The organism is Natrialba chahannaoensis JCM 10990, from assembly GCF_000337135.1.
GTDB classification, from domain to species: Archaea; Halobacteriota; Halobacteria; order Halobacteriales; family Natrialbaceae; genus Natrialba; species Natrialba chahannaoensis.
Genome location: NZ_AOIN01000056.1, coordinates 1 through 57,671 on the forward strand (window position 1 = coordinate 1; position 57,671 = coordinate 57,671).

A 57,671-nucleotide genomic window follows, 5' to 3' on the forward strand; every position below is an offset into this window, starting at 1 on the left:
AGATGTGTATAAGAGACAGGATCTAGCCCGTATATTCCGGGGATCGCCGCTGAGACGACCTCTGGGTCGAAAAGCCAGATGAGTGCACCGAAGGCGAGTGCCCCGACTGCACCACCGACTGCGCCACCGACCGGCCAGCCAATCGAGGTCTCGATACCGACTGTCGACTGTGTATCGGACTCTGCGCTCATAGTGAAGCCATTGTACCACAACAGGTGCTATAATGGTTTGTCCGGCACGTGTCACGTCCGCCGGCAAACGTGACATCCACGCTCTGGCGACCTGCACTCGAGTGCGATAACCGACCACTGACATCGACTGGACGACGGCTATTAGTTTCCCTCCGCCCAAGCGACTCCAACCCGTGTCTCCGGATCTGTCGTACGAACTGCTCGGGTGGCCACCCGACGGCCCGAAGCTGCCACTCGATCACAAACGGTTCAGCTACGCCGGCAAGTTCGTCATGACGAACACCGGCAAGGCAGTCGCCCGTGACGGCGAAACAATCGTCGCAGCCATCGCGTTCAACGAGGATCGCACCGACGAGCGAACGCTGTGGCTCCGATACGTTACTGTTGCCCACGACCGCCGCGGCGAGGGGATCGGCCCCGAACTCGTCTCGCTCGTCCGCGACCACGCCGCCGAACGCGGCTACGAACGCGTCCGAATCGCAGTCAACAACCCATTCGCCTACGAGGCACTCTACCGCGCTGGCTTCGCCTACACTGGCGAAACGACGGGAATCGCTGAACTGGTACTCGAGTACCAATCATCTACAGCTAGTGAGAACGACCCAACGGGAGCCAAGCGCGAACGAGACACGTACCAGGCGGGTCTCGACGAGTTTCGAGACCGAGACCTTTCCACGGAGGAGACAGACTTTCTCGAGTCGCGAGTCGGCAGCGAGCCGCCGGACCGGTAGCACGCAACAGCCGTCGACGACGAGAGCAAGAGGGGACAATTCAAATCCCGGACGTACCAATAGTGGCCCAATGGGAAACGCTGCTTTACGCGACATCGCCGTCATCAAGGAAACGCCGTTCTCTGAAATCGAGGGTGTCGTCGCCGTCGACGCGCACAACTGGCTCTACCGGTACCTGACGACGACCGTCAAGTGGACCAACAGCTCGAAGTACACAACCACGGACGGCACCGAGGTCGCCAACCTGATTGGCATCGTCCAGGGGCTCCCCAAGTTCTTCGAGAACGACGTGACGCCGGTCATGGTCTTCGACGGTGGCCCCTCTGAACTCAAAGAAGATGAGATCGAATCACGCCGTGAGCAGCGCCAGACGTACGAGGCGCAACTCGAGACCGCCCGCGAGGAAGGCGACGAGGTCGCCATCGCCCAACTCGAGTCGCGTACGCAGCGACTGACGCCGACGATTCAGGAGACCAGCCGCGAACTCCTCCGATTGCTCGACGTGCCGATCGTCGAAGCACCCGCTGAGGGCGAAGCGCAGGCCGCCCATATGGTCCGGCGTGGTGACGCAGACTACGTCGGCTCCGAGGACTACGACGCACTGCTGTTCGGGTCGCCCTACACCCTCCGACAACTCACGAGCAAGGGCGATCCCGAACTGATGGATCTCGAGGCCACACTGGACCACCACGATCTCACACTCGAGCAACTCATCGACGCGGCTATCCTCATCGGAACGGACTTCAACGAGGGCATCTCGGGAATCGGCCCGAAAACTGCGCTGTCGGCAATCTCTGAGCACGGCGACCTCTGGAGCGTGCTCGAAGCGCGCGGCGAGACACTCGAGTACGGCGACCGCGTGCGGGCGCTCTTCCGGGAGCCGAACGTGACGGACGAGTATGAGTTCGAGACGACGTTGGACCCGGACATGGAGGCGGCGCGGGAGTACGTGACCGACGAGTGGGGCGTAGATGCCGACGAGGTCGCACGCGGGTTCGAGCGGATCGAGGAGAGTGTGACACAGACTGGGCTGGACCGCTGGACCTGAGCATAGCGTTCGTGTTCGATCTGCTTCTGATTCGGTTCCAGTGCGGGGTCTGCTTCTGGTCCTTGTTCCGGTACTGATCCAGCAAATCGCGCTCGTCGCGATAGTGCGAATCTGAGTGCGCTGACGGACTGTTTCGTGAATCGAACGGTTTTCTCTTCGGGAGAATCGCAGCTGAAAGGTGGTGAGGGAATCGAAAACGCGGTTTGAGAGGTGGATCGAGAGACACCGCTTAGATGGTCTATAATAATCCGGCTATCGCTGGTTGTCGTGATTGGGGTGACGAAATATGACCCAACACGAACGCACCCGGTCCGCCCCGGCGGCAGACACGGTAGATCCCACACGGGAGCAACAGCCGTCGGGAGACGACGCTCGCGGTTCGACATCGGCGCATAGCTGCTGTCGATCGCGATACAGATGACCGTCTTGCGGTCGTGGTCTTGCGGTCTTGCAAAGTCGAATCAACCGTGCGGTGTCGGCGATGCAGCCACACCATCCACACCACCACGATCCACGCGACGGATCACACCGGACACAGCCGCCACAGCTGGCGTCCGGTAGGTTGTGCCTGACATCGGACACCTAGGCCTGATACCCGACGACCGACCCGCACGTGTTCGTCGACCCACTTCACCTACTGGGACCGACGGTCGAATCGACAGTGTATCACCCCGTTCAGTTTTATTCCGTTCCGTTTCGATCTGGACCCCCTCTTTCCCACCCCAGCGCTACGACTCGCGATCAAATTCGAACGGCAGTCGGTGATTGACCTCCTCGCGTGCAAGTACCGCTGCCCGATCAGTCGCGCCGATCGCGGCGAGATACCGAAGCCTGACACCGATCTTGAGCAGCCGCGCACCGCGGCCAGTAAGCACGCTCGATCCAACCTGCGCGACTGCGTCGTCACCCACGCTGACAACCCAGCCCGGTGAGTCGAACGCGAAGTTCACGGACGTCGAAGCCAACACGGGCTTCTCGCCACTGTTCCGGTTGCGTTCCTCGCTCGCATCACGATCCTCGCTCGCGAGATGCGCAATCGTCGGCGCGAGCGCCTGCGCTGCTTGAATCGCACTCTGGGCACTCGCCGGAACCGCCTCACCCTCCGCGTCAGCCATCCGCGCCGCGTCACCGAGTAGAAACGTCCGCTCGTCGAGTTCTAACGCCGGTCCGACCGTCGGCCGTTCCCGGCCGAGGGCGTCCGTCCCGCGGATTCCACCCGTCCAGACGACGCACTCCGCCGGGAGTTGCTCATCGGACTCGAGTCCCACCGCCGACGGCGTCACTCGAGTAACGGCTGTCCCAGTCCGGACTGTGACGCCGGCGGACTCGAGTGCGGCTGTCACCGCGCGCTGAAAGTGAGAGTCGAACTGTGGGGCGACGGTGTCGAGTTGTTCGAGAAGGGTGACAGATGGCACAGCGGTTGCGTTCGATCCGTGACGCTCGCGAACGAGTGCGGCGAGTTCGCCGGCGACCTGGATACCCGAGAGGCCGGCACCGCAGACGACAAACTGTGGTTCGTCGTGCTCGCGCAACGCCTCTCGCGCTCGTGTCCGGACGGCAAACGCATCGGTGAGTCGTTTGAACGGAATCGCGTGTTCGCGGACGCCCTCGAGTCCGTGGGTGGCAGTCTGTGCGCCGAGACAGACGGCCGCGATATCGTAGGAGAGCGTGCCATCGGAGAGTCTGATGGTCTGTCGCTCACGGTCGATAGCCTCGACACGCGCTACGCGGACGGTTGCCCGATCGAGGACGGACGGGAGCGAGACGGTGATCGCGTTCGCCAGTTCGGGCCGGCGGAGTACACGGTGGAGTTCGTGCTGGACGAGGTGGTCCGGCGAGTCGTTAACCAGGGTGAGTTCGAGATTCGCATCTGTGGGCACTCGCTTCTCGAGTTCGCGGGTTAGCGTCAGGCCCGCGTAGCCGCCACCGAGGACGACGACGTGCATACCCGATGTAGGTTCCCCGCGCCCAAATACTGGGGACCAAACGAACGCGTGGACCAAACGAACGCGTTCACGAACACAAACACAAACGCCAACACGAGCGCCGTGTGAATCGCTCAAATCATTCTTTCACCTTCAATTATCTCTTTACAAATCGACACTGTGACGTTCAGTATGCATCGCCGCCGCGTTCTCGCACACGTTGGCACTGGAACCGTCCTCGGTACTGTTGGCTGTCTCAGCGCCCCTCTCCCCACTGGCGATTCGGGACAACGTTCCGACTCACCAGAATCCGGAGACGGAACGGACCCTCAAATCCCCGATACCAGGACACAGCCGTGCCCACCGTATGAAACAGACCGTGAGAGTGTCGTCTGCTCTCACACTGTCGATCCGGATTCGGCCGCGGTGTCTCTCGAGTTACATCCAAAGCGCAGTACCGTGGCCGATGGGGTACCCGAGACGGAGATCTCTCTGACACTTCGTAATGACTCTGCTAGCGAACTAACGTTTAATCCGTACAGTTGGCATATTCGCACCAATACAGGAGCGGGTTGGCACGACATTCAGCAGGACCGAGCCGGGAATGGTACCATAACTGTCCCTGCTGGCGAGACGCAGACGTGGTCGCTCGTCGACGCAGTCACTGCCGTTCGAGACGATCCCGAACTTGAACCGGGACTGTACGCGGCAGAGCTGACCGTTCCTGCACCGACGCAGGAGGACGACAGCATCGCGTGCATCGCGCTCGTCCGACTCGATGCAGCGACGTGAGCCGCGTCTGGTGTGTGAACCAGCCGCTTCTTGCTTCTCCCGCTGATTCAGAACGGCACAGAGCCACTCAGAACACCCGTACGGGCCTCGAAAGAGCGAACCAACTGCTCTCAGAACAGGTGCTCGTCCTCGTCGAGCAGGCGAGCTGGGCCGCCGACGTCCCATATCGTCGTCGAGACACCGCAGTCAGCGATCTCCTCTTCGACGAACTCGGCGTGCTCTTCGGTCGTGTTGACGTAGACGCTCGCGCCCGTGTCCGTCGAGAAGTAGACCGGGATGTCCTCTTCCTCGCGGAGTTCGCGCACGCGGTTGAAGATCGCGAGCGTGGCCGGCTGCCAGTAGACCCAGCCCTCGGGGCCGGTCATCGTCGTCGCCGCGAGCGAGAGCGAGTCGTGCTCAGCGAGTTCGAACACGTCGTCGAACTCGTCGTTGCGAAGCGCGTCACGCATCTCGGCAATCTGGCCGTGGATGTGGGCGTTGCGGGCCTGGAACATGTGACTGTCGGCGGCCTCATCGTGCGCGTCTTCGGTCTCCTTGTGGTAGGGCACGAGTCCGACGATGATCTTCAGATCCTCGTGGAGGTTACTCGGCAGGCGCTCGGAGCGACAGTCTTCGTCGTTCAGCCCGGTGTGAAGCTGCGAGAACGCGCCGGTCACCGCACGGGCGGCTGAAGCCGAGCCGACGCGTGCGATCGTCGAGACGGTTGGTCGGTCGGCGTCGAGTTCGGCCGCCTCAGCCAGCGCCATCGCCGCCGCGGCGAAGCCCGAGGATGAGGAGCCAAGACCGACGTTCGTCGGGAAACTGTTCTCGCTCTCGAGTCGGACCGGGTAGACCGTGTGTGCCGCATCGGACATATCCCGTGCCTTCTCGACGACAGCGTCGACGCGCTCGGCCGCGCGGCCCTCGAGTTCCTCGCCGTCGACGACGTAGGTGTCTTCGTCGTAGTCCATCGAGAACTCGACGGTGGTTCGGGTGTGGCTCGGGGCCGTACAGACGCTGATACTGTCGTGATACGGGAGTCGCTCGATATCGTCGCGCATCCCGTGATATTTGACCAGCCCCTGGATGGGGTGGGCCATCGCGGTCGCCTTCATACCCGGATAGGCGGATGATGGCCGCTTAAAGTTCACGGCATCCGATTGGTGTGCCACTGGCGAGTATCAGTAGCCCCCCGGCGCGTCGTAGCGGCTGCTAGCAGGTGTTACCGATCGGGCTCAAGGGCAAGCGCGACGGTGCCCGCCAGCTACCGGATCGCATCCTGTAGTGACTCGCGCCATTCTTTTGCAGCCACACACTCTCCCTCGAGTTCACCCAGTCGCAACTCGACCGTTTCGAGGTCCTCGTCGATGCGGTCGATCTCTCCGGAGACCGTCGACCGGACCAGAAGGAGTTCGCGTTTGAGCCGCACCTCGGTTTCGTCGAGTCGCGTCGCCAGCGAATTTGTTTCGGACTCGAGTGCGGTTTCGATCGTGTCGAGTCGCGTCTCAAGATCAGTGAGCTGTTCGTCGTGCGCCTCGGCGGTGGATTCGAGGTTGTCGAGCCGTTCGTCGTGCACTTCGGTGCTGGATTCGAAGTCGTCGAGAGACTGTTCGAGGTCGTTACGAGTAGCCTCGAGTTCGGCCTGTTGCGTGGCCGTTTCGGCTCGATGGTGTTCCAGTTCTGTGTCGAGGGCTTCGAGCCGATCAGCGACCGAGTCGAGGTGTGGTTGGAGCGTCCCATTGATTCGTTGCCGGAGGACATCGTCGGCTGCGCTCAGATCTTCGATGTCGGATTGTAAGTGCTCAACGTCGGTTCGGATTGCTTCGAGATCGGTGTGCAGGCTGTCGAGTTCGAGCGGGGTGTCGGCGGAGTGCTGGTCAGCGCTGTCGGTGGTGGTAGAATCCGTGGCAGTTGTAGCGTCAGTAGCAGCTATCGCCGCAGTAGCTTCGCTATCGGATGTATTACCGTCGCTGTCGTCGTCGCCGCCGTCGCCGCCGTCGCCGTCGCTATCACCGACGTCCTCACTGGCCCCGTTATCGTCATCGTCACCGTCCTCACGAACGAGCGCACGTCGAAGCGCCGCTCGCTGGTCGTCGTGTTGGTCGTCGCGGAGTTCGGTCAGCAACGCCTCGAGAACGTCGGTATCGGACGGTGTCGACGGACCATCCGACGGGGGAGTCTCATTTTGTGATGCCATCGTTATCTCCGTCTGCGGGTGGGAATCGGACCGGCGGACAGCAGCCAGGGCCTCCACGCCAACTGCCCAACGAATCGTCACGTTGGCTACCGCGAGCGTGGCTGCGATCGGCGACTCTTCGTGGTCAGTGACCAACCCTCCTACGTGAGATATTAATACCCCATGTCAGTTGGACGCACGACAACGGTTCTATGGACTCGCTATCGGACTGGTAGCCGAACTGCTCTCCACGCGAGCGGGCGACAGTCTCGATGCGAACCGAACACCTCAAATGGTCGCTCTCGCAACGAACGCTGCATGGGAACCCCGCTCGAGAGCCGCACGGAACAGGCCGAAGAACTCGTCGACCGACTCGAGGAGGCTTACCCCGACTCGACGATCTCGCTTCGCTACGCGAATCGACTCGAGTTACTGATCGCCGTGATCCTCTCGGCGCAGTGTACCGACGAACGGGTGAACAAGGAAACGAAGCATCTCTTCGAGAAGTACGACGGGCCGGCGGACTACGCCAACGCACCGCAGGACGAGCTTGCCGAGGATCTGAGCTCGATCACCTACTACAACAGCAAGGCGGGGTACATCAAGGACTCCTGTGAGATGATCCTCGAGGAGCACGATGGCGAGGTGCCCGACACGATGGACGAACTCACCGAGCTGTCGGGCGTCGGCCGCAAGACGGCGAACGTGGTGCTCCAGCACGGTCACGACGTGGTCGAAGGTATCGTCGTGGACACGCACGTCCAGCGACTCTCGCGTCGGCTGGGACTCACGGAGGAAGAGTACCCCGAACCGATCGAACAGGAACTGATGGACCTCGTCCCAGAGGGGTACTGGCAGCAGTTCACTCACCTCTGTATCGACCACGGGCGGGCGACCTGTACGGCCCGCAATCCGGACTGCAGCGACTGCGTGCTCGCGGATATCTGCCCGTCGGAGAAAGGTGACAGCGAGATCGACCTGGCGTCGGGCGAACCTTGGTAACGCAATAGGTGGCCGTGTGGCCACAGTGCGGACGATTCGAGTGCCAGCATGACCCACGCAAGCCAAACGTCTTTTCAGCGGCCCGTGATAGCCATGGACGGGATCAGTATGGTTGACGACCCAGAGGAAACCGGCCAGACCGACAGGACCGGGAAGGACGAACATGGGCGAGATGTCGAACTGGCACACGAAGATACCGAGGATGAAGACGACGCGGAGGAAGAAGAGCTAACCGAGGAAGAAAAGGAGGCACGAAAGCGTCGTGACGAAGAGGAACGCCGCCAGGATATCGAGCACAAATCCGACGAGCGCGAGGCGGACGCGCTCGGAAACGCCAACCCGGACCACCACCGCGACGAAGAACCGTACAACAGCTAAGCAGCCACGTCACAGCCACTGACGGCCACAAACGGGACGCGATCAGGCTGATTTGGGCGAGTGCAGCGGGCGGGCGACCCCGCGTTCCGTGCTCCCGGGCCGGCCGATCGAGATCGGATCCGACTACTACAGCACTGGGCCAGCGCAATTCCCGGCGGTCGTACACGTTTCGAATCGTTTCGCGGTTTTTCGGTCTGTGCGACAGAGTCGAGTACCCGCCTGATCCCTCTATCAGCTCCCCACACTGACTCACGACATCGCTGTCTCGATCCCGTAACCCAGTTCACAGAGACGTCTCAGGCACGCACAAAACCGACACTGTCCCTGCTATCGACACTGTGATTGGTGTCTCAATCGAAACGCGACCCACCGACCGATCGTCGGCGATCAACGCGACGGGCTGCTCGTCCCGATCAACCGTCAGCACGACCTCATCGGGCGGGAGAACCCACTGCCGAGAACTCGTCGAAAACGGACTAATCGGAACTACGGCCACAGCATCGACCGCGGGCGAGAGCCGCGGGGACTCGAGTGCATCTGTATAGCCGTGCGTTCCAAGTGCTGTCGCGACAACGATGCCGTCCGCGCGGACGGAGCCGACCGACTCCCCCCGGCTTCGAACCGAAAATTCGGAGATTGCAGCGGGTTCGGCGGCAGTGAGTGTGAGGTCGAGCAGGGCCCGAACGGTCGTCTCAGACTCGTCGGCTAGAGTGGCAGTGCACTCGAGTACCGGTCGCTCACAGCGCGTGGTCTCGGACTCCCCCGCGAGGATAGCTGCGAGCGCGTCAGGGAGGCTTTCCTCGGTGACGGTGCTGAGGCCGGGAATCGGGCCGACCGACAGAATCGCCGGTTGCAGATCGGTCGTGACGCTCTCACGTGCGGTTTCCGAGAGGGCAGACTCACCGACTGCAACGACGACCACTGGATCGGCGTCCAGAACGGGGGCGGCCTCGGTGTCGACTGCTAGTGTGGCGTCGTGTGTAGAGAGGGTGGACTCGAGTGCACTGTCAACCGACTCGCGTTCGCCACCGTCCGCTGTTGGCCTCGAAACTGAGTTGGTAGGATTGACGACGCCGACGACTGGTTCGTCGTGGTCGGATTGTGTGCCGTCGTCCCCGTCGCTCATGCCATCTCGTTCGCGCGGCGGGTGCAAAAGCGTAGGGTCCGTCCGCACAACGGGACAGTTGTCTGGTTAGTCGTCGTACGGCCAGTCGCCGGTAATCTTGCTCCCCTCGGCGAGGTCCTGTGCCTCCAGATCGGCGGCGATTGCTTCTGGCTCACGGTGCTCGATCGTTTGGTCTGCGGCCGCGAGGTCGACAGTCAGATCCGTGAGGAGGATGGCCTGCTCGCGCAGCGTTCGCTTCTCGAGTTTCTCCAGCGTGTCGGCAAAGGTGTGGCCCCAGCCGCGGCCGACCTCGTTGGAGGTCGACATCACGTGGTAGCCGGGGACGCCCCACTGGACGAACGGCCAGTGGTCGCTGTGCGGGCCGAGCTGTGGCACCGTCTCGATCGGGTGGCCGTGGCGCTCTGCGATCTCCTCTGCGGCGGCCTCGAGTTCGGGGAAGCCGTGGGTCGTCAGCGAAAGCGTGCGACCGCGGACGACGCCGTCGTTGTTGACGATGGCCTTGATGGAGTCGTGGTCTGCCTGCTCGGCGTGGTAGCCAGAGCCGACAAGGCCGACCTCCTCCGCGCCGTAGGCGACGAACTCGACGCGCGTCTCGAGTTCGTCCTCACGTGCGGCGAGTGCGTTCGCGAGTTCGACGACCATCGCGGTGCCAGCGCCGTTGTCGAGGGCACCCTCTGCGATATCGTGTGCGTCGACGTGGCTCGTCACGAGCACGCGCTCGTCTGTTTCGGGGCCGAGTTCGGCGTGAATATTCTGACTCGTTGCGTCGTCAATGTCCGCCTCAACGGAGACAGCAATCTCCTCGCCGTCGTACCGCCGAGCCAGCCGCGCGCCGACCTCACTCGAGACGCCGACCGCTGGAATGTCGCCGATTGGGTCGTCCTTGGTGCCGACGCTACCCGTCGGTGGGAGACAGCCCTCGACGTGATTGCGGTAGACGAAGCCGACGGCACCCTGATCGACCGCGTGGTAGTACTTCTCCCGGCGGTGAATGTAGCGCTCGTAGTACTCTGGAATGTCGCTGCGGACCATCGCGATCTTGCCCTCGAGAGTTGCTTCCTCGAAGTCTTCCGGCAGCCCGTAGCCGAGGTCGACGAGTTCTGCCGTCGCCTCGTCGCTCGGGCTTCGCGGGAGCGCGATGCACTCGAGTTCCTCGGCGTCTCGGTCCGCCGTTTCGGGCGCGACGACGGCACTGTCGCCGCGGGCCCAGCCCTGAATGTCAAAGGGTTCGAGACGGGCGTTTCGTGCGCCGGCCTCGGCGAGGGCGTCGCGAGTCAGTTCGGCGGCCTCGCGTTCGCCGTCGCTGCCAGCCATTCGGTTGCTGATGTTGACTAAGTGTTCGAGGTGCGTCCAACCGACATCGCTGGTGAACACGTCACTGATCCAGGTAGTCATGGGTATGGGATAGGGGACTCACTGGGGGCGTGTAACTGTACCGTTCGGCGATGACTGTGCCGGAACGTGGTTCCCTACTGTCGGCTATCTAATCCGAAAACTGGACATTCAGTGCGAACTGAGAATCTTTTTTACCCCGCTCGCACTCGGGGTGTGTATGCGGGAGACGCTTGCCGAGTGGCGGCCGGCCGTAGACGAGGCGATTGCCGACCTCGTGCCGCGGGAGATCGACACCGACTACCTCGAGTCGTTCTTCGGCGAGCCAACGTACGAGTACGATCCAGACGGCATCCAGCGGGCGCTGTCGGACCCGCTCTGGGACTTGCTTGACCGAGGTGGGAAACGATGGCGTGCAGTGCTCTTTCTGGTCTTCATCGAGGGATTCGGTGAAGATCCGACCGAGTACATGCCCTACGCCTGTATTCCCGAAATTTTGCACAACGGGACCATCATCGTTGACGATGTCGAAGATCGGGCGGTAAAGCGCCGCGGCGAACCGGCTCTGCACCACATCTATGGGCGTGACGTCGCGCTGAACGCCGGCAATGCGCTCTACTTCCTGCCGCTGAAGATTCTGCGGGAGAACCCCGGCGACCTGCCGGCCGAGCAGCGACTGGCGGCCTACGAGATGCTGATGGACGAACTCAACCGGACCCACCTCGGCCAGGGGATGGACATCTGCTGGCACAACGAACGCGAGGTCCGCATCACGCTGGCGCAGTACCTCGAGATGTGTGCCTGCAAGACCGGCTGTCTCGGTCGCATTGTCGCCCGACTCGCGGCGATCATCACCGACCAGCCCGCCCACGTCGAGGAGGCCGTCGCAACCTACACCGAACTCACTGCGGTCGCCTTCCAGATCGGCGACGATATCTTAGATATCGAGAACTCCCTCGGCCGCGCCGGTGAGTTCGGCAAAGCGTTCGGCAACGACGTTCGCGAGGGGAAAAAGACTCTGCTCGTCATCCACGCAATAGAGGAGAGCGAACCCGCGAAGGCCACGCGACTCCAGGAGATTCTGGAAGCCGAGACCAACACCGACGCGGAGGTTCTCGAGGCGCTTTCGATTCTCGAGGATGCAGGGAGCATCGAGTACGCCCGCGAACAGGCCCTCGGCCTCGCCGCCGAAGCGCGCGCAGAAATTGCTGACCTCGAGTTGGACGCGGAGACGACCGAGCGGCTCAATACGTTCACGGAGTTCGTGGTCGACCGAGAGGAGTAGTCGGATCAGGTATCCCTAGCTCTCGGATTCGGTTTCGGAGTTGGATTCGGTTCCTGCTTCTGTTTCCGTTTCCGTTTCCGCATCCGCTTCTATTTCTGTCCCTAGTTCTGTCTCTGCCTCGACGTAGATTCGATCTGCAGTCGGCACGCGGTCCTGCACTCTGGCCTCGATTACGTCAACGGTCTGCTCGATCGTGGCCGTCTCCATATTGGGATCGAACCGAACATCGCAGGCGACGAGCACCGAGTCGGGGCCGAGATGCATCGTTCTAAGGTCGAGTAGTTCAGTGACGCCGTCGACAGATTCGATAGCGTCGATGATTGCCCTGTGTTCCATCCGGGTGACACCCTCGCCGACGATGAGGCTGCGATTTTCCCAGGCGAGTGCGAGTGCGAGCGCCATCAACAGCAGCCCGATGACGATACTCGCCGTGGCGTCGTAGACTGGATCGCCAGTCTGTGACGTGAGATAGACACCCAAAATCGCCACGACGACGCCAACGACGGCGACGACGTTCTCGGTGGCGGCGGTGAGCAACGGTGCATCTTTCGAGTGGCGAAAGGTTGCAGTCAGCGAGTCGAACCCCGCGGCCTTCCGCTCGGTTTGCAAGCCGTGATAGGAGGTGTAGAACGCGTACGATTCGAAGACCAGTGCAACACCGAGAACGACGTAGTTGATCGTCACGTTAGTTGTGGCAGCTGGTCCGTCGAGTGCAGCGTACCCTTCCCGAACCGAGGCGAAGCCGGCAATGCCGAACAACAACACGGTGACGACGAACGCGAAGAAGTACTGCTCCTTGCCACGCCCGAAGGGATGTTTCCGGCTCGCACCGGCCTCGCTGAGCCGAAAGCCGAGTAATAGCAACACCTGGTTCGCGGCATCGCTAATGGAGTAGTACGTCTGGCTCAGCATGCTGACGTTGCCAGTCGTCAGGTACGCGACGAACTTCGCGACCGCGATTGCCAGGCTCGCGCCGAAGGAGACAAGCACGACGACGCGAGTCGAAACCATCTACCCGAAACTCCCACATCGGATACCGTATAGATTTGGCACGTTTGCAGCCGGGCGTATTCCGACTCCGCTACTATAGTAACAACTGCAACTAGTTACACACTGATCGTACAGCTGTCGGTCGATCAGGTGTGCATTGACTTGCAGTAGCTACTATAGTCCCCAGACTACACTCCTTACTCCCCAGATTGCAACCGCTTTGTCGTCTGCACCAGCGGATGGCGCGCATAATCGACGACATCGATATCCTTGAGAGACTCGAGTCCCTCGTTCGCTGCGGTCTCTGCCATACCGAGGGCAATCTCGTGCTCGACGACGATCACGTAGGCGTCCATCGCGTCGATCCCCAGGCGATCAGCGGCGAGCACACGGTGGTGGCCATCCGCCAGCAACAGCGTGCCGTCGTTGTCGATGACGACCAGTGGCTCTGCCAGTCCGCGCTCGAGTTCGTACTTACGCCCCTCGAGTTCGTCCGCGTAGACACGCCCTTGCGTCGGTGTCAGTTGGTCGATCGCGACGGTGCGCCGTTCTTGTTCCAAACTCACGCTGTGGATCTGCTCGAGCGTGCGGACCAGTTTGCCGACCTTTTCGGGGGTTGCACGTTCGATTTGGCTGCGAATCACGTCCGCGTTCGAGATGATGCCGACGAGGTTGCCCGCGTCGTCGACGACGGGAAGTTTTTGAATCCCAGAGCGGAGGATGACTCGGGCGGCGTCGTTCACCTTCATTTCCGGGTGTGCAACCAGCAGATCAGTCGTCATCACTTTGAATATGGGGTCGTCGTCGCCGGCCAGCAACAGATCGCGAGCGCTGATGAACCCCTCGACTCGGCGGCGGTCACAGACCGGAAAGCCGCTGTGTTCGTCGCTTTCTGCGATCCGCTCGGCAACCGCGCCGACGGTCGAGTCCGGCGAGACGGTCACCACGTCGCGGGTCATGTACTCTTTGACCTGGGGTTTGGTCCGTTCCGACGCGAGCTCCATACACAGAGCGTAACGCGCCTGTCCGCAAAAGTACTGTTACTGGTGGTCGTCGGCTCTGTTCTTAGACTCCGTCGTGTATGCCTCTTGATCCGCGACGAGGGCGTCCCACTCGTCTTCCTCTGCAAACAACCACTGACTCGTTCGGCTATAGGTGCCGACCGGAACCCCCGGCCGCGTCCGGATCGCCTCGAAGAACCGGTCCCTGATCACGTCCTCGGCGACGCCGACAATCGATTCGACCTCGTCCTCGTCGTCGAGCCGGCCGAGGATCCCAACTTCGAGTTGCGCGCCCGCCATGTCGGCGTGGCCGCCCGCACTCCCGATCTGGTCGAATCCGTCCCGCAAGGTCTCGCCGAGATCCACGTCGTTCGACCGCGACCGCGCGGAGAGAAACGCCATCTCGTCTCTGAACCCGAAGACGAGTGTCGTGTCGATCCCCCCCATCGCGAGGAGTTGATCCGCCGCCTGTGGCAGCGCATCACGATTTCCGATCCGGCCAACGCTCGCGACCGCGACTGAATCGTGCTGGACGCGATTCTTGATCGCGCGAGCGATTGTCTCGAGTGTCTCGCCCTCGACAGTCGGCTGTTCGATCTGGCGCAGGACGGAGGTGTCGACGTGCGGGTACAGCGTTGAGGCCGCCTCGAAGTCCGCAGGGGAGACCTCACGCGTAAAGTCGTTCGTATCAATCCTGATCCCGTAGAGGAGTGCGGTTGCGGTCGACGAGTCGAACGACAGGTTGAACCGATCGATGTACTCTGTCAGTATCGTACTCGTCGCGCCGACGTGCTCGCGCAACTCGACGAAATCACTCGGGACCGGTCCTCGTGGCGGGTGGTGGTCGATAACGATATCCACGTGGCGATCCTCCGACAGCTGGTCGTTGACGCCCGGTCGTGAGTGATCGACCAGCGCAATCGAGCCGTAGGCATCGAGGCTTTCGCCGGGTGAGAGATTTCGCAATGAGAGATCGAGCAGATTGACCATTGCCCGATTCTCTTGATGAGAGATATCGCCAGAGTAGCAGGCGTCGGCCGCAACGCCGACCGATTCGGCGATATCTGTGAGCGCCACCGCACTCGCAATCGCGTCCGGGTCCGGATTGTCGTGCATTACGACCGCGAGCGGTTCCTCGATCGTCAACAACTGTTGATAGAGGCCAATCGCTCGCGACGCCGTCGTCGTCGCAGTCTCCTCGAGTACGTGTTCGGTAAACGCACTCGCCGCGTCGACGGTGTGGTCCGCGAGGTCGGCAAAGCGGTTCCGGTCTGCCATCGTCGGATTGCCGCCCATGTGGGCCGTGATCGATGCATCAGGGAACGCAGCAGCAGCTCCCTCGAGTGCCTGGCGGTTGACGTCAGTTCGGTCGCTGCCGATGAAGACGACATCGGGCGTGTCCACGGTATCGAGGGTACCTGAGTCGGTCGGATCGCCGCGACGGGCGGGAATACTTTCGTCGCGAAGGGTTTCGGCGACGCTCTCGTCGCCGGTGATGACGAGGAGTCGGCCGTCATCGTCGCGTTCCGTGAGTGCCTCGGCGACGGCGCGGCCGACGGTTCCGCACCCGAGGACGAGCCGGAAAACCATGTATCGCGGCTTGCAACCCAGAGGGGTAAAAACTACCGGGTCTCGCCGGCGGCATGAGTATGCTATCGCTGTCGAGTCGCTGCGGTTGCGACTCAATGTGGTGGTGAACGAAACCAAAACAGGTCAGACAGGTCAGAACAGAGAGAACAGATCGGAACAGAAGAAAACGAATACCGGTCGCGCCAGTCAGACGCGAACTCAGGCAAGCATCGCAGTCGCCGCGTCGACGGCCGTGTCAGCGACCGGCCCGAACAGCGGCAGCAGTGCGAGCGTCATGACGGCGGCGACGACGATTGCTGCGTAAAGGCCGACTGGCTGGGAGAGCGTCTCGCGTTCGACGGCTGGCTCTTCAATCCAGACAGCTTTGACCAGCCGCGAGTAGTAGTACAGCGAGAGTGCGCTGTTGATCACCAGTGCGGCGGCGACGACGAGCAGACCCGCTTCGAGCGCGCCGGTGAACAGGAAGTACTTGCTCCAGAAGCCGCCGAGCGGCGGAATGCCCGCGAGGCTGAACATGAATATCGCGAGCGCGAAACAGGCAACCGGAGCACGTCGGCCGAGGCCGTTGTAATCTTCGAAGGTGCGACCGACGCCCCAGTACTCCGCGAGGGCGACGAACAGGAACGCACCGGTGTTCATGAAGCCGTAGACGAACAGGTGCATCATCGCCGCACCCATGACGAGTTCGCCACCGCCAGCGGAGATGCCGGCGAGGCCGATCAGCGCGTAGCCTGCGTGGCCGATCGAGGAGTACGCCAGCATCCGCTTGACGTTGTTCTGCGTCGCGGCGGCGAAGTTCCCGAGCGTCATCGTGACGATTGCGAGGATGATGAACGCAAGCGCCCAGTCGACGCCGATTGCACTCGCGGTCTCAGCGACCGGGAACGCCTCCGTGAAGACACGGAACGCGATCACGAAGCCAGCGGCCTTCGAGGCCGAGGACAGGAACGCCGAGATCGGTGCTGGTGCGCCCTCGTAGGCTTCCGGTGCCCAGAAGTGGAACGGCACGCTCGCCGTCTTGAACGCGAAGCCACCGATGAGCATGAGGATGCCGAGGCCGAGCAGTCCACCGACATCAGCAATTTCGTGGCCCCCATCGGAAGCAACCTCGCCAGCCTCGATGACGGCGGCGATATTCTCAAGCTGCAAGTGACCCGTCGCACCGTACACCAGCGAGATCCCGTAGACGAAGATCGCCGACGACAGCGCGCCGATCAGGAAGTACTTCAGGCCGGCTTCGACGCTGCCGCGGTTATCCTTCAGAATCGAGACGAGCGCGTAGGACGGCAGGCTCGCCAACTCGAGTGCGATGAAGATCGTCACCAGGCTGTTAGCGGCGGCCATGAACGACATGCCGGTCGCCGCGAGTAGGACGAGCGAGTAGTACTCGGCCTGGTAGGTGTGGTCCTCCATGTAGTCGTAGCTCGCGACTGCCACGAGCGCCGTGACGACCGCGACGATGACCATGAAGAACAGCGCGAGCTGGTCGACGACGAACTGGTTGCCCAGCACGTCGATGACGCCGCGACCGCCGTCGACCGTCGGGGTGCCGACGCCGGCCAAGAGGTACCAGACGGCGACACCGAGCGAGACGATCGAACCGGCGGCTGTCGTCCCAGCGAGCAGCCCGCTGTTACGCGAGTCCGGCGCGATGCTGTCGATGATGAACAGCGCCATCGCCGTCAACGCGAGCAACAGTGCCGGCGCGAGTGCAGTCCAGGCGGGCAGTTCGAGCAGCGCCATTACAGTTCACCTCCAGTCTCCAGGATCGGATCGACTGCGTCCGTAATCATTTCGAAGATCAGCTCCGGTGCGACGCCGAGTAGGATGATCAGGCCAAGCAGCACGAACATCGGTGCGATGTCGTGCAGCGGGGCGCGGTCGACGTCGTAGTCCGTTTCCAGGTGGTATGGTCCGAAGACCGTCCGCTGGAGTGCAAAGAGCAGATAGCCCGCGACGATGACGATACCGAACATCGCGAGTGCGGTGAATACCTGCGAGTAGGCGAGCCCCTCGGCACCGAACGCGCCGAAGAAGATCGTGAACTCGCCGAAGAAGCCGCTCATCAGCGGCAGCCCCATGTAGCCAAAGGCACCGGCGACGAGGATGCCGACGGCGACCGGCATACGGTCTGCCATCCCGGACATGTCCGTGACCATCCGGGTGTGGGTGGCATTGTAGATGACGCCGACTGCCATGAACATCAGTCCGGAGATCAGGCCGTGGCTGACCATCTGGAAGGTCGCGCCACCGACACCGAACTGCGTGTAAGCGATCAAACCGAGGATCACGTATCCCATCGACGAGACGGAGGAGTACGCGACGATCCGCTTCAGGTCGGTCTGGGCCAGTGCGAGCATCGCACCGTAGATGACGCTGATCACGGCGATAGCCGCAATCGGGATCACGAACGGTTCGATGACCTCGGTTGGGAACATCGTGAAGTTGAATCGCAGCAGTGCGTAGGTCCCCATCTTCAGCAGGACACCAGCCAGCAGCACCGACGCTGGCGTCGGTGCCTCAACGTGGGCGTCCGGCAGCCACGTGTGGAACGGGACGATCGGGACCTTCACCGCGAACCCGAGGAACATCGCGACGAACACGAGCGAGGCGAGCGTCGTACCGCCGATGCCAAGGAAGCCGTCGGGGCCACCGTTGAGCATCGCGGTCGTCACGTCCGGCAGCGCGAACGTCGTCACGTCACCGAGCCCGAAGACGAGCGCGATGAACGCACCGAACATCACGAGCGAGGCGACGTTCGTGTAGATGAAGAACTTGATCGCCGCGTACTTCCGGCGCGGACCGCCCCAGATCCCGATCAGTAAGTACATCGGGATGAGGACAGCCTCCCAGAAGATGAACCAGACAAAGAAGTCAAGCGCGGCGAAGACGCCGATCAGGTTCGCTTCGATGAAGAGCACGAGTCCGTAGAACTGGGACTCACGCTCGTCGATCGGCGTCCACGAACTCACGATCGCAAGCGACGAGAGGATCGTCGTCAGGACGACAAGCGGCATGCTGATGCCGTCCAGGCCGACGAGCCACGAGATCGAGTACTCACCGAACTGGATCCACTCGAACTCCGACGCGAACGCGAGTTCGCCATCAAGCAACGCGTTACCGCTGCCGTCGAACGCCGCAAACATCCACAGCGAGAGTGTCGCGGGAATCAAGCTGATAGCGAACGCCAGCTTCCCGGCGATGCGATTCGGCGCGACGAACGTTACGAACGCGCCGACCAGTGCGACTGCGATCAGTGCTTCGATCATCATAGGAACCACCCTCCAACGTAGCCGAGAACCAACAGCAAGCCGATGAAGCCGGCCACCAGCAGTGCTGCGTAGTTCGTCACGAGTCCCGTCTGAATCCGTTTCAGCCGGCTACTGCTGAACAGGCTGGCGGTCGAGACGCTGTTGACAACGCCGTCGATCACCGTCTGGTCGAACCGATCCGCAGCACGCGCAAGCGGCTGGGTAACGCCTTCGGCGAGCCAGACCTGGTACTCGTCCTGATAGTAGTTCGACTCGAGTGTCTGGCGTGCGCCACCCAGGCGTTCCTTGTGTGCGACTGGCTCTGGAACGCTGTAGAGCTTCCAGGCCAGGCCGGCACCGGAGAACGCGAGCAGCAGTGAGACGCCGGCAGCGATCAAGACGGTGAGCTGCTCACCGCCGATGTAGGCGGTTTCGTAGGCGAGCAACTCGCCGTAGGCGCTGTAGGTCAGCCCTTCAACGGCACCGTACTCGCCGTCGAGCCAGTGTTCTAAGAACGTGATGTCGATCTGTGCGAGCTTCGCGACGGGTGCGAGGTTCGCAATCCCGGCAACGAGTGCGAGGACGCCGAGCACGACCAGCGGGGCCTTGATGGACCAGCCAATGTCGTGTGGGTCCTCTGCGGCCTCCGAGCGGGGTTCACCGTGGAAGGTCAGGAAGACCATCCGGAAGGTGTAGAAGCCGGTGAAGAAGACCGCGAGGAGCGCCATCGCGTAGGCTGCGAGGATGATCGGCTCTTCGAGGCCGATAATGAGCGCATCGTACAGAATCTCGTCCTTGGACCAGAAGCCCGAGAACGGGATGATGCCCGCGAGCGCGAGTGCGCCCGCGAGGAACGTGTAGTAGGTGATGGGTGCCTTGTCCTTGAGGCCGCCCATCTTCCACATGTCCTGTTCGTGGTGCATGAGGACGATGACGGCACCGGCACCGAGGAACAGCAGCGCCTTGAAGAAGGCGTGGTTCATCAGGTGGAAGACCCCGGCGACGTAGCCGCCGACACCGAGACCGAGCATCATGTATCCGTACTGGCTAATCGTCGAGTACGCCAGCACCTGCTTGATGTCGTCTTTGACGACGCCCATCGTCGCGGCAAAGAGCGCGGTGAAGCCACCAACGAACGCGATGATCGCGAGCGCAGTTGGCGAGAGCGCGTAGTAACCGAACATCCGGGCGACGAGATAGACACCCGCTGCGACCATCGTCGCCGCGTGAATCAGTGCGGAGACGGTGGTCGGGCCCTCCATCGCGTCGGGCAGCCAGGTGTGCAGTGGGAACTGTGCGGACTTACCGATAACACCGCCAAGCACCAGGAGTGCAGTAATTGTCACCCAGGTTTCGGCACCGAAGCCGAACAGGGTGTCACCGTTGTCGATCGCCGACTCCGCGGCCGCGATGAACGAGTTGTCGCCGGCGAAGGCGACCGTCCCGAACGTCGCGGCGATGGCGACGACCCCGAGCAGGAAGAAGTAGTCACCGAAGCGGGTGACGAGGAACGCCTTCTTCGCGGCCGAGGGTGCAGAGCGCGTGCGGAACCAGAACCCGATCAGCAGGTACGAACACAGGCCCACGAGCTCGAAGAACATGAACGCCATCAGCAGGTTGTCCGCGTAGACGAACGCGAGCATGCTGAACGTGAAGAGGCCGAGGCTGGCGTAGTACCGCGGCAGCCCAGTCTCACCCTCGGCGTTCATGTAGCCGAGGCTGAAGATGTGGACCAGGAACGCGATTAGCGAGACGATGACGAGCATCAGCGCGGCGAGCGGATCGATCAGGATACCGAAGGTGAACTCGATCCCGTCGGCACCGATCTCGCTCGCGGCGTCGCCGATCGCCCACTGATACAGCGTCTCGTGATACACTTCACCGCTCGCGACGGCCACGAGCATCAGCACGGAGAGCGCAAGCGAGCCCCCCGTCGCGATGATGCCCGCGAGCGCGCCCTTCTTCGGCATGTACTTGCCGAACGTCAGGGCGACGACGAACGCCACGAGTGGGAACAACGCGATCGCCGGCGCGTAGTTGAACACATCCTCCATCTTACCACCTCATCGTCGTTGGAACCGTGACGTCGACGTCACGGAAGTTACGGTACAGCAGCAGGATGATCCCGAGTCCGACGGCGACCTCGGCGGCCGCGAGGGCCATCGTGAACAGGGCAAAGACCTGTCCCGAGAGATTGCCGTGGTAGAACGCGAACGCGATCAGGTTGATGTTGGCCGCGTTCAGCATGAGCTCGACAGACATCAGGAACATCAGTGCGTTTCGACGCGTCAGGATACCGAACAGGCCAATGGCGAACAGCGCCATCGACAGGAGGACGTAGTGTTCGACGCCGACTGTCATCGGTCGTCACCTCCCGTTTCTGTCTGCGTTTCAGTCTCCGTCGCTGTCCCGGTCTCGGTCTCGGTGTCGTCGGCGCTGGCGGCTGCGGAGCCAGTCTCGGAGACACCGCCGTCAGTGGCGGCAGTCTGCTCGTCCTGTGCTGGGCCCGAAACCGGTCCGGGTCCGGCGTCCTGGGGCAGCGCCACGATCGGCTCGCCGTTCTCCTCACGCTTTGCGAGGACGACTGCACCGTCGAGTGCGGCGTCAAGCGCAAGCGCGATCAGCAAGAACGCAGCGAGGAACGCTTCCGTGTTCGGGATCGATCCGGCTTCGGACTGAAGCGGGTCGAGATCGAACATCGCATACCCCAGTTCGGACGTGATCGCAATCCCCTCCGGGAAGCCCTGTCCGTCACCGAAGCTCGTGTTGAGGGCGATCAACGCCATCAGCCCGAACAGGCCGATTGCGAGCACACCCGGGACCAGCGTGCGGCCGAGTCGAAGCCGCGGTCTGGTCGTCATGTCTGTACCACCTCATCCGTCTCCGAATCCGTCTCGTCTGCTGCGCTCTTGTGCTGGGTCAGCATCACGGCGAACGTGATGAGGATGAGGACCCCGCCGACGTAGACGAGAACCTGCATCATGGCGACGAACTCGGCCGCCTGCATCACGAAGTGTACCGCGATGCTCATCAGCGCGACGCCAAGCAGAAGCGCCGAGTGCCATGGGTCCTCGAGGAGGACCACACCCAGCCCGCTGGCGAGCGTGATGAACGCAAACAGCGTGAACGCGATCAGCTCGTATGTCATTGTTGTAATAGACTGCCCGTGCTCGGGGACGGGCGACCCAGACGGTTACTGGTAATCGACCTCCCCGTCTCCCTCGCCGATCCACGCGCCCCGATCCGGTTCGCGCGACTCGAGCGGGTCGATATCCTTGTACCACGGTACCGATTTCAGCTGCTCCTTGTTGTAGACCAGATCGTGTTTCGTATCGCCGGTGAACTCGAAGTTCTGGGTGAGCAGAATGGCGTCGACGGGACAGACTTCCTCACAGAGCCGACAGTAAATACACTGTCCGATGTGGAGGTTGTACTGCTCGCCGTTTCGCTTGTCGTCCATCACGATCTGAATCGTATCGTTCGGACAGACGTTCTCACACTGGCGACACCAGATACAGCGCTCCTGGCTGAACTTGTGGACGCCGCGGAACCGCGGCGAGACATCTGGTGCTGCCGTTGGATACTCGACCGTGAACGTCGAGCCGTCCAGTGCGTGTTTCATCGTCGTTGCCATCGATTTGAGTACGCCGATCATGCAATCACCCCTACAATTGCCGCAGTGAGTCCGAGATTCGCAAAGGAAAGGACGAGCAGTCCCTTCCAGCCAATCTCGATGAGCTGGTCGATCCGCACACGTGGCACCGCAGAGCGGAGCCACTGGGTCAGGAAGAACACACCCCAGATTTTGAGGATGAACCAGAAGATACCGAGTTCGTCCGGTCCTGGTCCGGCGGGTCCACCGAGGAAGATCGTCGCGATGATCGCACCACCGAGGAAGATGTGCAGGAACTCGCCCAGATAAACGAGGACGAAGTAGACCGAGGAGTACTCAGTCTGATACCCTGCAATGAGCTCTGCCGGCGCTTCGGGCATGTCGAACGGGTTGCGCCCGACTTCCGCGAAGTTCGCGATCAAGAACAGAACGAACGCGAACGGGTTCACCAGCGCGAACCACGCCGGCACCGCCCACTCGAGTCCGGGAATCGTGAACAGCGTTGTTTCGTTCTGGACGGCGACGATCTCGCTCATCTGTAGCGAGCCCGCAAACAGTACGACCGACATCCCGGTCACGACGAGCGGAATCTCGTATGCGACGTTCTGTGCGACTGCGCGCAGACCGCCGAGCAGTGAGTACTTGTTACCCGATGCGTAGCCGGCCATCACCAGGCCGATCGAGGCGATGCCAGCAACGGCGAAGACGAACGCCAGGCCGACCTCGGGGTCAGCAAGGTGGATCCCGCTGCCCATCGGGATGACGGCGAAGCCGAGCATGGCCGAGCCCGCGATCACGATCGGTGCGAGGTCGTAGGCCGGTCGGTCGACGTTCTCCGGAATGATGTTCTCCTTCGCGAGGAGACGAACCGAGTCGGCGATGATAATTCCGATCCCGCCGGGACCGAGGTGATTGACTGCAATTCGGTCCGTAAAGGAGGCGGTGATCTTTCGTTTCGCCCACGGTCCCGCGACGCCGGTCATCGCGAGAATTAAGTTCCCGACGATGAACGCGGCGACGAACGTCGCGAGCAACTCGCCGGCAAGCCCGAACTGACCCAGGCCGGTGAGTTCCGTGATGTGCTCCGGGAGCAACACTGGGTCACCGCCGTTTTGCAGCGGGAACGGACTAGCGGTCGCCCCGCTCATCGATCCACCTCCCCGAGAACGATGTCCAAGCTGCCCAGCGAGGCGATCAGGTCAGGAATATACTCCCCTTCAGACATCTCTTCTAAGGCCTGCAGGTTCGAGAAGCACGGACTCCGGATCTTGAATCGGCCGGGCTTGTCCGAGCCGTCCGAGCGGATGTAGATGCCGAGTTCGCCCTTCGCTCCCTCGACGGCGCGGTAGATCTCGGTGCCAGCATCCGGCTTCAACGTGCGCGGAACGTTCGCCTGTACGTCGCGCTCGTCTTCTGGCCAGTCCTCGAGCAGGTCGAGACACTGCTCGATGATCTTCGCGGATTCCTCGACCTCCTCCATCCGACAGAGGACGCGCGCGTAGTTGTCACAGCCGTCGCGCGTAATGACGTCCCAGTCGAGCTGCTCGTAGTAGCCGTAGGGATCGTCACGGCGCAGGTCGTAGTCGACGCCGGAGCCGCGTGCGACGGGGCCGGTACAGCCGTAGTCCTTGGCGACCTCGGTCTCCAGCACGCCGGTGTCGATACAGCGGGTCTGGAAGATTTCGTTCCCCGTGATGAGGTCGTTGTACTCGCCGACCTTCGTCGGGAGTTCGTTGAGGAACTCGCGGGTCTGCTCGAAGAACTCCTCGCGGGGTTCGGGCAGATCCCAGGCGACGCCGCCGACCCGGAAGTAGTTGAACATCATCCGCTGGCCCGTCAGGTCCTCCAGAATGTCCTGAATGACCTCGCGGTCGCGGAACGTGTACATGAACGTCGCGGTGAACTCGCCGTAGACGTCGAGTGCGAACGTCCCGAGCGCGAGCATGTGCGAGGCGATCCGGCACAGCTCCGACCCCATCGTCCGGATGATCTGTGCATACTCGGGAACCTCGATGTCCGCAAGGTCCTCGATCGCACGCGCGTACGCCCACTCGTTAAGCAGGCCCGCCGAGACGTAGTCCCAGCGGTCCGGGTAGGGCATGATCTGGTGACGGTAGGTGCCCTGCTCGCACATCTGCTCCTCACAGCGGTGGAGGTAGCCGATGTCCGGCTCGACGTCGGCGACCGTCTCCCCGTCTAACACCGTCTTGACGTGGAGCACGCCGTGAGTTGCCGGGTGGTGTGGCCCGATGTTCAAGAACATCGTATCCGACTCGGCGTCGCGGTGGTCCGGCTGAATCGGGTTCTGGTGCTCCGTCAGCGTGACGAGCTGGGGCTTTTCCTGATCGTAGTCCTTCGACAGGGGGTGGCCCTGCCACGTCTCCGGCAGGAGAATCCGTCGCAGATCAGGGTGATCCTCGTACTCGACGCCGACCAGATCGTACGCCTCCCGTTCGTGCCAGTCGGCCGTCCGGAACACCGGCTCGGCGCTCTGGCTCACCGGGTTGTCGACCGTCGTCGGGACGACAATGCTGACCTCGTCGGTCGGGTCAGCGAACTTCTTCATATGATAGATCGACTCGTATCGATCCTCGTACTGCTGAGCGGTAACACACGAGAGGTGGTCGTAGCCAGCCTCGTCGCGCAGATCCGAGAGCACGCTCTGTACGTCGTTCGGGTTGATGACGAAGCCCGGCGCGTTCAGGTGATCGTCGCGCGCGATGGCGCGCTCACCGAGCAGGGACTCGAGTGCAGCCTCATCAGTTTCGGACCCAGGTTCTGTGAGCTCTGCCTCGGGCTCTGTTTCGGGTTCGGTTCCCGTGCTCATGGTGAATCAGCCCAGTTGTAGCGCATGACGAGATCGTCATCGTCGATCTGGTCTGCGAGTTTCTGTACGAGTTCGTCCTTCGGGAGGTCGCCGAACTCCTCGAGTTCGTACGGTTTGACGACGACTGCCGAGGACTCGCCGTTCCTGATTCGCTCCTGGAGTTTGAGGACGCCATAGAGCAGTGCCTCCGGTCGCGGTGGGCAACCGGGGACGTGAATGTCGATGGGGATGATTTCCTCGGCACCCTTGACGACGTTGTAGCCTTCCTGGAACGGGCCGCCGGAGATCGTACAGGAGCCCATGCCGACAACGAACTTCGGTTCGGGCATCTGGTCGTAGACGCGCTTCATGCGCGGGCCGAACTTGGAGACGATCGTTCCGGGGACGATCATCACGTCGGCCTGTCGCGGCGAGGCACGGGGGACGCCGGCCCCGAATCGGTCCAGGTCGTGTTTGATCGCGTACGTGTGCATCATCTCGATGCTGCAGCAGGCGATCCCGAACTGGAGCATGAACATCGAGTTCCCGCGAACCCAGTTCATGAACTCGTCGAACTTCGTGAGGATGAACGGCGACGCGCCGAACGCCTCGCGAAGCTTGGAGTTGAAGCGGTCGTCGACACCCTCGCCGATTCGGGCGTCGCGGGTGTCCGTCGACGGCGCTGTGCTGTCGTAGATCGTTTGTCGTGGTTCGTCGCTACTCATGGTCGGTTATGCTCGGATTCTACCTGACGAGGTGTCTGTGCCCACTGGACCGCACCCTTTCGCCACGCCCACGCGAGTCCGACGAGGAGGATCGTGACGAAAAGCACCATTGGGCCGAGGATCTCGAGCAGCGAAACGGCGTCCGATTCGACGGCATCCAGGTACACGACCGCCCACGGAAACAGGAGGACGGTTTCAATATCGAAGATGAGGAACAGAAGCGCAACCATGTAGTACTGGATGTTGAACCGGACACGCGTGTCGCCGGTCGGGATCTCGCCACTCTCGTAGGTGGCACGTTTGCTCGTTTCGGGCACACTTGGGCGCAGAAGATACGATACCGCCATCATGCCGAGCGGTATCAGTACTCCCACGAGTGCAAGCGCCCCGATCGCTATCCAATCGTTCATCTCCGTAACGTTCGGGAGTTTAAACCGCATGCACATAAGGGTTGATTGTTCGTTTTCCGGCCCAACACGGGCCAAATAGAGAGATCAGGCAGAAACTTCCAGCCGAATAATTGCCGTAGACTTGCCGTACGCGTTCCCGGCGGAACATACCGCTACTCAGGAGTTCCATCGGCCGAGTAAGTGGTGAAAAATAGTGACGATCACGCCGTAGTACCGCCGGCGCACTGCGTGACGATGAGGAACCTATTCTGACTCCGACTCGTCGCGCTCGCGGAAGGCCGGCGTTCCGTTGTCGTGTAACTCGCGCGAAACGGCACCGACACCATCGCGCAGCTCTTCGTGATAGGCGACGAGTCGGTCGTGAACCTCGTCGTGCCGGCGTGCGAGAATCTGTGCCGCCGAGAGCGCGGCGTTGAAGGATTTGCCGGCATCTACGGCAACCAGCGGCGCACCCGCCGGCATCCCGATCACGCTGTCGACGGACTTCTCCTGAACTGGGACGCCGATCACGGGAAGCGGATACGCGATTGACGCCGTCATGTTCGGCAGATCCGCGGACTTCCCGCCCGCACCCGCGATGATGACCTCCAGCCCGCGCTCCTCCGCCGTCTCCGCGTAGGCCGTCATCAGATCAGGCGTGCGGTGGGCCGAGGTGACGTACGTCTCGAAGGTAAAGCGCTTGTCCGGTGGGTGCTCGTAGTCGGTCTGCTCTGCGAACTCGAGTTCGTCGACGAACGCGTCGTACGCGCCGGGGCGTTTCCCGCCGGTCATCATCGTCTCGAGGTCGGAATCGCTCCCCATCACGATTCCGACATCTGGTGTCTCGGCGTCGGGCCGGTCCTGGTCGGCCTCGGCGTACAGTCGATCGATCAGCTTGGAAACGGTCTCGCTCATACTCTCTCGTTTACTCACTCCGACGTGAACGTGACGGACTCCTCGAGTTCCCGAGCGGCCGTCAGCAACTCGGCGGTCGTCTCCTCGTCGCGACCCGACAGCGTGACGTGGCCCATCTTCCGCAGCGGACGGGCCTCGCGCTTGCCGTACCAGTGGAGGTTCGCACCCGGCGTCTCGAGAATCTGCTCGACGTTCTGGAGCGCTGCGGGCTGGGACTCCTCGACGTCGCCGAGCAGGTTCACCGACACCGTCGGCGACCGCAGCTCCGTGGCCGCGAGCGGCCAGCCGAGCACCGCACGAGCGTGCTGTTCGAACTGCGAACTCTGTGCGCCCTCGATCGTCCAGTGGCCGGAGTTGTGCGGACGTGGCGCGATTTCATTGAGCAGAATCTCACCATCCCTCTCTCGCGGATTCCTCTCGCTCGAATCTTCCGAGGCGCTACGCGCCTCGCTCGTCTCGAACAGTTCGATACCATAGACGCCGCGGCCCTCCATTACCTCGAGGACATCCGCAGCGACTTCGCGGGCGCGCTCCTCGACAGCGTCGGCCGAGCCCGCCGGCACGACCGTCTCTCGCAGAATCTCGTCCTCGTGAATGTTCTCCCCGATCGGGAACGTCGCGATTTCGTCGTCACCCTTGACGGCGATCACGGAAATCTCGCGCTCGAACTCGACGAACGCCTCGACCATCGCTGGCCCGGCGACGGACTCGAATGCATCCTCGGCTTCGTCGGCCGACTCGACGGGGACGTTACCACGGCCGTCGTAGCCGCCGGTACGCGCCTTGAGCATTACCGGCGCGCCGTAGTCGTCGATCGCTGCGCGGATATCGTCGGCGTCCTCGACCGCCCGGAACGGTGGGACCGGAACGCCGGCGGACTCGAGTTCCTGCTTCTGGACCAGTTTGTCGTGGATCGTCTCGAGTGTCTCTGGTTTCGGGTGAACCGGCGTACCGGAGTCCTCACTGACGCGTTCCAGGACGTCCTGATCCGCGAGTTCGATTTCGAACGTGAGCACGTCAGCGCGCGCGGCGAGTTCGCGGATACCTGCCTCGTCGGTGAAGCCGGCGACGATCTGATCGCGCGCTACGGGAGCCGCGGGGCAGTCCGCCGTGGGGTCGAGGACGATGACCTCGACGCCCAAGGGCGAGGCTGCCTCGGCGAGCATGCGCCCGAGCTGTCCACCACCGACGACGCCGATCGTTGGGCCTGGCGTCTGTAACGTCGTCATTGCGTGCTCGTTATCGGCGGTTCCGCTTAAGAATTTGCAAATTCGCGCACACAGTGCAGGTAGTTAGGCCTCTCGATACGCACCGATGTGAATACTTTCGAGGTTGCGCGGGACGTGTCGTCGATTCACAGCGCCGAGTTGCGGCGGGGCGACACGGTTTAGCTGCGCTCGTGTACCTCGAGTACCTTGCCCGCCGCAATCGTCTGGCCCATGTCCCGAATTGCGAAACTTCCCAGTTCGGGGATCTCGCTCGAGGGCTCGATACTGAGTGGCTTCTGCGGGCGAATCGTTACGACGGCAGCGTCACCCGACTGGATGTAGTCTGGGTCTTCGTCTGCGACCTCCCCACTCGAGGGATCCATCTTTCGGTCGATGGATTCGATCGTGCAGGCGACCTGTGCGGTGTGGGCGTGGAAGACCGGCGTGTACCCCGCAGTGATGACCGAGGGGTGTTGCATGACGACGATCTGGGCCTGGAACGTCTCGGCGACGCTCGGCGGGTCGTCTGCCGGACCGCAGACATCGCCCCGACGGATGTCGTCCTTGCCGATGCCGCGGACGTTGAAGCCGACGTTGTCGCCGGGTCTGGCCTCCGGGACTTCCTCGTGGTGCATCTCGATCGTCTTCACCTCGCCGCTGACATCGCTCGGCTGGAACGAGACGGAGTCACCGACGTTCATGATGCCGGTCTCGATTCGCCCGACAGGGACGGTTCCGATGCCTGAAATCGTGTAGACATCCTGAATTGGCAGCCGAAGCGGCGCGTCCGTCGGTGGCTCGGGCTCCGGAAGGGAGTTCAGCGCCTCGAGAATGATCTCGCCGTCGTACCAGTCCGTGTTCTCCGAGTGCTCGGCGACGTTGTCCCCCTCGAACGCCGAGACGGGGATGAACGAGGCATCTTCAGTGTTGAACTGGACCTGGTTGAGTAGCTGGGTGACTTCTTCGACGACTTCGTCGTACGTCGACTCCTTGTAGTCGACGATGTCCATCTTGTTGACGGCGACGATGAGCTCGTCGATACCGAGGGTCCGCGCCAGGAAGACGTGCTCTTGTGTCTGTGGTGCGACGCCGTCGTCCGCTGCGACAACGAGGACGGCGTGGTCCGCCTGACTCGCCCCAGTAATCATGTTCTTCACGAAGTCGCGGTGGCCCGGCGTGTCGACGATGGTGAAGTCGTACTCGTCGGTCGAGAACTCCTGATGGGCGATGTCAATTGTGACGCCGCGCTCGCGCTCCTCGGAAAGGTTGTCCATGACATAGGCGAACTCGAAGCCGCCTTTCCCCTTCTCCTCGGCTTCCTCGCGGTGCTGTTCGATGACGTGCTCGGGAATGCTCCCCGTCTCGTAGAGGAGTCGTCCAACGAGCGTGCTCTTGCCGTGGTCGACGTGGCCGATGATGGCCAGGTTTTGGTGTTGACTGTCTTCGCTCATAGTGATGTGTTCCCCTAGCAATGGTACTCGTGTTTATGCCTAAATCCTTGTTCTCCCTCGACTGAACCGTTCAGCATCCGAAATTGTCGGTTGCTGTGATGCGTTTGGGTGGAGCGTGCCGGTCGTCTCGGAACCACTTCCGTTGGTCCGGTGTATTCGCCAAGAACGGTACCTCTTTTAGGCGCGCTCACTTCGGCTCGCGTATGACCACGCTCGGACTGGTGGTCGCGGAGTTCAATCGACCGATCACCGAGCAGATGGAGCAAGAGGCCAAAGAAACAGCGCAAGCTGCGGGTGCGACGATCTACGACACCGTTAGCGTTCCTGGTGTCTACGACGCCCCACTCGCGGCGGACCGGCTCGCCCGACGCACGGACGTCGACGCCGTCGCTGTCATCGGCACCGTTATCACCGGCGATACCAACCACGACCAGGTTATCTCCGATGCGACCGCCCAGCAACTCGCAGACGTCAGTCTCGAGCGTGATACGCCGGTTACACTCGGCGTCACCGGCCCCGGCATGTCCGCGGCCGAAGCGCGCGAGCGCATCGAGAACGCGGGCAAGGCTGTCGACGGCGCGATCGACCTCGTCGACGAACTACCGGCTGCCGACCCGGATTCGACGACCGACTAGCGAGATTACCACTCACGACTCGCCACCAACCACCCACAATTACAACCAACCCAAATCCATGACCATGGAATTCACCGACCGCGTAACCCGAGTCGAACCGTCAGCAACCCTCGCCATCTCCGCGCTCGCAACTGAACTCGAGCAGGATGGTGCAGATGTCGTCGACCTCTCCGTCGGCGAACCCGACTTCCCGACGCCACAGAACATCGTCGACGCCGGCCAGGAGGCCATGGACGCCGGCCACACCGGCTACACCACCTCCGCTGGCATCCTTGAGCTCCGCAAGGCCATCTCCGAGAAGCTCGCAGCCGACGGCCTCGACCACGGCCCAGAAGAGATCATCGTCACACCCGGCGCGAAGCAGGCGCTCTACGAGATCATCCAGGCGCTCATCCAGGATGGCGACGAAGTCGCACTGCTTGATCCCGCATGGGTCTCCTACGAGGCGATGGTCAAGATGGCCGGCGGCGACCTCACCCGCGTCGACCTCTCCGAGACGGACTTCCAGCTTGAGCCCGCACTCGACGACCTCGAAGCCGCCGTCTCCGATGAGACCGAACTGCTGATCGTCAACTCGCCGTCGAACCCGACCGGTGCCGTCTACACTGACGCCGCACTCGAGGGCGTCCGTGATCTGGCCGTCGAACACGACATCACCGTCATCTCGGACGAGATCTACAAGGAAATCACCTACGGCGTCGAGCCGACGAGCCTGGGGACACTCGAGGGCATGGCCGAGCGCACGGTCACCGTCAACGGCTTCTCGAAGGCTTACTCGATGACCGGCTGGCGGCTCGGTTACTTCGCTGGCCCGGAAGAACTGATCGACCAGGCCGGCAAACTCCACAGCCACTCGGTCTCCTCGGCCGTCAACTTCGTCCAGCACGCCGGTGTGGAAGCGCTAGAGAACACCGACGACGCAGTCGCCGACATGGTCGAAGCCTTCGGCGAGCGCCGCGAACTCGTCATCGACCTGCTCGACGACCACGGCGTCGACGTCGCAGTTCCGGACGGCGCGTTCTACATGATGCTCCCCGTAGCAGACGACGATCAGGCCTGGTGTGAAGGTGCGATCGAGGACGCCCACGTCGCGACGGTCCCCGGCAGCGCCTTTGGAACCCCCGGCTACGCGCGAATCTCCTACGCCGCGAGCGAGGAGCGACTCGAGGAAGGTATCGAGCGGCTGGCTGAGGAAGGCTACCTGTAACGTACCGCTCACCGCTCGCGCCATTTGCTGCCGTTCGAACACTGCATAGTGGTGGTTCCTCGAGTTTATACGTGATAGCGCGGCCAAACGCGGCATGGACTGCCCAACCTGCGGGAACTCGCTCAGTACCGAACAGGGAATACGCCAGCACCATACAAAGGTACACAGCGAGCCACTCCCGAATCGAACCTGCACGGGGTGTGAGACGGAGTTTTACGATCCAAAGGCGCGCAGATCGTACTGCGACGACTGCAACCCGAACGCCGGCTCGAACAACGGCAACTGGCGCGACGCGAAAGAGACACGACGTGCACCAACTGTGACGCGGACTTTTCGTACTACTCCTCCTCGAAGAAGGGCGTGTTCTGCCCCGACTGCGTCGCGGACGCAGACGGATTGCTCCCGGAGAACTACGCCGAAACCGTCGACCGAGTGACGGTCGCGTGTCGCGCCTGTGATGCGCCCCTCTCCGTTCGACCCGCCGCACGCGAGTCGCAAGAACGTGGATTCTTCTGTACACTCGAGTGCTATGGTACGTGGCTCTCTGACAACGTCGTCGGACCGGCCCATCACCAGTGGGAGGGTGGACCGATCACGTATGGACAGGAGTGGTGGGCGGTTCGCCGGCGTGCACTCGAGCGAGACGACTACACGTGTCAACACTGTGGTGTCGACGCGGACGAACTCAGTCGGAATTCAGACGTGCATCATCTGGAGCCGGTTCGATCGTTTGACGAGCCTGCAGAGGCGCATCGGCTGAAGAACGTGGTGTCGCTCTGCCGACCGTGCCACAGACACGCAGAGGAGGGGACGATATCGGTCCGTCCTCGAGACAAAAAGTAACACTATTGTGTAACGGCGCGCTATCCAGCGAGTGACGTGCGGAGTCCCGTGGTGGTGAGCGGTTCCAACGGAACCGCGATCCGCATGGGGCTTCGAACGGAGTGAGAAGTCCCGTGGTGCTGAGCAGTTCCAACGGAACTGCGAAGTACACGGGGTGACGAGTGAACGATGGAGTCCCGTGGTGTAGTGGCCAATCATCTGAGCCTTTGGACGTGTCCGGTTACGGCCGTCACGGAAGTGAGCTCAGGACGGCGGTTCGAATCCGCCCGGGACTATTTCTGTCGCGAGCAAACCCGCGAGTGACGAATACGTCCAGCGGATTCGAGCCCAGCAGACGAGAGGATTCGAGTCTGCGCGGTTCGAATCCGCCCGGGGCCATGACAGACGGTCATACTATTATCACAACATAGTGTTACTTACCAACGATACGCCCGTTGACTCCCCTACTCTATTTCTGCCCCTATTCAAATGATGGAATAGATATAAATCAACGACGCTCTCGAGTGGCCACTCTCGACACCGATCGCTACACAACGAAACCTGCGATGAGACGGTCTGACAGTCAACTCTCTCGTGACGGACAGACGAACGACTCAAACGAGCGAACGGTGAGCAGCCGCCGAACTCGCGTCTCGAACACAGATGTTCCGGACTATGTTTCCGACTAACACGGTCCGATAATGGATTTATTCGGTTTCCCATCACGCATTTCCATACACTATTGATTATAATAGAGGGTGTATGCTTCCTGTAGGAGGAATGATAACATGAGGGTGATAGGCGGTCGAGGGGGCCTTTCGAACGTGACGATGGAACAGTGGTTCGGGGTGTTGATTCTCTCGGGACTGGGAGTACTGGTGCTTGACCTCGTACGTCGCGTCGTTTTCGGCGACCTCACGGTCGACACGCTCTCGGTTTTCGTGTGGCGTGGGTTCGTCGACGGCTTGATCATCGCGCTTGCCGCTGTCGGGTTGTCGATGACATACGCGATCCTCAAGTTCGCGAACTTTTCGCAGGGTGATCTCGTCACGACCGGCGCGTTCGCGGGCTGGACCGCCGCGTACGTCGTCGCGGGGATCGGCGTGGCCGACTTCGGATCGACGATTCTGCTGAACGCGGACCGCGGAACCTCTGCCCGTGAACTCGGCATGCACCTGTTCGGGGCACCGGTCGCGATCTTCGTCGGCCTGATCGTCGCAGCTCTCGCGACGATCCTCGTCGCCCTCGCGTTCGATCGACTCGTCTATAGGCGCATGCGAACCGCCGGCGGAATACCGCTGTTGATCGCGAGTATCGGCGTCGCGCTAGTGCTCCGATACCTCGTCGTGTTCTTCTACGGTGAACACACGCGCGGCGTGACCAGAAGTTCGCCGACGGTCGATCATGCGCTCGTTTTCTGGACCGACTCGCTGCACGTCCACCAGGCGACCCTCATCGTGGTGGGAATCGGGCTAATGGTCGCGCTCCACGTGCTGTTGCAGTACACCAAACTCGGGACATCTATGCGGGCGATGGCCGACAACCGGGACCTCGCGCTGATCACCGGTATTCCGACCGAGCGAGTGATCCTGCTGACCTGGATTCTCGGCGCGGGACTGACCGGTGTCGCTGGTTACCTGATCGTCCTCGAGCAGGAGACGCTCAGTTTCAATACCGGCTGGTTCTTGCTGCTGTTGATCTTCTCAGCAGTCATCCTCGGCGGTATTGGGTCTATCTACGGTGCGATCGCCGGCGGGCTGATCATCGGGTTGGCAACGAACGTATCGCTGGTCTGGATCCCGGGCGATCTGACCGAGGTCGCCGCGTTCACGCTCATGATCCTGATTCTCATCTTCAGACCGTCCGGCCTCTTCGGTGGGGTGGAGACAGCATGAGCCGCGACGTACCCGTTCGGTGCGACGGGGGTAATGACTCCGAGAGCCGCGATGAAGAGCGGGCGAACGGTCCCACCAATTTCCTCTTGAACGGCAACGCCCGTCCTCGCTGGCTGAACGATATCCTGATCATCGGCAAGGCCACAGTCGTGGTGTACGGCGTTTTCATCGGACTCGGCCTCGCGGCCGGCCTCGACATGAACGGGATCGTCAGTACCCTCCAGCAGGTGACGTTGCTGGCGGCGTCGTTCGCGCTGGTCGTCCTGGCGCTCAACCTGCACTGGGGGTACACCGGACTGTTCAATATCGGCGTCGCCGGGTTCATGGCCGTCGGTGCGTACACGATGGCGCTGGTGACCGCCGCACCCGACGCCACCTTCCCTGGTCTCGGGCTGCCGCTCTGGGTCGGCGTCCTCGCGGGACTCGTCGCGTCCGCACTCGTCGGATTCCTGGTTGCGCTGCCGGCATTGCGCCTCCGGGCGGACTACTTCGCGATCGTCACCCTGGCCGCTGCGGAGGTGATCCGACTGGTGTTTAACTCGAGTGCGCTCCACGAGTTCTCGGTGCTCGGCGTCGAACTCGGAACCGGCGGCGGGCAGGGAATGTCCTTTCCGAACCTACGAAATACGGTCTCGCGGGAGTTGCTGTACGTCGGTGGCGATCCGACTGCGGGCCCGACGCTGTTCGGCCGACCGTTCATGGCGGTCGGCGATCGTCTCGAGTTGAGCCCCTCGGTCGTCGAGGGGTGGGTGTACACCGTCGTTCTCGTGGCGTTGGTTGCGTTCGCGTTCGTCGTCATCACCCGGATCGGAAACTCCCCGTTCGGCAGGATGCTGAAAGCCATCAGAGAGGACGAACTCGTGGCGCGTTCGCTGGGAAAGAACACCGATCGAGTGAAGATCAAGGTGTTCATGCTCGGCTGCGTGTTCATGGGACTTGCGGGGATCGTCTGGCAGGGTCGTCGCGGATACATCGACCCGAATCTCTTCCTCCCAATCATCACGTTCTACATCTTCATCGCATTGATCATCGGCGGTTCGGGCTCGAACACTGGGAGCGTCGTCGGTGCGTTCCTGTTCGCCGGGCTCCTCTTCGAGGGCCCGCCGTTCGTCCAGCGCATCGTGGACGCCACCTTCGATCTGCCGCATCCGCCGACGGTGTACGATGGCGCAGTCGCGCTCGGCGACCTCGACCCGATGCCGCTGCTTGGGTACGCGGTGGGTGAACTCCCGAATCTCCGATTCGTCCTCTTCGGCGCGGTGCTGATCGCACTGATGATCTACCGTCCCGATGGCATCCTCGGTCACCGGAACGAGCCGGCGTCGCCGATCGATCTGACGAAAGAACGGGCACCACGGGAGCGCGAACACGCGGTCGCAGACGGAGGTGAGGAAGATGAGTGACGCCACGACCGAAGAGGAAGAACGAGAACGCGGACAGGAACGGGAACGGACGGAACAGGCGATGCTTCACGTCTCGAACCTCGAGAAGCGATTCGGTGGCATCGTCGCGGTCGACGGCGTCAGTTTCGAGGTCGAGCGCGAGACGATAACAGGACTTATCGGTCCGAACGGGGCCGGCAAGTCGACGGCGTTCAATCTGATCACCGGCGTGTACGCGCCGGATGCCGGCAGCGTCTACTTCCGGGGCGAAAACGTGACCGAGTTACGCCCCCACCAGCTGGTGGATCGCGGGCTGGTTCGGACCTTCCAGATCAGCCGGGAACTCGCGGGAATGACGGTACTCGAGAACGTGCTGCTGGCGTTCGACGAGCAGCGCGGTGAATCGCTCTGGCGGCCGGTCGTCCCCGGCGCTCGTCGAGCGGTCGTCCGCCAGGAGCGCGAACTGATCGATCGCGCGTGGGAGATCCTTGAACTGTTCGAACTCGACCACCTCGCCCACGAGGACGCGGCGAACCTTTCGGGCGGCCAGCGGAAGCTGCTCGAACTCTGCCGAGCACTCCTGACGGAGCCGACGTTGCTCTTGCTCGACGAGCCGATGGCGGGCGTCAACCCGACGCTCGAGAAGAAGCTCCTCGCTCGCCTTCACGAACTCCGAGAGCAGGGGTACACCTTCCTCATCGTCGAACACGACATGGACATCATCATGAACAACTGCGAGACGGTGATCGTCATGCATCAGGGACAGGTGCTCGCTCGCGGGCCACCCGAAGCGATACAGGAGGACGAACGTGTCATCGACGCCTACCTCGGAGGGGAGCTCTGATGCTCACCGCCGACGACTTAGACGCCGGTTACGGCGACCTACAGGTCCTTTCTGAGGTGGTGTTGACCGTCGAAGAGAAGGAGTACGTGGTGGGTCAGGGAGAGAATCGGTACGAGGGAAGCGGCGACGCGCTGCTCGCCAACGAACAGGTGCGACAGGACTTTATAGGTGGATGGGTGCGACGAGCTATCCGAAGCAAGTGAGGTTCCGAAAATCGGGTGATCGAAGCTGCCTGTCGAGCTCGAACGACTTACTCCTCGAAGTCGATCTGGTCGACCACCTCGAGTTCGAAGTCGCCGAACTCGAAGATGTCGTAGGTGACCGCCTGCATGTCGCCGTTGTCGTCGAACTCGACGGTACTCGAGGCACCCTGGTAGGTGATCTCCTCGCCGGCGGCGACGCGTTCGACGGCTTCGGGAAAGTTCGCCGGGCCGACGGTCTCGCCGTTCGGGTTCGCGACGGCCCGCATCTCGTCACGGACGGCGACGCCGTCGTTGGTACCGGCACGGACGTTCGCAAGAATCATAACGGCGCTGGCGTCGTACGCGTGGGCGTTGAAGACACCCGGACTTCGCCCGAACTCGGCGTCGTAGCTCTCGGTGAACGCGTCGACCTCCGGGCCGTCAGCTGCCGGAGCAGTCCCCAGCACGTTGTCCATCGGGTTGTCGACGCTTTCGGGGAGGTCGTCCTCGATCAACCCGTCGGTCACGATAACGGGCAGATCGGGATCGAAGCCCGCGTAGAAGTCACGGAAGATCTGAATGCCGCTGACGGGGAACGCGATCACCAGCAGGAAGTCAGGATCGTCGGCGAGCACGCTCTCGAGGATGGAGGTGTACGACGGCTGCTCCGGTTCGAACGCTTCCGTGCCCGTGATCTCCCCGCCGAGTTCTTCGAACCTGTTTTCGAAGACGGTCGAGAGTGCAACGCCGTAGGCATCGTTCAGGTGCAGCGACGCGCCCTGTCCCCAGTCCCGTTCCTCGAACGCGAGTTCCGCGATGACATCGCCCTGTAACGCGTCGCTCGGTGCCGTCCGGAAGACGAAGTCGTCGTCCGCGAGGTCCGTGATGTCCGGACTCGTGCTCGCAGGCGAACACATGACGACCTGGTTCGGAATCGCGACCTCCTGTGCGACCGGGATCGTCACGTCGGACGCCGCTGCGCCGGTAAACATCGGGTAGCCGGCGTCGACGAGCGACTGTGCGGCGCTGATCCCCGCTTCGGAGAGCGTCTGACTGTCTTCGCGCTGCACGTCGACCGTGAACTCGCTTCCGGCGTCCGCGAGTTCTCGACCCGGGAGTTCTGCCCCGTCTGCGATCGGGGTACCCAGCTCGCCGAGATCTCCTGATTCCGGCTGCAGGATCCCCAACATCACCTCGCGCTCTTGCATACCCCGATGTGCGCCAAGCTGCCCCGTAAGCGACAGCGCACCCACACCACCGATACCCGTTAGTACACCGCGTCGGTTGATTCGAGCCATGGAAGTCGTGACACGGCGAGTGTAAAAGCTATCACACTTCGTTCTAGAAGTGAGGCGGGGATTGTTGACGGCCCGACAAAAGTAAGTAATCATTGACAGGCTTACCGGCGTGACGCAACGTCCGAATCGGATGCCCATCGAGAAGAAGGCCGCGACGAACGGTGTAAGGCGAATACGATGGCTGACAGCCCGCGGTTAGCGAACGCTATCGGTGAAACCAATGACACGTTTCGTGGCGGAGAATCCAACCACCATTGCTTGCGAATCCCGATATTTCGTCCCTTGAGTGGATCAGAACGGGTTCGGTGGCACGACGGCGATAGAGCGGACGAGTTGAGAGCGAGCGCGCAGACGGTTGCAAGGTGCGCCACGTTTCGTGGCGGGTCCTCGGGTGATCATCGACTGCGCGCACGGGGACCGAAAGTCGAGAGTCTTATCCGACGGGAGCCCCGAATACGGAGGGGTTATGAAAGACTTACGTACGGGGTTGAGTTACGGGGACGTGCTCCTTGTCCCGAATCGCTCACCGGTCGACAGTCGCAGCGATGTCGATCTGTCGACGCAACTGACGCCATCGATCGAACTCGAGACGCCGCTGGTCTCCGCGGCGATGGACACTGTCACGGAGTCCGAGTTAGCGATCGAACTCTCAAGAGCCGGCAGCATCGGCGTGCTGCACCGCTTTCTCACGCCGGAACAGCAAGCCAGCCAGGTCGAAGACGTCGCCGCGGCCGGCGAGCAGGTCGCCGCAGCGGTGGGGATCAACGAGGACTACGTCGACCGCAGCGCGGAGCTGGTCGAGGCGGGCGTCGACGCGCTCGTCGTCGACGTCGCCCACGGGCACTTAGAGCGGACGATCGAGGCCGTCGAGACGCTGAGCGTGGAGTTTCCCGAGACCGATCTCGTCGCGGGCAACGTCGCGACACCCGAGGGGGTCACGGATCTCGCGGCGGCCGGCGCGGACTGTGTCAAGGTCGGGATCGGTCCCGGTTCACACTGCACGACGCGGAAGGTGGCCGGCGCGGGCGTGCCGCAGTTGACCGCCGTGGACGACTGTGCGGACGCTGCCGAGGATCTCGAGGTTACCATCTGTGCCGACGGCGGCATCCGCACGTCGGGTGACGCGGTGAAGGCGCTGATGGCGGGCGCGGACACCGTCATGTTGGGGAGCCTCTTCGCCGGTACCGAGGAAGCCCCCGGTGCAGTGGTCGAGGTCGAAGGAACCAAGTACAAGCGCTCGCGCGGGATGGCGACGACGACCGCTGCCGAGAAGCGCGACGACAAGGAGAAGAACGTCCGTGCCGACGAGGGTGTCGAGGCGCTGACGCCGTACAAGGGGCCGGTCGCCGACGTCGTCGAAGAGTTCTGTGCCGGCATCCAGTCGGGCCTTTCCTACTGTGGCGGGCACACGATCCCGGCCGCTCGAGGGAAGGCCGAGTTTATCCGCGTCGCGCCCAGCGCGAAGGAACGCGAGGGGTACCACGCGGATCAGGACTGGGAAGGTGTCAGCGTAGATAGCGAAGCGGTGTCGGCCGACGCGTCCGATGGTGCTGCCCTCGAGAGCGACGACTGACGTCGCACGGCGGCGAGAACTGTCCGCCAGCAGCACGGGACCGAACGAGTGTTCGGTGATCTCGATTCCCGACGAACTGGAGACGGCGGTAATTGCGGGGTGGTGATTGAGTTCCTCATGAATCTGTCGAAGGGCTTCGTGAGCCGATTGACGTGAATCGTGGCCGCCGTCGAAAGCGTACCTCTCCTAGCCGTGAACGCGGCGGTCTAGCTCGACGTACTCGCTGTACTTGTCAATCGTATCATCAATGACGGAGAAATAAGAGAGAGGTGATGGCCAGTACCAATCGCTGGCGTCCGTGATGAGTTACCTTTGTCACCTCCGATGTCTCAGTTTCCGACGGATTTGTTGGACGGTCCCTTTCGACACCCACTGATACGAACAGCCGTACAACGACTGCCAACACGTTCGACCAGATACTGAAGTTCGTCGAAAAAGTCCAAATATCCATCTAGTGCCGTTTGATGGTGAACACGGGCCTGATAGAATTATACCACTGTGTCAACTAGACATGGTATGGAACAGCCATACAAACGCTTCGTCGTGATGGCTGGCAGCGCCGCGGTCGCTGCTGCCGTATTGACCATCATCATCACCCCACCGTCTGCAGTCGCAGCGATGTTCTCGTTCGTGTCGATCATGCTGGCGGTGCTCGCGCTCTCGTACGTCGTCGGATCGTTCAGAGCTCCGAGTGGTGCGGTCGCAACGACTGGTGGGAGTAGAAGTGGCGGTCCTGGCTCCAGAACGACTGCTGGCACTGGCGGCGTAGATGGCGGTCCGGCGGATCAGGGGCTGAGCGAGCGCCAGCAAGCAGACACTGCTGCCGCACGCGTAGATGCCGACGAGTTCAGGTGGCTCGTCCGCGAGGGAATCGGCGTGGCGATCGCCTCGATGTTCGGGTTACTCCTGCTCGTTCTGTTCCTCCTCGAGGAGACGGCAGTCGTGCAGGGGTCCGAAACGGCCGTCGGCGAGTGGACAGCCTGGCTCGTGCTGGCGGTGCTCGCGCTCGTGTTGCTTCTGGTCGGGCTATGGAGCTGGCGCGGTCGCGAGCAATAGTTCACCACCCGTTTCCTCCTGTCACTGCCTCCGACCGTGTGGTTGGTCACAGGGGTAGCGATGCATAAACGAGCGTGAAATAGCGAAAGCGAATCAGTCGATCAGCAAACTGCTGCTCGGGACCATCGCGTTGCGTGGGCTCGTTGGGCTTGTCTCTGTACCTCCCGGCGTCGATCGGATGGCAGTCGGCACAGTTTTTCGGCGTCTGTGCGTGAGCGATCCGCTGACGGTTTAACAAACCGATAATGAAGAGTCTCGTCTGCTTTTCGCCGACCAAGACACGTGCACGGACAGCTCGGACAGCGACTGCAGTCGGCCAGCGCGGCCGGCTGCTGTCGTCGCCGAACCACCACCTCAGAAACCTACGAATAATACGATGAGTCGGACGTCCCGCAGCGACGAGACAGTATCGAACACAAACGAACCTCCCACGAGAGCCGATGGCGGGCCGGGTTCGAAGTCGGTATCGGCGAGTTCGCTCGACACCCTCGTCATTGGAATCGATGCGGGCTGTCTGCCGGTCTTCGAACGGCTCTTCGAGGAAGATCGCATCCCGACGATCGAACGTCTCTGTACCGACGGGCTCACCGCACCACTCGAGTCCCAGATTCCACCGTGGACGCCGAGCGCCTGGCCATCGGTCTACACTGGCCAGAACCCCGGCAAACACGGCGCGATCGGCTTCGTCGGCTACGACGGCTACGACTGGCACGTTACCAGCAACGACGACGTCGAAGCCCATCCGCTGTGGACCCTGCTCGACCAGCAGGGGCACTCGAGTATCGTGGTTAACGCGCCGGTCACGCACCCGCCGGACGAGTTCGACGGGGCGGTGATCCCTGGCTTCCTCGGGCCGGAGGATCCGCCGTGTCACCCTGTGGAACTGCTCGACGACGTGCGCGACGAAATCGGCGAGTACCGGGTGTACCCAAACTACACCCGTGATGACGACTCGGTGCCCGACTCTGAGAAGATCGCCGAGTACCAGCGGCTGGTTCGGATGCGCGGAGACGCGTTCCGCTATCTCGCGGAGAAGTACGACCCTGACTTTGGCTTTCTGCAGTTCCAGAAGACGGACACGGTATTCCACGAGTTTGCGGGCGCTGAGGACAAGGTCAACGCGGTCTACGAGGCGACCGACGAGACGATTGCGGAGGTACTCGACGAATGTGACCCAGACCGCGTGTTCCTCGTGAGCGACCACGGCATGGGACCCTACGAGGGCTACGAGTTCCGGCTCAACGAGTTCCTACGCGACGAGGGGTTCCTGGAAACGACTACGGGCGGGAAGGGGATGCCCTCCTGGACACCGATGCGGCGACGACTCCGCGAGGGCGAGGAGTACGACACCTGGGAGCCAGGCACAGTCGCCCGCGTGGCCTCTGTCGCCGCACAGTTCGGCATTACCGCCAGCCGGGTTCGGACGGTACTCGAGCGCGTCGGCCTCGCGGAACTGGCGATCAAGTACGCGCCGAGTGGCGTCTCCCGGACGGCCAACGAGCAGGTGGACTTCGGCGAGTCGAAGGCTTACGTTCGCGCCCGGACGGAACTCGGTGTCCGAATCAATCTCGAGGGTCGCGAGCCGATGGGTGTTGTTCCGCCCGATGAGTACGACGACCTCCGCGAGGAGCTCATGGAGACGCTGCGTGGCGTCGAGACGCCGGATGGCGAGCCGTTCTTCGAGACGGTCGTGCCCCGCGAGGAGTACTTCCACGGTGAGAACGTCGAGGAGACGGTCGACATCGTGACGATTCCGGCCGACTTCGAACACGCTCTCTCGGAGCAGTTCCGCGAGGATGCAGACGACTACTTTGGGCCGGTCGAGCCCTGGAACCACAAGCTCGACGGGATCTTCGTCGCCGCGGGAGAGGGGATCGACGAGACGGCTGCGGTCGATCGGGCGCACCTCTTCGACGTTGCGCCGACCGTGCTGGCTGCGATGGGGGTACCCTACAGCGAACGGATGGACGGCGAGGTTGTCCCTGTTGTCGAGCCGACCGAGGCGATCGAGTATCCTGCCTACGGTGGCGTCGGAACCATGGACCGAGAGCGAGACGGGTCGGATGAGGCAGGAGATCGGGGACGGGTTGACGAAGGAGAACACGAACGCGAACGCAAGCGGTCCGAAGCTGACGACGACGTCACGGAGCGACTCGCGGACCTGGGCTACATGAACTGACAACCCAGATCGACAGTCACAGCCGCTGAAACGGCTTACGTACACGATAAGTATGGGGTCGGGAAATCGAAATGAGGTCGAACTGAGAGCGCCATGGGGTTCATCGCAGAGATACACGTTGCCCACGACGAACTCGTGCTCGCGCCGACGATCGGTCATCATCCGGAGGTGACGATCAGGTACGAGTACGAGGTCGAAACTGCGGAGACGATGACGTACTTCGTCTCGGTCTTTACTGACGAGTACGAGCACCTCAAGGCGACGATGGAGGCGGACCCCACGATTTCGGATCCTGCCTGTATCGCGACGTTCGAGACCCGCGCGATCTACCGCGTTCGCGTCGAGACGGACCGCCACCTTGTCCCCGAGCGCTGTGCAGAACAAGGACTGTTCGTCTTTACAATTACGAGCGGCGACGGCGGCTGGGATGCCCGTGTTCACTTCCCGAATCGGGAGACGCTAGCCGCGTTCCGTGAGTACTGCCGCGAACGGGGGATGACGTTCCGAGTGAATCAGCTCTACGAATCCTCAGCATCAGACGACGGCACCTACTTTTTGACCGAACAACAACACGAAATCCTCTCGATGGCGTACTACGCGGGCTACTACGACATCCCGCGTGGTGTCACACAGGACGACCTCGCCGAACAGCTCGACATCACCGATTCGGCAGTCTCACAGCGCCTGCGCCGTGCAGTTGCCGAGCTAATCGGAGCGACACTCGATGACGAGCGAACGCCTGACGAGTATCGGTGATCGGTGATCGGTGGTCAGTGATCGGCAATTGGCAATCGGTAATTCGCTGGCATCTCGCGACTCCGTTCGAATCCGCTTCATCAGCGGTTGAGGCGAACACTCCGACCCTGAGGCCGACATTGTTGACTATCGGTCGGTATGGGTCTCGCTGCGGTCCTGTTGTAGTCGGCTTTGCCATCCGTCCTGGGTACACCAGTAGCGGCCAGTGTTTCCCACGCAGAACTGGGTTGGTGCCTCTTTTTTCTTCCTTCCGCAATCTGTTCTCGTTCGACCCGCGGTCAATACGAAATTACCGCCCTTACTAGACTTCTAAGCCGGATCGCCAGAACCCGGCTGCACTCGTCTTGTGTGGTCTTTTCATGCAGATTTCAATACGTGCAACCGTTGCAATTCGTACAGCAAGGGGAGATCGGTTCTCAGGAAGTTGTCGTATCGAACTTAAAGGCTTGCTATCCGAATCCATAGATACTGGACCCAGAGATCATTCAAAGAAAAGTGACTATCAATGTCGGAACGAAGTGGCATGCGGAACGCGGTACATGGGGACAGATGCGACGAAACGGGCACACCGAACGCTGACACGGATTCGACAACTGGCACGTCTGCTGGGGATGGGAACCTGAACGGGACTGAAGCCAGGAGTGAGAATCCATCAACGCGATCGCGACGAACCTTCCTCCAGGGCGCATCGATCGCTGGTATTGCAGCACTCGGCCTTGGGGCAGCCGCAACGAGTTCTGCAACTGCCGTCCACGAAAACGGCGAGGACTTCGACAACGTCGTCAACATGGTCGACGCCGGCGCGGACCCGACCGGACAGGAGTCGATCACACCCGTACTCGAGAGCGTCCGTGCTGACAACACCATGTTGCTCTTCCCGGAAGGAGAGTACTACATCGACGAACAGTTCCGGTTTACCGGGTTCGAGAAGTTTGGCATCGTTGGGGACGGTGCCACGCTCGTCCCGGCGAACTATCACGACTTCGATGGGCCGCAGTTCCGCCTGTTTCGGCTCGGCGTCTCGTACAACCCGGGCGGCCACCTTCTCTTCGAGGGCTTCGATGTCGACCAGACGGCACCCGACACGGGGATACGAGTCATCGAGGCGACGGCCGCGAATCACCTCGAAGTGCGTGACGTGACGATTCACGGCGAGCACGACAGCGGGACGTGGGGACCAGGGATGTTCGCCATGGCGGACCCGAACGGCGAGGGAATCGTCGAACGCTTCCGTGCACCTGACGGCGGCGTACACGCGGATCGGACGCCGAACGCGGGCAACATTTGGCGCGGCCCGATCGGCATCGAGGCCAACACCAACGTCGGCCACATCGAGTTCAAAGACTGCGAACTCGGCGGCTTCCCAGATAACGGCCTGTACGCAATCAACGAGGAGGGCTCCGTCTCCGTCAACGGCGGCGAGTTCCGCAACAGCAACGGCGCGAACGTCCGCCTCGGGGGACAGGGAAGCACCGTCCGCGACGCGACCATCGAGATCGACCGAACGCGCTCGTACGATAACAGCCAGCGCGCGGTTCGCCTCGAGAACGGCGACGAACTCCACGTCGATAACGTGGATATCTCGATCACGTCGACACAGCCAACCAGCCACGCCATTTCGGTGATGAACACCTGTCACTCCTCGCGCATCGAGAACACGTCGATCGAGATCAGTGGCGACCAGGTGAACCACGGCATCGTCGTCTCACCGGACGCCGGCTACACGCACGTCTACGGCGGCGACATCGTCCACGAAGCGGCCGGTGGCTACCCGTTCTGGATCCGCGACAGCGACAAGGACGACCGAGTGCTCGTCGAACTGCTCGACATCTCGGGTGAGGCCGGCGTCACCCGTTCGGGCTTCCGTGACGGTATCCGCTGTGGTCGAAACGGCTGTCGGTTCAGCAACGTCTCCGTCGACCAGCCCGGTCGCAACGGTGTCGACCGGAACGGGATCTACCTCGCCGGCGATGACACCACCCTCTATCGCTGTTCCTTCCAGGCCAGCCAGTACCCCTACATCGACAACGGGAACGGCAACCACCTCCGGAACTCGACGGCCGAATCACACAACCCGAATCTCGAAGGCGTTCGCCTCTACCCGGGCATCGACGGCCCCGAATTCAGAGTGAACGAGATTACAAACGGTATCGACGACCTCGGCGCGAGCAACGTGCTGACCTGGCGAAACACGATCGTCTGACGCCGAGAACCAGAATTTAGCTATCGGGTCGCTGCCGCTCGAATCAGCTCCCGGAACGTCACGACCTCAAGGTCACGCTCCTCTACCCACTCGAGTGTCTCCCGAATTCGATCTGCAGTTACCTCTTCTTTGAACGTGTGGGCACCGATGATGCCGAGGTCCTCGTTGGCGGCGAGCTGGTCGAGTTCCCGCTGGACCGCCTCGGGCGTCGTGAACTCGATGAAGTAGTCGCGGTTCGTGTCCAACGGGTCGAATGCGTCCGGATCGTTGTGCATCGAGCCCGGGTTGACGTTTGCGATGCCGTCGTAGTACTCGCGGGCGTGTTCGATCGCCCACTCGTCGACGATATCGTAGGGTGCGAGCAGCGTGTCGACCTCGAAGCCATGGTTCTTGAGTTCCTGTTTGGATCTGCCGAGGAAGTCGTCCATCACGTCTTCTGGATAGCGCTCGACAGCCTCGCCAGCGGCGAACGATTCGCCGAGCGGTTCGTCGAACTCGAGATAGCCGCCGATATCGTCGGTATTCGAGTCGACGACGGTGCGGCGGACGCTCGTCTCGCCGTCGGTGACCTCGACGTCGTGGCCGTGGTGGAAGCCGTGATTTCGCTGCTCGGGATAGACGCGAGTATCGTCCGGTCCAGCGTCTTCGACGAGGTCGAACGTGCCGAGTGCGGTGTGATCCGTCGTATGGGACATGATCTCCCAGCCGGCGTCCTCGAGCTCGGCGATCTGTTCAACGGTCATCCAGTCGGTTCCGTTGAAGTCCTCGCGGCCGATCCACTCGGTGACGATTCCGGCGCTCGCGGGGACATCGAACTCCTGATGGACGGGGAACGCCTGCTCGTAGTCTTCGATCGGGCCGTCGTCGTAGACGAAGGCGACGGCACCGCCGTCGATTTCGGGGACGTTGTCAGCAGTCTCCTCGTCTCCATTGCCGTCTCCATCGCCACCACCATTACCGGACGCATCGCCATCGCCGTTGTCAGCGCCATCCGTACTCGAGTTGTTTGACGCTGGCTCGTCGTCCGACGAGCGAAGATCGGTACAGCCGGCGGTCAGGCCGGCAAGACCGAGGCCAGTGGTGCCGATGAGCCGGCGACGACTCAGGCGGCGTTCTGTCGGTTCGGTACCCATTGGTGTTGTCGCTCGCTTACCGTCGCCCATTCATACTTATAATTCAGTTAACCGGCTGGTCGACGACGTACAACCGTCGGCTATCGTCGAACGATCGCACAGAATTCGGTCGCTATCGGTAGTCTCGCCGGCGGTCTGGCACTGGCTGGACGGAAACTGTGCGAGCGCCACACATAGTGTTGTGACCGGCTGTGTCCGCCAGCGGCCGCTCACACCGTTTAACCTGGGTATAATAAGGCCCCGTCGGCGTCACCGATCGATCACTGTGGCTACCGATCGTGCGCGATCGACGAACGGGATGGATGGACAGCGGGTCGGTCGGGGACGTGGGTCGGCGACGTCGGAGACAGATATATGAATAGAAGCCTTGCAAGCGGCATATTCTCGGTCGTCAGCACGAAGGTGATCGTGCTCATCGTCACCGCGCTCTCGACGCCGCTGTTGTACCGGTTCCTCGGTGCGTCGGGGTTCGGTGACTACTCCTTCCTGATGTCGGTGTTCGCCATCTACATGATCTTCGTGAGCTCCGGTATCACGGACGGCGTCCGAAAGTTCCTCGCAGAGGATCGAAGTGCGCCCAACTGGAGCGAGCACGTCGTCGGCTACTACTTCCGGCTCGCGGTGGTGCTTGCTATCGCGGGCGCGGCGCTGTTGTTCGCAAGCGCCCAGTTCGGACTTGTCAGCCTCGCGTTCGGTGACGAGTTGGCGATCTATTTCTATGCGCTCGCGTTGCTCGTCATCACCGCACAGTTTCGCGACTACGCACGCAAGACACTCATGGGGTTCGGGCTTGAACGCTACTCCGAGCCGCTGAAGGTCCTCGACAAGGTCGGCTTCGTCGTCGTCGCGATTCCGCTCGTCTACGCCGGCGCTGGCGTCCTCGGCGCGCTCGCGGGCCACCTCTTTGCGAGCCTGCTGGTTGCGACGGTCGGGCTACTCATCGTCAACCGTCGGATCTCGCTCTCCTGCGTGTTCAGCACGCCCAGTTCCGACTTCCCGCGAAAGAAGATGCTCACGTTCAACTCGATGAGCATTGCCCTGGTCTTCCTGTTGATGTCGCTCTATCACATCGATATCGTGATGCTCCAGCAGTTCCGCGAAAGCGCTGACGTCGGAAACTACCGGGCTGCACTCACGCTCGCGGAGTTCCTCTGGTTCGTCCCCCTCGCCCTCCAGACGGTGTACGTCCACTCGACGTCCGAACTCTGGTCGCAGAACCGCCACCGAAAGATCACCGAACTCGCCTCGCGGACGACACGCTACACGCTGCTGTTGACGGTGATCATGGCGGTCGGCCTCGCCGCACTCGCGGACGTCGCCGTCCCGATCTACTTCGGTGAGGAAGCAGTGCCCGCGATCGAGCCACTCTTGCTCTTGCTCCCCGGTGCGCTCGGCTTCGCGCTCGCGCGGCCAGTGCTCGCCATCTCGCAGGGTAACGGCACGCTCAGGTACCCCGTCGCCGCAACCGGTGTCGCGGCGCTTATCAACGTAATTCTCAACGGACTGTTGATCCCGCGCTACGGAATGCACGGCGCGGCGGTCGCCACAAGCGTCGGTTACGGCTCGATGTTCGTCTTCCACTGCGTGAGCGCGCGCCAGATCGGCTTCGACCCGCTCGCAGACGCCCGGCTCGGACGTGGACTTCTCGCCGCGGTGCTCTCCGGTGGACCAATCTTCGCGCTCTCGGCGGCGATCACGCACCCGGTTCTCGCGCTCGTAATCGTCCCGCCGGTCGGTTTCCTCCTGTTCGTCGGCTTCGCGATCCTCGTGGATGCACTCGATCCCACGGAGCCGTTCGAAATCCTCGGCCTCTTCCCCGATCCGATCGGCTCGAAAGCGACCGTGATTCACGACCGACTCGAGCGCTCGACCGCCGGTAACGACGCGACCTCACGAGGGTGGCTCCAGCGCCTGTTGTTCGTCGTTGGCCTCTCGCTGCTCGCCTCAGGACTCGCGCTTAGCTTCCTCGGTCCAGCAGTCGACGCGCTGCTCTGAGTGTTTCTTCGGTTCTGGCGGCACTCGAGTAGCAACCGTTCGATCCCGTTCCCCTCCAGTTCGAAAACGGGGTTGCTCGTCCGATCAGGTGGGCTCAAGTACCGTGCTGCCCTTGTTTCCTTCCTTCCAGCACTGTCAGAGCTAGCGTTGCCGCTGTGTCGCAGTGCACTCTTGCCCGTCGCTTGTCAGAAACGTTAACAATCAGTGTGTGGTTCGTTTCGGGTGGTTCGATATGCTGCCCGGATGCGACCATCATCGCGGAAGAGACAGTCCACTACTCGACAGACGCGGCTACCGATGAGACGGAGAATACGACGAGGAAAATACGGTGGAAAGAAAATAGAGGAGAACCAGAATTCGAGCGGCTAGCTCAGTATACCTGCGCCTCGAGCTGTTCGCTCTGAGCCATATCGAACACCATCGCGAACAGCAGGAGCGACACGCCGAGTGCGAAGACCAGCACGCTTGCAACACCCTCCAGGAACGGCACTGACAGCTGCGAGAGCGCAATGAATAGCGTCCAGAGTCCAGCGAAGACACCGACGCCAGCGGTCGCCGCTCCAAAGAGGTAGAAGAACGCGAGCGGGTGGAAGTCGAGCGCGAGGTACTTCGTCTTGAGCCGCCAGAAGAAGTTTCGCAGGAGCATCGTCGACACCTTCGGGATGTACTCCGAGTAGGTGATGCTCGACTCCTCGTCACCGTACACTGCCGGCATCGCCACGTCCGCGACGGCCATGTCTGCGACGTTTAGCTTCACCAGCAGGTCGTTACAGTAGCCGTAGTACTCGTAGAGCTCCTCGAGTGCAACCGACTCGAGTGCCTCCTGCGAGATTGCGGTGTACCCGTTCTGCGGGTCCATCGTCTTCCAGTAGCCCGAGGAGACCTTGGTCAGGAACGTTAGGATGGTGTTGCCGACAAACCGAAAGCGCGGCATTGCCTCGCGGTACTCCGCCGAGAGGAGGCGGTTCCCCTTCGTGTAGTCGGCCTGACCCTCGACGATGGGATCGAGGAGACGTGGCATCTGCGAAAGGTCCATCTGACCGTCCGCGTCGACGGTGACGGTTGCGTCGACGCCGTCGTTGCGGGCAGCGAGGTAGCCGGTTTTGATCGCGCCGCCGGCACCCAGGTTCTCGCGGTGCTGAATCGGCACGACGCGGCCAATTGGGTCGTGGACCTGTGCACGACTCGCCAGCGCCGAGGTGCCGCCGTCGGTGGCGACATCGGCGTAACCCTCCCCGCTGGCGTAGCGCTGACCGGAGGCTCGTTCGTTCCCAGTTGGGTTCGTTCGTGCGTCACGGTCCCTCGCTGCGGCCTCGCAAATTTCGTCCCAGGTGTCGTCTGTCGACTGATCATCGATGACGTACAGCCGGTCGACGTACGCCGGCATCTCGGTGATGACGTCGCCGACGAACCCTTCCTCGTTGTACGCCGGGATCACAACGCCGACACTACAATCTCGGTACATAATGTGGTCTGTGTTGTCGTCAGCTCGTGGCAGTGTGGTCGTTCATCGTGTGCCTGTGCGCAGCCAACTGAGGTCCAGGCGATCCAGCATCACGACTCGTACTCGTCAAGATCTGCCGTCGTCACGACATCAACAGCCGCGTCGTCGATGTACGACAGCAGGTTCCTGAACGCGAGTTCGCTCATGCTGTTTGGACCAATTTCCTCGAAGTGAAGCACAGCGAGTTCGCCGTGGGCCGCGGCGTGATCGACGTAGGTTCTGGTGTCCCCGCCGGCGTTCCCGGAGAAAAAGCCGAGATTGTACGAATCGGAGATCGGGAGCCCGTTCGTCCCGCCGCCGTAGCGGAACGCGCGGTCGTGATACTCCTCGACGAGGTCTCGGGTCGTCGGCCCCATGACGTTTCGCGGGGTGAGGAACGTCGCCGTCCCATCCTCGAAGCCGCGGTTCTCGAGCCAGGCGTTGGTCTGTCGAATCAGGCCTTCCTGCTCAGTGTCGGAGTAGTCAGTGATGTTCTGCGCACCCGTTCGCGGACGGGCTGCTACGTCCCAGCCAGCCTCAACCAGGTCGTCAAGCTGGGTCAGCGAAAGTCGACCATCGTTGCCGACCGTCTCGGGGATCACTGCCTCGACGCCCGCGAAGTCGTACTCGGAGAGTGCTTCGAGTGCAATCTCGTGGTGGCTCTCGAGTGTCCCGTCGAACAGCAGCATGACCTTCCCCCTGTCTGGCCGGGATGCGACACGGAGGTCGTCAATCGTGCAGTCGATCGGACCGTCAGTCGTGCCGCGCCGGCGTGCCGTGAGTCGGATCTCCCGGACGTTCGAGAGATCCGGCTCGCCGTCGACAGCCGCGGTTCCGAAGTCGACGCGGGTCCAGCGATCCGTCGGCCCGATCAGGGTTCGGCGCAGCGTGACCGCACGACTCGAGTTCGGGGCGAACAGCTCGAGGGTGAGCACGAGCTGTTCCTGGTCGGCAAAGCGAACTGCCAGCGAGAGCGTGGAATCGGTCAGATCCTCGCCGCCGGAGCGTGTCGTGTAGATGCCTGCGTACTCGGTTCCCTCCGCTGCCGTGAGGGACGCGGACTGTGGCCCGCTGTAGGGGTCGCCCTCGTCGGCGTCGAGGTCGCCGGCATCGAGCATCGTGACCCAGCCGTCGAGGTCGTCGAAGGAAACGAGTGTCTCGCCGGGTAGGTCGTCGGCGCTGTGGTAGTGGAACTCGCGTGTGTCGTCGGCATCACTCTCGGAGTCGTTGTCGTCGTGGTCGCCAGTACCCTCACCGTCACCGCCGTCGCCCCAGCCGTCGATGGTGGAGAGACAGCCAGCGACGCCGAGCGTGCCGACGGCTGCAGTCGCCGCCACGAACGATCGTCGGTTGCTGTCCGTCATTGGCTCGAAACAGAGCCGTTCGGGTCTTTCTTATACACCTCTTAGTGACCCCAGCGCCGACGCCAGTTCGACTCGGGCCAACAGCCACACTGCCGCGAATCGGGGCGAATACGACCGTTAGTAGCTCGATAATAATGGCCTGTGGCCCCAGATAGAGTGGCAATGTCACAGCCGCGCGTCACCGTCATTATTCCGACGTACAATAGAGCCGAGAGCCTGCCGCGAGCCATCGACAGCGCCCTCGAACAGAGCCTTCTAGCGTCAGATATCGAAGTCGTCGTCGTCGACGACGGCTCCACCGACGACACCGCCTCGGTGCTCGCAGGCTACGACGACCCCCGCGTTCGCCCCGTCGTCCACGCGACCAACCAGGGCGCGAACGTCGCCCGCAACACCGGCATCGACCACGCCCGCGGCGAGTACGTCGCCTTCCTCGACTCCGACGACGAGTGGCACCCCGACAAGCTCGCGCGCCAACTCGAGACACTCGCCGAGCGCGGCGACGATTGGATCGGCGTCTACTGTGACACCGCACTCGAGTTACCCGAGACGAGCGACCGGGCGCGCGGGTTCGTAGCGTCGTTGCTCGCGCGCTCGGATTCGGAGCCGGTGCGCGAGGGCAACGAGGAGCTGATCGGTGAGATTCTCGCGGATAACGTCCAGCCTGGCGCGGGCTCGACGCTGGTTGTCGAGACCGAGGTTGCACGGGCGGTCGACGGCTTCGACGAGGAGCTAGACCGGTTTCAGGATCCGGAGTTCTGCCTGCGCATGCTCAGCGAGGGCAAACTGGCGTACGTCGACGAGGAACTCGTCGTCCGCGAGGAAACAGGTCACCCGCCGGCTGACGTGATCCGCGAGGCGGACGAGCAGTACCTCTCGCGCTACGAGGACGAGGTCGAGCGCTTCGAGGCGGCAGGGTACGACATCCGCGCGAGTCACGAGCTCGTGCTCGCAAAACGCTACCTCGCAGAGGGGCGCTTCCTGCGAGGTGCGTGGCACCTCCGCGGCGCGGCAACGTCGCCGCGGCGCTGTCCCGGCCTCTGCTGGGCTGCTGGAACGGGTGTGCGACGCCGCCCGAAGACTGTCCTCGCGGGCACCGCCGTTGTCGTGCTGGTTGCAATCACGATGATTGCGGCGCTCGCGCGCATCTCGGTGACGGACCAGATCGGCCCCGATATCGACGACCTCTCGGCGGCGGACACGCCGGTCACGATTGACCCCGAGGACGAGCCGGAAGAGTCGCCGGCGGAGTGAGTTACCGGTCGGTACGACGGAGTTCCACTCTGTGCAACTGAATGTCGGTCGATGAAACGGTCTTTCCGATTCGGTAACTAATACGGTCGGCCTGACAGCGCTGGACATGAACGTCCGCAGGCTGTACCACACGGCCAGAGGAATACAGGGACTTGCCGGAACTGAGTACGACAGCGACGTCAGTCCGTCGCTCCGTCGACGCCTGTGGCTCTGGCGACGCGGATTCCTGAGTCGATCGGATGCAATCTACGACATCGACGACCATCGCGTCCAGGACTACGTCAGCGACTATCAGCGCTACGTGCGGACGAAGCGGATCAACGGCACCTGGTCCGTCGCGCTGTCGAACAAACTCCTCTTTCACCGCGTGATGCAGCCGTTCGACGCTGAGCGCATGACCGTGTACGGGATGGTAAACGACGGCTCGTTCCACACCGCCGACACTGACAGCGCTCGGTTCAGTACCGACGGTGGTGTTCAGTCACCCAGTTCGGTAGACTCCCCGCACACGAACAACGCGCAGACGAATAACGCGCAGACGGACACACCGCACACGGACAACGCACACACCAACAACGCCGCCCAGCGCGTCGTCGAGCAACTCGAGTGCGACGACGACGGGAAACTGGTCCTCAAGTGGGTTCGCGGGGGCGGCGGGAACAACGTCTACCTCTGTTCGCGGACCGAGGACGGCTATCGGGTCAATGGCGAGCACTACGCGGACGCCGAGTTCCGCTCGCTAGTCTCGAACCTGTCAGAATACCTCGTCTGTGAACACGTCGAACAGGGCTCGTTCCCCGCCGATCTGTATCCGAAAACGCCGAACACACTTCGGCTCATCACGATGTACGACGAGGAGACCCACGAGCCGTTCATCGCCGCGGGAATCCACCGGATCGGAACGACTGATTCAGAACCGCTCGACAACTTCACACAGGGTGGGCTCTCCGCCGAAATTGACCTCGAAACCGGAACACTGGGTCCTGGTGCACGCCCGCCGAATGCCGAATCCAGTCGAAATAGCGTCTCTTGGAACACGACACACCCCGACACCGGCACACAGATCGAGGGCGAACGCATTCCCAACTGGGAAGCGATTCGCTCGCGGGTACTCGAGATGGCCTCAACCGCGTCGTTCCTGCCGTACATCGGCTGGGACGTGATCGTCACCGACGACGACGGCTCGTTCTCGGTGATTGAGGCGAACAGCTATCCAGGGCTGAAATCGATTCAGGTGCACGGGCCGCTGTTGACGGACGACAGGGTGCGACAGTTCTACGAGCGTCACGACGTTTGCTAGGAAGGCCAGTTCCCGGTATCAGTCGAGTCAGCCGTTTACAAAGGAGACCGTCATGCCATCAAGAGCGGGTGGAACGGTTAGGTCCACGACCATTGCCGTCTTGCAACGGGACGGGCCGCTTCCGGCAGGCGATTTCACCGAACCGTTCTCGAGTACAAAATCGCCGTTGTAACGGTCTTACGAGCGCTATAGTAAACAAATCCGGGTAGAGAATAGAAACTGGAATGCAGCGGGATTCACTCTCACGACGATCAGTACTGTCTCTCGCCGGGCTCTCACTGGCGAGTGCAGGTGTCGCAACTGGCACACAGACGACACAAAACACCCAACCCGAGCCAGGGTTAGCGGACGACGAGAACGTGACACGCGAGTCGTTCCAGATTATGGACGGGACGGAGAAGGAAACGACAGTCTACGTAACAGACGCTGAAACCGACGGGCCGACGGTATTCGTCATCGGCGGCGTTCACGGGAACGAGACGGCCGGCTACATCGCCGCCGAGGAGATCGCCAAGTGGACGATCGACGCCGGGACGCTCGTCACGCTGCCACGAGCGGATGTCGTTGCCATCGACCGCGGGACACGTGTCGACGACAACGGTGTCGACCTCAACCGGCAGTTCCCGGAGGGAAGCGAGCCCCAGACCGAACTCGCTCAGGCGATCTGGGACCTCGTCGTCGACCTCGATCCGGCCGTCGTCGTCGACCTCCACGAGTCGCGCGGGATCTACGCCGGTGACCCCGTTGACGGCGTCGGACAGGCGATCTTCCACGCCGCTCGTGAGCCGGAGCGAACGACCGCGGACAGCGCAGTCGAGTACGTCAACGACAACTACATCGATATCTCCGAACGCGCCTTCCAGACGGGCTACTTCTCCGGTCCGAGCTCTGAGCCAACTGGCCTGCTCGTTCACAAAGCCGCACGGGAACTCGAGTCCGAGGCCTACCTCGTCGAGACGCTCTCGACCGAGAACGAACTCGAGAAGCGGGTCACCTGGCACTCGGCGGTCGTCGAGCGACTGGTCGAGGACGAACTGTTCCCCGACGAGGAGCCAAACAACGGTCACGAGCCGAAAGAGCCGATCGAGGACGAACCGGACGAGCCGGCGGAGCCGCCCGTAGACGAAGACGAGGGCGAGAGCGATGGCGATGGCGATGGCGATGATAGCGACGGTGAGGATGGCGAGACGGACGACGAAATCCCGGCCGATCACACCGAACCGGTCGCCGAGATTCGCTCCGACCCAAGCAGCGCGATCGAGACGACACTCGAGCCGGAGCAGACGATCACTCTCGATGCGACCTGTTCGGAGGCACCGGACGGCGAACTCGTCAGTTACGAGTGGAGCATCAAGAACGACGGAACGTTCAACGAGTCCGGGAGGATGGTCGACGTGACCGTCAGCGCGAGCGGCGACCATCGCGTCTTGCTGCGGGTGACTGATGATAGCGGTGCGAGCGATACAGCGGAAGTGACGCTGACAGCGACCTAACGGACGGACCGTCAGATCAGCTGGTCAGTTCGACACCATTCTGGCGTGTCCCCCACTTTTCTCAGGAGAGCACTCGAGAACGCAGTTGCGATCACACAACTACGGTACTATCGGATGAATTCAGAGACCAGAGACGCTACACAATAGACGAGCCACACGCTGCAAAACGAGACCGAAATCAGTACGTTAGAACGGATCCGTTCGAAGCTCCCACAGGTCGTCGAAGTCGATAACCTCGACATCGGCCTGGTCGATGTGCTCGAGTAGCTCCTCGTAGTCGTCTTCGTCCATCGTGTTGTCCTGATCGAAGGCGTGGAAGTTCAGGATAGTACACTGGTTGTGTGCCTCGGCGCGGTCGACACAGCGCTTCGAGATGTCGAGGTCGTGCCCAATGGTGCGGGGCAGCGCCAGCGGGTCGAAGCCGTAGACGGTGGTCAGGTTGACGTTCCCGGACTGGTTGAAGCCGCCGCAGTAGTGGTAGTCCGTGAAGTACTCGAGACTCGTCTTGTCGTAGCTGTTGTGCGGGTAGACGATGTAGTTCGCGCCCTCGAAGCCGTTCTGGATGAACCAGTGTTTGTCGCCGCGGACGCGCGTCTCGATCTCGTCTTCGTCGTCGTACTCGTGAATCGGGTTGTGTGTTCCGTGGACGACGATCTGGTCGCCTTCCTCTTGACGCTCCTGGAGTTCGGAGACAGTCATGATCCCGTCGCGGGCTTCCTCGGTCCACTGTGGGACGGGAGCCTGAATCGTCGTGAAGTCGAACTCGTCGTGCATCGGCGAGGCCGTCTCGTAGTAGTCGCGGAAGCCGTCGTCCCAGACCAGCATGACGTATCCCTGCTCGGGCCGGTCGTGAGTGCGGATGTCGTCGATCCAGACCTCCGCTTCGTCCATCGAATGCAACACCTGAAACTCGAGTCGGTCGATCTCGTCCATCGCTGGCTCGATTTCACTCTCCTCGAAGACGCCCGGACTCGAGCGGAACCAGCCAACGTCGGGTGCACGATAGGTGATTTCACGCAGTGAATAGTATCGGTCGCTGCCGAAATTATCGACCACGCGCAGGTTGACTGTGATGTTCTGTGGCGTCGTCGTCCGAATCGCGAACGAGAAGTCCTTGTCGGTGAGGTCCTCGTCCGGAACGTCGATCTCCGCGACGATCGTTTCGTCCTCCTCACCGGTCAAGCGCAGACTCTGTGAGCCGTCGAAGACGACATCCTCGTCGACCTCGCCCTCGCCCTGCGTGACCTCCCAGGCGTCGCTGTCTTCGAAGTCGTACAGCGACTCTCCCGGCTGACCGTACTCCTCACGGCTGTTGTACGCGGTTTCGAGTTCCGGGACGCCGTCCGCCAGCGCGGACACGGTCGTCTCGTCAGCACCGGTCGACTCGTTCCCCGGCGTTTCACCGTTACCGTCGTCGCCGCGCAGGTCGTCCAGGCGGTCGGTACAGCCCGCGAGGCCAGCGGCCGCAGCCACGCTCGACCCCGCGAGTAGCCGTCGTCGTGTCATTCGGTTGTCTGCCATGGTACCTCGACCGTACCGCCAGTGAGCCCATTATTATGGATCCGATAGCCGCTCACGAGTGGATCTCGCCGACTCCCAGAATCCGTCGAATACCGCCGTCTCGAGACTTAACAACGGCATAGTTAATGGCAACTCGGCCGCAGACGTGAGACAACACCTGCGCGGATGGCACCTCGAGTAGCCAAGAGGCGA

At 62.1% G+C, this 57,671-nt stretch carries 48 protein-coding genes, 1 tRNA gene and 2 pseudogenes; 23 read left to right on the plus strand and 28 right to left on the minus strand.

Translation table 11 applies throughout. The features are described from left to right. Positions 1 to 191: pseudogene (locus C482_RS09025) on the minus strand (hypothetical protein); the annotation flags it as partial. A gap of 185 nt (positions 192 to 376) precedes the next feature. Between C482_RS09025 and C482_RS09030 the strand changes: the two are divergent. Then, the gene (locus tag C482_RS09030) at positions 377 to 922 is read left to right on the plus strand and encodes a GNAT family N-acetyltransferase (protein WP_049896613.1); all 546 of its coding nucleotides are present in this window, start codon (positions 377 to 379) and stop codon (positions 920 to 922) included. A gap of 70 nt (positions 923 to 992) precedes the next feature. Beyond that, the gene (fen, locus tag C482_RS09035; RefSeq protein WP_006167256.1) at positions 993 to 1,970 is read left to right on the plus strand and encodes a flap endonuclease-1; all 978 of its coding nucleotides are present in this window, start codon (positions 993 to 995) and stop codon (positions 1,968 to 1,970) included. Positions 1,971 to 2,698: 728 nt separating this feature from the next. Here fen and C482_RS09040 read toward each other — a convergent pair. Further along, positions 2,699 to 3,916, minus strand: coding sequence for an NAD(P)/FAD-dependent oxidoreductase (locus C482_RS09040; RefSeq protein WP_006167257.1), 1,218 nt, complete (start codon positions 3,914 to 3,916; stop codon positions 2,699 to 2,701). A 171-nt stretch (positions 3,917 to 4,087) separates the two neighbouring features. Between C482_RS09040 and C482_RS09045 the strand changes: the two genes are divergently transcribed. Next, positions 4,088 to 4,687 carry a hypothetical protein gene (locus C482_RS09045; protein ID WP_049896597.1) on the plus strand — a complete coding sequence of 200 codons (600 nt, stop codon included), beginning with the start codon at positions 4,088 to 4,090 and terminating at the stop codon, positions 4,685 to 4,687. Between the two features lie 110 nt (positions 4,688 to 4,797). Here the strand turns inward: C482_RS09045 and mvaD are convergent, their stop codons facing one another. Further along, the gene (gene mvaD, locus C482_RS09050) at positions 4,798 to 5,781 is read right to left on the minus strand and encodes a phosphomevalonate decarboxylase MvaD (RefSeq protein WP_006167261.1); all 984 of its coding nucleotides are present in this window, start codon (positions 5,779 to 5,781) and stop codon (positions 4,798 to 4,800) included. Between the two features lie 149 nt (positions 5,782 to 5,930). After that, positions 5,931 to 6,863 (minus strand): hypothetical protein, encoded by a 933-nt coding sequence (locus C482_RS09055; RefSeq protein WP_152421991.1) that lies wholly within the window; start codon positions 6,861 to 6,863, stop codon positions 5,931 to 5,933. Between the two features lie 297 nt (positions 6,864 to 7,160). Here C482_RS09055 and nth point away from each other — a divergent pair, with 297 nt between their 5' ends. After that, positions 7,161 to 7,844: an endonuclease III gene (nth, locus tag C482_RS09060; protein WP_006167264.1), complete on the plus strand. Its 684-nt coding sequence runs from the start codon at positions 7,161 to 7,163 to the stop codon at positions 7,842 to 7,844. Positions 7,845 to 7,952: 108 nt separating this feature from the next. Continuing rightward, positions 7,953 to 8,222, plus strand: coding sequence for a hypothetical protein (locus C482_RS09065; protein WP_049896615.1), 270 nt, complete (start codon positions 7,953 to 7,955; stop codon positions 8,220 to 8,222). A 283-nt stretch (positions 8,223 to 8,505) separates the two neighbouring features. On the opposite strand, the gene C482_RS09070 is transcribed toward C482_RS09065, so the two are convergent. Next, the gene (locus tag C482_RS09070; protein WP_006167268.1) at positions 8,506 to 9,348 is read right to left on the minus strand and encodes an NAD(+)/NADH kinase; all 843 of its coding nucleotides are present in this window, start codon (positions 9,346 to 9,348) and stop codon (positions 8,506 to 8,508) included. A 66-nt stretch (positions 9,349 to 9,414) separates the two neighbouring features. After that, positions 9,415 to 10,743, minus strand: a complete 1,329-nt coding sequence (locus C482_RS09075) for a M28 family peptidase (protein ID WP_006167269.1) — start codon at positions 10,741 to 10,743, stop codon at positions 9,415 to 9,417. Between the two features lie 157 nt (positions 10,744 to 10,900). Here C482_RS09075 and C482_RS09080 point away from each other — a divergent pair, with 157 nt between their 5' ends. After that, positions 10,901 to 11,965 carry a polyprenyl synthetase family protein gene (locus C482_RS09080; protein ID WP_006167270.1) on the plus strand — a complete coding sequence of 355 codons (1,065 nt, stop codon included), beginning with the start codon at positions 10,901 to 10,903 and terminating at the stop codon, positions 11,963 to 11,965. A 15-nt stretch (positions 11,966 to 11,980) separates the two neighbouring features. Here C482_RS09080 and C482_RS09085 read toward each other — a convergent pair whose 3' ends face one another. From C482_RS09085 to tuf, 17 genes are all read right to left on the minus strand, one after another. Then, positions 11,981 to 12,976 (minus strand): cation diffusion facilitator family transporter, encoded by a 996-nt coding sequence (locus tag C482_RS09085; protein WP_006167271.1) that lies wholly within the window; start codon positions 12,974 to 12,976, stop codon positions 11,981 to 11,983. A 176-nt stretch (positions 12,977 to 13,152) separates the two neighbouring features. Next, on the minus strand, positions 13,153 to 13,959 hold the full coding sequence (locus tag C482_RS09090) for a CBS domain-containing protein (RefSeq protein ID WP_006167272.1): 807 nt from the start codon (positions 13,957 to 13,959) through the stop codon (positions 13,153 to 13,155). A gap of 36 nt (positions 13,960 to 13,995) precedes the next feature. After that, positions 13,996 to 15,546 (minus strand): DHH family phosphoesterase, encoded by a 1,551-nt coding sequence (locus C482_RS09095; RefSeq protein ID WP_006167273.1) that lies wholly within the window; start codon positions 15,544 to 15,546, stop codon positions 13,996 to 13,998. A gap of 198 nt (positions 15,547 to 15,744) precedes the next feature. Next, positions 15,745 to 17,289, minus strand: a complete 1,545-nt coding sequence (locus C482_RS09100) for an NADH-quinone oxidoreductase subunit N (RefSeq protein ID WP_006167274.1) — start codon at positions 17,287 to 17,289, stop codon at positions 15,745 to 15,747. Then, positions 17,289 to 18,818, minus strand: a complete 1,530-nt coding sequence (locus C482_RS09105; RefSeq protein WP_006167275.1) for a complex I subunit 4 family protein — start codon at positions 18,816 to 18,818, stop codon at positions 17,289 to 17,291. The genes C482_RS09100 and C482_RS09105 overlap by 1 nt, the downstream gene beginning before the upstream one ends. Beyond that, positions 18,815 to 20,851 carry an NADH-quinone oxidoreductase subunit L gene (gene nuoL / locus C482_RS09110; RefSeq protein ID WP_006167276.1) on the minus strand — a complete coding sequence of 679 codons (2,037 nt, stop codon included), beginning with the start codon at positions 20,849 to 20,851 and terminating at the stop codon, positions 18,815 to 18,817. Before nuoL ends, C482_RS09105 begins: the two co-directional genes overlap by 4 nt. Before the next feature lies 1 nt (position 20,852). Then, positions 20,853 to 21,158 (minus strand): NADH-quinone oxidoreductase subunit NuoK, encoded by a 306-nt coding sequence (nuoK, locus tag C482_RS09115; protein ID WP_004215987.1) that lies wholly within the window; start codon positions 21,156 to 21,158, stop codon positions 20,853 to 20,855. Then, on the minus strand, positions 21,155 to 21,658 hold the full coding sequence (locus tag C482_RS09120) for a hypothetical protein (protein WP_006167277.1): 504 nt from the start codon (positions 21,656 to 21,658) through the stop codon (positions 21,155 to 21,157). Before C482_RS09120 ends, nuoK begins: the two co-directional genes overlap by 4 nt. Next, a complete protein-coding gene (locus C482_RS09125; protein ID WP_006167278.1) occupies positions 21,655 to 21,945 on the minus strand; it encodes an NADH-quinone oxidoreductase subunit J in 291 nt (96 codons plus the stop codon). The genes C482_RS09120 and C482_RS09125 overlap by 4 nt, the downstream gene beginning before the upstream one ends. A gap of 45 nt (positions 21,946 to 21,990) precedes the next feature. Beyond that, complete coding sequence (locus tag C482_RS09130; protein WP_004215981.1) at positions 21,991 to 22,452, minus strand: NuoI/complex I 23 kDa subunit family protein; 462 nt, start codon at positions 22,450 to 22,452, stop codon at positions 21,991 to 21,993. Continuing rightward, entirely contained in the window at positions 22,449 to 23,558 is a 1,110-nt protein-coding gene (locus tag C482_RS09135; protein WP_006167279.1) for a complex I subunit 1/NuoH family protein, read from the minus strand. The genes C482_RS09130 and C482_RS09135 overlap by 4 nt, the downstream gene beginning before the upstream one ends. After that, complete coding sequence (locus C482_RS09140) at positions 23,555 to 25,237, minus strand: NADH-quinone oxidoreductase subunit D (RefSeq protein ID WP_006167280.1); 1,683 nt, start codon at positions 25,235 to 25,237, stop codon at positions 23,555 to 23,557. Before C482_RS09140 ends, C482_RS09135 begins: the two co-directional genes overlap by 4 nt. Beyond that, positions 25,234 to 25,941, minus strand: coding sequence for an NADH-quinone oxidoreductase subunit B (locus tag C482_RS09145; protein WP_006167281.1), 708 nt, complete (start codon positions 25,939 to 25,941; stop codon positions 25,234 to 25,236). The genes C482_RS09140 and C482_RS09145 overlap by 4 nt, the downstream gene beginning before the upstream one ends. Beyond that, positions 25,938 to 26,351 (minus strand): NADH-quinone oxidoreductase subunit A, encoded by a 414-nt coding sequence (locus C482_RS09150; RefSeq protein WP_004215977.1) that lies wholly within the window; start codon positions 26,349 to 26,351, stop codon positions 25,938 to 25,940. Before C482_RS09150 ends, C482_RS09145 begins: the two co-directional genes overlap by 4 nt. 243 nt (positions 26,352 to 26,594) lie before the next feature. Continuing rightward, a complete protein-coding gene (locus C482_RS09155) occupies positions 26,595 to 27,245 on the minus strand; it encodes an AIR carboxylase family protein (protein ID WP_006167282.1) in 651 nt (216 codons plus the stop codon). A gap of 14 nt (positions 27,246 to 27,259) precedes the next feature. Beyond that, positions 27,260 to 28,516: a 5-(carboxyamino)imidazole ribonucleotide synthase gene (locus C482_RS09160; protein ID WP_275039625.1), complete on the minus strand. Its 1,257-nt coding sequence runs from the start codon at positions 28,514 to 28,516 to the stop codon at positions 27,260 to 27,262. A gap of 116 nt (positions 28,517 to 28,632) precedes the next feature. Further along, positions 28,633 to 29,904, minus strand: coding sequence for a translation elongation factor EF-1 subunit alpha (gene tuf / locus C482_RS09165; protein WP_006167284.1), 1,272 nt, complete (start codon positions 29,902 to 29,904; stop codon positions 28,633 to 28,635). A gap of 203 nt (positions 29,905 to 30,107) precedes the next feature. On the opposite strand from tuf, the gene ribH reads away from it, so the two are divergent. From ribH to C482_RS21630, 8 genes and pseudogenes are all read left to right on the plus strand, one after another. Then, complete coding sequence (ribH, locus tag C482_RS09170) at positions 30,108 to 30,539, plus strand: 6,7-dimethyl-8-ribityllumazine synthase (protein WP_006167285.1); 432 nt, start codon at positions 30,108 to 30,110, stop codon at positions 30,537 to 30,539. 58 nt (positions 30,540 to 30,597) lie between these two features. After that, positions 30,598 to 31,746 carry a pyridoxal phosphate-dependent aminotransferase gene (locus C482_RS09175; protein WP_006167286.1) on the plus strand — a complete coding sequence of 383 codons (1,149 nt, stop codon included), beginning with the start codon at positions 30,598 to 30,600 and terminating at the stop codon, positions 31,744 to 31,746. Between the two features lie 94 nt (positions 31,747 to 31,840). Next, positions 31,841 to 32,589, plus strand: a pseudogene (locus C482_RS09180) (HNH endonuclease). Between the two features lie 172 nt (positions 32,590 to 32,761). Further along, positions 32,762 to 32,864 (plus strand) — tRNA-Gln (locus C482_RS09185). 534 nt (positions 32,865 to 33,398) lie between these two features. Beyond that, entirely contained in the window at positions 33,399 to 34,463 is a 1,065-nt protein-coding gene (locus C482_RS09190; RefSeq protein ID WP_006167287.1) for a branched-chain amino acid ABC transporter permease, read from the plus strand. Next, entirely contained in the window at positions 34,460 to 35,866 is a 1,407-nt protein-coding gene (locus tag C482_RS09195; protein WP_006167288.1) for a branched-chain amino acid ABC transporter permease, read from the plus strand. Before C482_RS09190 ends, C482_RS09195 begins: the two co-directional genes overlap by 4 nt. Next, entirely contained in the window at positions 35,859 to 36,689 is an 831-nt protein-coding gene (locus tag C482_RS09200; protein WP_006167289.1) for an ABC transporter ATP-binding protein, read from the plus strand. Before C482_RS09195 ends, C482_RS09200 begins: the two co-directional genes overlap by 8 nt. Beyond that, entirely contained in the window at positions 36,689 to 36,892 is a 204-nt protein-coding gene (locus C482_RS21630; RefSeq protein WP_006167290.1) for a hypothetical protein, read from the plus strand. Before C482_RS09200 ends, C482_RS21630 begins: the two co-directional genes overlap by 1 nt. A gap of 47 nt (positions 36,893 to 36,939) precedes the next feature. Here the strand turns inward: C482_RS21630 and C482_RS09210 are convergent, their stop codons facing one another. After that, complete coding sequence (locus C482_RS09210; RefSeq protein WP_006167291.1) at positions 36,940 to 38,169, minus strand: ABC transporter substrate-binding protein; 1,230 nt, start codon at positions 38,167 to 38,169, stop codon at positions 36,940 to 36,942. 466 nt (positions 38,170 to 38,635) lie between these two features. On the opposite strand from C482_RS09210, the gene C482_RS09215 reads away from it, so the two are divergent. The 5 genes from C482_RS09215 (at position 38,636) to C482_RS09235 (ending at position 45,936) form a co-directional block, all read left to right on the plus strand. Beyond that, the gene (locus C482_RS09215; RefSeq protein ID WP_006167292.1) at positions 38,636 to 39,742 is read left to right on the plus strand and encodes a guanosine monophosphate reductase; all 1,107 of its coding nucleotides are present in this window, start codon (positions 38,636 to 38,638) and stop codon (positions 39,740 to 39,742) included. Between the two features lie 516 nt (positions 39,743 to 40,258). Then, the gene (locus tag C482_RS09220) at positions 40,259 to 40,798 is read left to right on the plus strand and encodes a hypothetical protein (protein WP_006167293.1); all 540 of its coding nucleotides are present in this window, start codon (positions 40,259 to 40,261) and stop codon (positions 40,796 to 40,798) included. A gap of 376 nt (positions 40,799 to 41,174) precedes the next feature. Then, positions 41,175 to 42,977 (plus strand): alkaline phosphatase family protein, encoded by a 1,803-nt coding sequence (locus tag C482_RS09225; RefSeq protein ID WP_006167294.1) that lies wholly within the window; start codon positions 41,175 to 41,177, stop codon positions 42,975 to 42,977. Positions 42,978 to 43,070: 93 nt separating this feature from the next. After that, positions 43,071 to 43,733: a helix-turn-helix domain-containing protein gene (locus C482_RS09230; RefSeq protein WP_006167296.1), complete on the plus strand. Its 663-nt coding sequence runs from the start codon at positions 43,071 to 43,073 to the stop codon at positions 43,731 to 43,733. 523 nt (positions 43,734 to 44,256) lie between these two features. Beyond that, positions 44,257 to 45,936, plus strand: coding sequence for a hypothetical protein (locus tag C482_RS09235; protein WP_006167297.1), 1,680 nt, complete (start codon positions 44,257 to 44,259; stop codon positions 45,934 to 45,936). Between the two features lie 20 nt (positions 45,937 to 45,956). On the opposite strand, the gene C482_RS09240 is transcribed toward C482_RS09235, so the two are convergent. Continuing rightward, complete coding sequence (locus C482_RS09240) at positions 45,957 to 47,069, minus strand: polysaccharide deacetylase family protein (RefSeq protein ID WP_006167300.1); 1,113 nt, start codon at positions 47,067 to 47,069, stop codon at positions 45,957 to 45,959. Between the two features lie 354 nt (positions 47,070 to 47,423). Here C482_RS09240 and C482_RS09245 point away from each other — a divergent pair, with 354 nt between their 5' ends. Then, a complete protein-coding gene (locus C482_RS09245; RefSeq protein WP_049896599.1) occupies positions 47,424 to 49,064 on the plus strand; it encodes an oligosaccharide flippase family protein in 1,641 nt (546 codons plus the stop codon). A gap of 370 nt (positions 49,065 to 49,434) precedes the next feature. Here the strand turns inward: C482_RS09245 and C482_RS09250 are convergent, their stop codons facing one another. Both C482_RS09250 and C482_RS09255 read right to left on the minus strand, forming a co-directional pair. After that, a complete protein-coding gene (locus C482_RS09250; protein ID WP_006167302.1) occupies positions 49,435 to 50,529 on the minus strand; it encodes a glycosyltransferase family 2 protein in 1,095 nt (364 codons plus the stop codon). 89 nt (positions 50,530 to 50,618) lie between these two features. After that, positions 50,619 to 51,911, minus strand: coding sequence for a polysaccharide deacetylase family protein (locus tag C482_RS09255; RefSeq protein ID WP_006167303.1), 1,293 nt, complete (start codon positions 51,909 to 51,911; stop codon positions 50,619 to 50,621). 162 nt (positions 51,912 to 52,073) lie between these two features. Between C482_RS09255 and C482_RS09260 the strand changes: the two genes are divergently transcribed. The 3 genes from C482_RS09260 to C482_RS09270 all read left to right on the plus strand — a co-directional run bounded on the left by C482_RS09260 (position 52,074) and on the right by C482_RS09270 (position 55,958). Beyond that, positions 52,074 to 53,165 (plus strand): glycosyltransferase family 2 protein, encoded by a 1,092-nt coding sequence (locus tag C482_RS09260; protein WP_006167304.1) that lies wholly within the window; start codon positions 52,074 to 52,076, stop codon positions 53,163 to 53,165. Between the two features lie 106 nt (positions 53,166 to 53,271). Then, complete coding sequence (locus C482_RS09265; RefSeq protein ID WP_006167305.1) at positions 53,272 to 54,465, plus strand: sugar-transfer associated ATP-grasp domain-containing protein; 1,194 nt, start codon at positions 53,272 to 53,274, stop codon at positions 54,463 to 54,465. Between the two features lie 224 nt (positions 54,466 to 54,689). After that, positions 54,690 to 55,958, plus strand: a complete 1,269-nt coding sequence (locus C482_RS09270) for a PKD domain-containing protein (RefSeq protein WP_006167306.1) — start codon at positions 54,690 to 54,692, stop codon at positions 55,956 to 55,958. 186 nt (positions 55,959 to 56,144) lie between these two features. Here C482_RS09270 and C482_RS09275 read toward each other — a convergent pair whose 3' ends face one another. Continuing rightward, complete coding sequence (locus C482_RS09275; protein WP_006167307.1) at positions 56,145 to 57,479, minus strand: polysaccharide deacetylase family protein; 1,335 nt, start codon at positions 57,477 to 57,479, stop codon at positions 56,145 to 56,147. Between the last annotated feature and the right edge of the window lie 192 nt (positions 57,480 to 57,671).

Excerpts from the sequence above, each read along its gene's own strand:
- C482_RS09195 (WP_006167288.1), top strand. The coding sequence starts at position 34,460 with ATGAGCCGCGACGTACCCGTTCGGTGCGACGGGGGTAATGACTCCGAG.
- C482_RS09090 (WP_006167272.1), bottom strand. The coding sequence starts at position 13,959 with ATGGAGCTCGCGTCGGAACGGACCAAACCCCAGGTCAAAGAGTACATG.
- C482_RS09175 (WP_006167286.1), top strand. The coding sequence starts at position 30,598 with ATGACCATGGAATTCACCGACCGCGTAACCCGAGTCGAACCGTCAGCA.
- C482_RS09155 (WP_006167282.1), bottom strand. The coding sequence starts at position 27,245 with ATGAGCGAGACCGTTTCCAAGCTGATCGATCGACTGTACGCCGAGGCC.
- fen (WP_006167256.1), top strand. The coding sequence starts at position 993 with ATGGGAAACGCTGCTTTACGCGACATCGCCGTCATCAAGGAAACGCCG.
- C482_RS09075 (WP_006167269.1), bottom strand. The coding sequence starts at position 10,743 with ATGACTACCTGGATCAGTGACGTGTTCACCAGCGATGTCGGTTGGACG.
- C482_RS09190 (WP_006167287.1), top strand. The coding sequence starts at position 33,399 with ATGGAACAGTGGTTCGGGGTGTTGATTCTCTCGGGACTGGGAGTACTG.
- nth (WP_006167264.1), top strand. The coding sequence starts at position 7,161 with ATGGGAACCCCGCTCGAGAGCCGCACGGAACAGGCCGAAGAACTCGTC.
- C482_RS09130 (WP_004215981.1), bottom strand. The coding sequence starts at position 22,452 with ATGATCGGCGTACTCAAATCGATGGCAACGACGATGAAACACGCACTG.
- C482_RS09085 (WP_006167271.1), bottom strand. The coding sequence starts at position 12,976 with ATGGTTTCGACTCGCGTCGTCGTGCTTGTCTCCTTCGGCGCGAGCCTG.
- mvaD (WP_006167261.1), bottom strand. The coding sequence starts at position 5,781 with ATGAAGGCGACCGCGATGGCCCACCCCATCCAGGGGCTGGTCAAATAT.
- C482_RS09200 (WP_006167289.1), top strand. The coding sequence starts at position 35,859 with ATGAGTGACGCCACGACCGAAGAGGAAGAACGAGAACGCGGACAGGAA.
- C482_RS09065 (WP_049896615.1), top strand. The coding sequence starts at position 7,953 with ATGGTTGACGACCCAGAGGAAACCGGCCAGACCGACAGGACCGGGAAG.
- C482_RS09070 (WP_006167268.1), bottom strand. The coding sequence starts at position 9,348 with ATGAGCGACGGGGACGACGGCACACAATCCGACCACGACGAACCAGTC.
- C482_RS09045 (WP_049896597.1), top strand. The coding sequence starts at position 4,088 with ATGCATCGCCGCCGCGTTCTCGCACACGTTGGCACTGGAACCGTCCTC.
- C482_RS09240 (WP_006167300.1), bottom strand. The coding sequence starts at position 47,069 with ATGGGTACCGAACCGACAGAACGCCGCCTGAGTCGTCGCCGGCTCATC.
- C482_RS09255 (WP_006167303.1), bottom strand. The coding sequence starts at position 51,911 with ATGACGGACAGCAACCGACGATCGTTCGTGGCGGCGACTGCAGCCGTC.
- C482_RS09095 (WP_006167273.1), bottom strand. The coding sequence starts at position 15,546 with ATGGTTTTCCGGCTCGTCCTCGGGTGCGGAACCGTCGGCCGCGCCGTC.
- C482_RS09245 (WP_049896599.1), top strand. The coding sequence starts at position 47,424 with ATGAATAGAAGCCTTGCAAGCGGCATATTCTCGGTCGTCAGCACGAAG.
- C482_RS09040 (WP_006167257.1), bottom strand. The coding sequence starts at position 3,916 with ATGCACGTCGTCGTCCTCGGTGGCGGCTACGCGGGCCTGACGCTAACC.
- C482_RS09235 (WP_006167297.1), top strand. The coding sequence starts at position 44,257 with ATGCGGAACGCGGTACATGGGGACAGATGCGACGAAACGGGCACACCG.
- C482_RS09105 (WP_006167275.1), bottom strand. The coding sequence starts at position 18,818 with ATGATGATCGAAGCACTGATCGCAGTCGCACTGGTCGGCGCGTTCGTA.
- C482_RS09135 (WP_006167279.1), bottom strand. The coding sequence starts at position 23,558 with ATGAGCGGGGCGACCGCTAGTCCGTTCCCGCTGCAAAACGGCGGTGAC.
- C482_RS09230 (WP_006167296.1), top strand. The coding sequence starts at position 43,071 with ATGGGGTTCATCGCAGAGATACACGTTGCCCACGACGAACTCGTGCTC.
- nuoL (WP_006167276.1), bottom strand. The coding sequence starts at position 20,851 with ATGGAGGATGTGTTCAACTACGCGCCGGCGATCGCGTTGTTCCCACTC.
- C482_RS09275 (WP_006167307.1), bottom strand. The coding sequence starts at position 57,479 with ATGGCAGACAACCGAATGACACGACGACGGCTACTCGCGGGGTCGAGC.
- tuf (WP_006167284.1), bottom strand. The coding sequence starts at position 29,904 with ATGAGCGAAGACAGTCAACACCAAAACCTGGCCATCATCGGCCACGTC.
- C482_RS09270 (WP_006167306.1), top strand. The coding sequence starts at position 54,690 with ATGCAGCGGGATTCACTCTCACGACGATCAGTACTGTCTCTCGCCGGG.
- C482_RS09150 (WP_004215977.1), bottom strand. The coding sequence starts at position 26,351 with ATGAACGATTGGATAGCGATCGGGGCGCTTGCACTCGTGGGAGTACTG.
- C482_RS09220 (WP_006167293.1), top strand. The coding sequence starts at position 40,259 with ATGGAACAGCCATACAAACGCTTCGTCGTGATGGCTGGCAGCGCCGCG.
- C482_RS09145 (WP_006167281.1), bottom strand. The coding sequence starts at position 25,941 with ATGAGTAGCGACGAACCACGACAAACGATCTACGACAGCACAGCGCCG.
- C482_RS09055 (WP_152421991.1), bottom strand. The coding sequence starts at position 6,863 with ATGGCATCACAAAATGAGACTCCCCCGTCGGATGGTCCGTCGACACCG.
- C482_RS09260 (WP_006167304.1), top strand. The coding sequence starts at position 52,074 with ATGTCACAGCCGCGCGTCACCGTCATTATTCCGACGTACAATAGAGCC.
- C482_RS09225 (WP_006167294.1), top strand. The coding sequence starts at position 41,175 with ATGAGTCGGACGTCCCGCAGCGACGAGACAGTATCGAACACAAACGAA.
- C482_RS09250 (WP_006167302.1), bottom strand. The coding sequence starts at position 50,529 with ATGTACCGAGATTGTAGTGTCGGCGTTGTGATCCCGGCGTACAACGAG.
- C482_RS21630 (WP_006167290.1), top strand. The coding sequence starts at position 36,689 with ATGCTCACCGCCGACGACTTAGACGCCGGTTACGGCGACCTACAGGTC.
- C482_RS09265 (WP_006167305.1), top strand. The coding sequence starts at position 53,272 with ATGAACGTCCGCAGGCTGTACCACACGGCCAGAGGAATACAGGGACTT.
- C482_RS09120 (WP_006167277.1), bottom strand. The coding sequence starts at position 21,658 with ATGACGACCAGACCGCGGCTTCGACTCGGCCGCACGCTGGTCCCGGGT.
- nuoK (WP_004215987.1), bottom strand. The coding sequence starts at position 21,158 with ATGACAGTCGGCGTCGAACACTACGTCCTCCTGTCGATGGCGCTGTTC.
- C482_RS09140 (WP_006167280.1), bottom strand. The coding sequence starts at position 25,237 with ATGAGCACGGGAACCGAACCCGAAACAGAGCCCGAGGCAGAGCTCACA.
- C482_RS09210 (WP_006167291.1), bottom strand. The coding sequence starts at position 38,169 with ATGGCTCGAATCAACCGACGCGGTGTACTAACGGGTATCGGTGGTGTG.
- C482_RS09125 (WP_006167278.1), bottom strand. The coding sequence starts at position 21,945 with ATGACATACGAGCTGATCGCGTTCACGCTGTTTGCGTTCATCACGCTC.
- ribH (WP_006167285.1), top strand. The coding sequence starts at position 30,108 with ATGACCACGCTCGGACTGGTGGTCGCGGAGTTCAATCGACCGATCACC.
- C482_RS09080 (WP_006167270.1), top strand. The coding sequence starts at position 10,901 with ATGCGGGAGACGCTTGCCGAGTGGCGGCCGGCCGTAGACGAGGCGATT.
- C482_RS09215 (WP_006167292.1), top strand. The coding sequence starts at position 38,636 with ATGAAAGACTTACGTACGGGGTTGAGTTACGGGGACGTGCTCCTTGTC.
- C482_RS09100 (WP_006167274.1), bottom strand. The coding sequence starts at position 17,289 with ATGGCGCTGCTCGAACTGCCCGCCTGGACTGCACTCGCGCCGGCACTG.